This window comes from Pseudomonas sp. IT-P4, assembly GCF_949767755.1.
Classification (GTDB): Bacteria; Pseudomonadota; Gammaproteobacteria; order Pseudomonadales; family Pseudomonadaceae; genus Aquipseudomonas; species Aquipseudomonas monachiensis.
In genome coordinates this window covers 1-57,671 of sequence record NZ_CATKPX010000015.1, presented here as the reverse complement: position 1 = coordinate 57,671, position 57,671 = coordinate 1, and the positions used below count along the sequence as shown (strand labels likewise).

The 57,671-nt window shown below is 60.6% G+C and carries 42 protein-coding genes (1 of these 42 running past the window's edge); 16 read left to right on the top strand and 26 right to left on the bottom strand.

Annotated elements, in window-relative coordinates:
• Positions 1-1,882, bottom strand: the 5' portion of a protein-coding gene (locus ACM6IT_RS01885; RefSeq protein WP_414917368.1) for a fatty acid cis/trans isomerase. 428 nt of this gene lie to the left of the window's left edge; 1,882 of the gene's 2,310 nt are visible here — the first part of the coding sequence; the start codon lies at positions 1,880-1,882; its stop codon lies off the left edge, out of view.
• 156 nt (positions 1,883-2,038) lie between these two features.
• Between ACM6IT_RS01885 and metH the strand changes: the two genes are divergently transcribed.
• Entirely contained in the window at positions 2,039-5,749 is a 3,711-nt protein-coding gene (metH, locus tag ACM6IT_RS01880; RefSeq protein WP_056724404.1) for a methionine synthase, read from the top strand.
• Positions 5,750-5,802: 53 nt separating this feature from the next.
• On the opposite strand, the gene ACM6IT_RS01875 is transcribed toward metH, so the two are convergent.
• Positions 5,803-12,399 (bottom strand): NEL-type E3 ubiquitin ligase domain-containing protein, encoded by a 6,597-nt coding sequence (locus ACM6IT_RS01875; RefSeq protein WP_414917367.1) that lies wholly within the window; start codon positions 12,397-12,399, stop codon positions 5,803-5,805.
• A 179-nt stretch (positions 12,400-12,578) separates the two neighbouring features.
• Between ACM6IT_RS01875 and ACM6IT_RS01870 the strand changes: the two genes are divergently transcribed.
• A complete protein-coding gene (locus ACM6IT_RS01870) occupies positions 12,579-12,797 on the top strand; it encodes a DUF2970 domain-containing protein (protein WP_056724401.1) in 219 nt (72 codons plus the stop codon).
• Between the two features lie 6 nt (positions 12,798-12,803).
• On the opposite strand, the gene ACM6IT_RS01865 is transcribed toward ACM6IT_RS01870, so the two are convergent.
• Positions 12,804-13,889: an ABC transporter substrate-binding protein gene (locus ACM6IT_RS01865; protein WP_056724399.1), complete on the bottom strand. Its 1,086-nt coding sequence runs from the start codon at positions 13,887-13,889 to the stop codon at positions 12,804-12,806.
• A 524-nt stretch (positions 13,890-14,413) separates the two neighbouring features.
• On the opposite strand from ACM6IT_RS01865, the gene ACM6IT_RS01860 reads away from it, so the two are divergent.
• Both ACM6IT_RS01860 and ACM6IT_RS01855 read left to right on the top strand, forming a co-directional pair.
• Positions 14,414-16,072, top strand: coding sequence for a nitrite/sulfite reductase (locus ACM6IT_RS01860; RefSeq protein WP_056724397.1), 1,659 nt, complete (start codon positions 14,414-14,416; stop codon positions 16,070-16,072).
• Positions 16,056-16,550, top strand: a complete 495-nt coding sequence (locus ACM6IT_RS01855) for a DUF934 domain-containing protein (RefSeq protein WP_056724395.1) — start codon at positions 16,056-16,058, stop codon at positions 16,548-16,550. Before ACM6IT_RS01860 ends, ACM6IT_RS01855 begins: the two co-directional genes overlap by 17 nt.
• A gap of 51 nt (positions 16,551-16,601) precedes the next feature.
• Here the strand turns inward: ACM6IT_RS01855 and ACM6IT_RS01850 are convergent, their stop codons facing one another.
• Entirely contained in the window at positions 16,602-20,489 is a 3,888-nt protein-coding gene (locus ACM6IT_RS01850) for a dermonecrotic toxin domain-containing protein (protein ID WP_414917366.1), read from the bottom strand.
• A gap of 284 nt (positions 20,490-20,773) precedes the next feature.
• On the opposite strand from ACM6IT_RS01850, the gene ACM6IT_RS01845 reads away from it, so the two are divergent.
• Complete coding sequence (locus ACM6IT_RS01845; RefSeq protein WP_414917365.1) at positions 20,774-21,361, top strand: hypothetical protein; 588 nt, start codon at positions 20,774-20,776, stop codon at positions 21,359-21,361.
• A 142-nt stretch (positions 21,362-21,503) separates the two neighbouring features.
• On the opposite strand, the gene sohB is transcribed toward ACM6IT_RS01845, so the two are convergent.
• Complete coding sequence (sohB, locus tag ACM6IT_RS01840) at positions 21,504-22,526, bottom strand: protease SohB (protein WP_056724390.1); 1,023 nt, start codon at positions 22,524-22,526, stop codon at positions 21,504-21,506.
• A 201-nt stretch (positions 22,527-22,727) separates the two neighbouring features.
• On the opposite strand from sohB, the gene ACM6IT_RS01835 reads away from it, so the two are divergent.
• The 5 genes from ACM6IT_RS01835 (at position 22,728) to ACM6IT_RS01815 (ending at position 27,153) form a co-directional block, all read left to right on the top strand.
• Complete coding sequence (locus ACM6IT_RS01835) at positions 22,728-23,438, top strand: histidine phosphatase family protein (RefSeq protein ID WP_414914320.1); 711 nt, start codon at positions 22,728-22,730, stop codon at positions 23,436-23,438.
• Positions 23,439-23,502: 64 nt separating this feature from the next.
• Positions 23,503-23,817: an SCP2 sterol-binding domain-containing protein gene (locus ACM6IT_RS01830; RefSeq protein WP_007946492.1), complete on the top strand. Its 315-nt coding sequence runs from the start codon at positions 23,503-23,505 to the stop codon at positions 23,815-23,817.
• A 144-nt stretch (positions 23,818-23,961) separates the two neighbouring features.
• Positions 23,962-24,825: a LysR family transcriptional regulator gene (locus tag ACM6IT_RS01825; RefSeq protein WP_056724386.1), complete on the top strand. Its 864-nt coding sequence runs from the start codon at positions 23,962-23,964 to the stop codon at positions 24,823-24,825.
• A 106-nt stretch (positions 24,826-24,931) separates the two neighbouring features.
• Entirely contained in the window at positions 24,932-26,077 is a 1,146-nt protein-coding gene (locus ACM6IT_RS01820) for a sterol desaturase/SRPBCC family protein (protein WP_414914319.1), read from the top strand.
• The gene (locus ACM6IT_RS01815; RefSeq protein WP_056724384.1) at positions 26,074-27,153 is read left to right on the top strand and encodes an SMP-30/gluconolactonase/LRE family protein; all 1,080 of its coding nucleotides are present in this window, start codon (positions 26,074-26,076) and stop codon (positions 27,151-27,153) included. Before ACM6IT_RS01820 ends, ACM6IT_RS01815 begins: the two co-directional genes overlap by 4 nt.
• 275 nt (positions 27,154-27,428) lie before the next feature.
• On the opposite strand, the gene ACM6IT_RS01810 is transcribed toward ACM6IT_RS01815, so the two are convergent.
• From ACM6IT_RS01810 to lexA, 6 genes are all read right to left on the bottom strand, one after another.
• Positions 27,429-27,662: a hypothetical protein gene (locus ACM6IT_RS01810; RefSeq protein WP_414917364.1), complete on the bottom strand. Its 234-nt coding sequence runs from the start codon at positions 27,660-27,662 to the stop codon at positions 27,429-27,431.
• A gap of 164 nt (positions 27,663-27,826) precedes the next feature.
• Positions 27,827-29,938, bottom strand: a complete 2,112-nt coding sequence (locus tag ACM6IT_RS01805) for an ATP-binding protein (RefSeq protein WP_414917363.1) — start codon at positions 29,936-29,938, stop codon at positions 27,827-27,829.
• Between the two features lie 159 nt (positions 29,939-30,097).
• On the bottom strand, positions 30,098-33,196 hold the full coding sequence (locus tag ACM6IT_RS01800; protein ID WP_414917362.1) for an error-prone DNA polymerase: 3,099 nt from the start codon (positions 33,194-33,196) through the stop codon (positions 30,098-30,100).
• A complete protein-coding gene (locus ACM6IT_RS01795; RefSeq protein ID WP_414917361.1) occupies positions 33,172-34,587 on the bottom strand; it encodes a Y-family DNA polymerase in 1,416 nt (471 codons plus the stop codon). Before ACM6IT_RS01795 ends, ACM6IT_RS01800 begins: the two co-directional genes overlap by 25 nt.
• Positions 34,588-34,594: 7 nt before the next feature.
• Positions 34,595-35,212 carry a translesion DNA synthesis-associated protein ImuA gene (gene imuA, locus ACM6IT_RS01790; protein ID WP_056724376.1) on the bottom strand — a complete coding sequence of 206 codons (618 nt, stop codon included), beginning with the start codon at positions 35,210-35,212 and terminating at the stop codon, positions 34,595-34,597.
• Positions 35,212-35,829, bottom strand: coding sequence for a transcriptional repressor LexA (gene lexA / locus ACM6IT_RS01785; protein WP_347906995.1), 618 nt, complete (start codon positions 35,827-35,829; stop codon positions 35,212-35,214). Before lexA ends, imuA begins: the two co-directional genes overlap by 1 nt.
• 1,316 nt (positions 35,830-37,145) lie before the next feature.
• Here lexA and ACM6IT_RS01780 point away from each other — a divergent pair.
• Positions 37,146-37,865, top strand: a complete 720-nt coding sequence (locus tag ACM6IT_RS01780) for an AAA family ATPase (RefSeq protein ID WP_223542786.1) — start codon at positions 37,146-37,148, stop codon at positions 37,863-37,865.
• Between the two features lie 102 nt (positions 37,866-37,967).
• On the opposite strand, the gene ACM6IT_RS01775 is transcribed toward ACM6IT_RS01780, so the two are convergent.
• The 11 genes from ACM6IT_RS01775 to ACM6IT_RS01725 form a co-directional block, all read right to left on the bottom strand.
• Positions 37,968-38,243 carry a DUF971 domain-containing protein gene (locus ACM6IT_RS01775; RefSeq protein WP_414917360.1) on the bottom strand — a complete coding sequence of 92 codons (276 nt, stop codon included), beginning with the start codon at positions 38,241-38,243 and terminating at the stop codon, positions 37,968-37,970.
• Entirely contained in the window at positions 38,240-39,202 is a 963-nt protein-coding gene (locus tag ACM6IT_RS01770) for a HEAT repeat domain-containing protein (RefSeq protein WP_414917359.1), read from the bottom strand. The genes ACM6IT_RS01775 and ACM6IT_RS01770 overlap by 4 nt, the downstream gene beginning before the upstream one ends.
• Complete coding sequence (locus ACM6IT_RS01765) at positions 39,199-40,047, bottom strand: ABC transporter ATP-binding protein (RefSeq protein ID WP_414917358.1); 849 nt, start codon at positions 40,045-40,047, stop codon at positions 39,199-39,201. The genes ACM6IT_RS01770 and ACM6IT_RS01765 overlap by 4 nt, the downstream gene beginning before the upstream one ends.
• Positions 40,047-40,829, bottom strand: coding sequence for an ABC transporter permease (locus ACM6IT_RS01760; protein ID WP_414917357.1), 783 nt, complete (start codon positions 40,827-40,829; stop codon positions 40,047-40,049). The genes ACM6IT_RS01765 and ACM6IT_RS01760 overlap by 1 nt, the downstream gene beginning before the upstream one ends.
• 76 nt (positions 40,830-40,905) lie before the next feature.
• A complete protein-coding gene (locus ACM6IT_RS01755; RefSeq protein ID WP_414914311.1) occupies positions 40,906-42,312 on the bottom strand; it encodes an ABC transporter substrate-binding protein in 1,407 nt (468 codons plus the stop codon).
• Positions 42,313-42,478: 166 nt separating this feature from the next.
• A complete protein-coding gene (locus tag ACM6IT_RS01750; protein ID WP_056724362.1) occupies positions 42,479-42,724 on the bottom strand; it encodes a ferredoxin family protein in 246 nt (81 codons plus the stop codon).
• Between the two features lie 26 nt (positions 42,725-42,750).
• Complete coding sequence (locus tag ACM6IT_RS01745) at positions 42,751-44,481, bottom strand: fumarate reductase/succinate dehydrogenase flavoprotein subunit (RefSeq protein WP_223542792.1); 1,731 nt, start codon at positions 44,479-44,481, stop codon at positions 42,751-42,753.
• Positions 44,478-45,230, bottom strand: coding sequence for a GntR family transcriptional regulator (locus ACM6IT_RS01740; protein WP_056724359.1), 753 nt, complete (start codon positions 45,228-45,230; stop codon positions 44,478-44,480). The genes ACM6IT_RS01745 and ACM6IT_RS01740 overlap by 4 nt, the downstream gene beginning before the upstream one ends.
• Positions 45,231-45,445: 215 nt before the next feature.
• Entirely contained in the window at positions 45,446-46,414 is a 969-nt protein-coding gene (locus ACM6IT_RS01735) for a Gfo/Idh/MocA family protein (protein ID WP_414914309.1), read from the bottom strand.
• A 16-nt stretch (positions 46,415-46,430) separates the two neighbouring features.
• Positions 46,431-47,318, bottom strand: coding sequence for a Dyp-type peroxidase (locus ACM6IT_RS01730; RefSeq protein ID WP_414917356.1), 888 nt, complete (start codon positions 47,316-47,318; stop codon positions 46,431-46,433).
• Positions 47,319-47,408: 90 nt separating this feature from the next.
• Positions 47,409-48,449 carry an AraC family transcriptional regulator gene (locus ACM6IT_RS01725; RefSeq protein ID WP_056724354.1) on the bottom strand — a complete coding sequence of 347 codons (1,041 nt, stop codon included), beginning with the start codon at positions 48,447-48,449 and terminating at the stop codon, positions 47,409-47,411.
• A 208-nt stretch (positions 48,450-48,657) separates the two neighbouring features.
• Between ACM6IT_RS01725 and ACM6IT_RS01720 the strand changes: the two genes are divergently transcribed.
• Positions 48,658-49,602 carry a transporter gene (locus ACM6IT_RS01720; protein WP_056724352.1) on the top strand — a complete coding sequence of 315 codons (945 nt, stop codon included), beginning with the start codon at positions 48,658-48,660 and terminating at the stop codon, positions 49,600-49,602.
• Between the two features lie 105 nt (positions 49,603-49,707).
• Here the strand turns inward: ACM6IT_RS01720 and ACM6IT_RS01715 are convergent, their stop codons facing one another.
• The 3 genes from ACM6IT_RS01715 to ACM6IT_RS01705 all read right to left on the bottom strand — a co-directional run bounded on the left by ACM6IT_RS01715 (position 49,708) and on the right by ACM6IT_RS01705 (position 52,794).
• Positions 49,708-50,916, bottom strand: coding sequence for a DSD1 family PLP-dependent enzyme (locus ACM6IT_RS01715; RefSeq protein ID WP_414917411.1), 1,209 nt, complete (start codon positions 50,914-50,916; stop codon positions 49,708-49,710).
• Between the two features lie 74 nt (positions 50,917-50,990).
• Positions 50,991-52,385 carry a D-arabinono-1,4-lactone oxidase gene (locus ACM6IT_RS01710; RefSeq protein ID WP_414917355.1) on the bottom strand — a complete coding sequence of 465 codons (1,395 nt, stop codon included), beginning with the start codon at positions 52,383-52,385 and terminating at the stop codon, positions 50,991-50,993.
• A gap of 22 nt (positions 52,386-52,407) precedes the next feature.
• Positions 52,408-52,794: a c-type cytochrome gene (locus tag ACM6IT_RS01705; RefSeq protein ID WP_414917354.1), complete on the bottom strand. Its 387-nt coding sequence runs from the start codon at positions 52,792-52,794 to the stop codon at positions 52,408-52,410.
• Positions 52,795-53,059: 265 nt separating this feature from the next.
• Here ACM6IT_RS01705 and ACM6IT_RS01700 point away from each other — a divergent pair, with 265 nt between their 5' ends.
• Together ACM6IT_RS01700 and ACM6IT_RS01695 are read left to right on the top strand one after the other, a co-directional pair.
• Complete coding sequence (locus ACM6IT_RS01700; RefSeq protein WP_223542794.1) at positions 53,060-54,685, top strand: NADP-dependent glyceraldehyde-3-phosphate dehydrogenase; 1,626 nt, start codon at positions 53,060-53,062, stop codon at positions 54,683-54,685.
• A gap of 44 nt (positions 54,686-54,729) precedes the next feature.
• Positions 54,730-55,770, top strand: a complete 1,041-nt coding sequence (locus ACM6IT_RS01695) for an FUSC family protein (RefSeq protein WP_414917353.1) — start codon at positions 54,730-54,732, stop codon at positions 55,768-55,770.
• Positions 55,771-55,785: 15 nt separating this feature from the next.
• On the opposite strand, the gene ACM6IT_RS01690 is transcribed toward ACM6IT_RS01695, so the two are convergent.
• Positions 55,786-56,679 (bottom strand): DMT family transporter, encoded by an 894-nt coding sequence (locus tag ACM6IT_RS01690; RefSeq protein ID WP_056724342.1) that lies wholly within the window; start codon positions 56,677-56,679, stop codon positions 55,786-55,788.
• A gap of 136 nt (positions 56,680-56,815) precedes the next feature.
• Between ACM6IT_RS01690 and ACM6IT_RS01685 the strand changes: the two genes are divergently transcribed.
• A complete protein-coding gene (locus ACM6IT_RS01685; RefSeq protein ID WP_007987480.1) occupies positions 56,816-57,253 on the top strand; it encodes an Lrp/AsnC family transcriptional regulator in 438 nt (145 codons plus the stop codon).
• 56 nt (positions 57,254-57,309) lie between these two features.
• Positions 57,310-57,639 carry a YceK/YidQ family lipoprotein gene (locus tag ACM6IT_RS01680; RefSeq protein WP_056724340.1) on the top strand — a complete coding sequence of 110 codons (330 nt, stop codon included), beginning with the start codon at positions 57,310-57,312 and terminating at the stop codon, positions 57,637-57,639.
• Positions 57,640-57,671: the final 32 nt, after the last annotated feature.

The following is a 57,671-nucleotide window of genomic DNA, read 5'->3' as shown; positions in this document are numbered from 1 at the left end:
GCGAAGTCAGGCGACTGAGCGCCTGCTCGGCACTTTGCAGGTCCGGGTCGATGTTCGGCCGTGAACAATAGGCGCCGTCGCAGCGATTGATCGGGTCAGGCCTGGCGTTAAGGTCGCCGTATCGGGCCAGCAGCTGATTGGCAAAGTCACGCTTGGGATCAGCCGGGTTCAGCTTCAGCGCGGTCGGCTTGTCGTCATCGATGGTCTCGTAGTCGAGCCACATCTTGAATTTGCCACTGTTTTGATACCAGTCGTCCAGGTAGTCATCCCGGGAGTCGGCGGGCATCAGGCGCAGGAAATTCTGCTCGGCGCCGTTGCGGATCAGGTCGAAATACAAGCGCGTCTGGGCCTGGTGGGACAGGTTGCCGAACACATCGAAGTTCACCGCCAATTGATAGTAGGTGCGTTCCAGCAGCGGATAGTCGAACAGCCATACGGTTTGCGGCACCTCGCCGATCAGGCCCTTGGTCACCGAAGCACTGTCGAAATGGCGGAAGATACTCAGCAACGCATTGTCATTGCCGGCCCAGAGGGTCGACCAGCTTGGCGCGGGCTCATCGGCGTAGCTGTCCCGGCGCAAGGCTTCGTATTCATTTCGCTTGTCACGGTAGTCGTGCCACAGGCTGAGGATGCTGCCGACATCATCGTTCTGCCCCGGCATGGCCAGCAACGGCGTGGCTTGCCCGCGATAGTTCGGATCGGTGACATACAGGTCGTGCTCGGGCGCCTGGAACAGCGCCCAGAAATTATCGCGGATCACGTCCGTGGCGATCTGACCGCGACACACTGGCCCACGGATAAAGGTGCGCACGAAATACTCGGCGTTATCGAGCATGAACTGATAGCGCGCCTGGGCCGGAATCGCTTCGAAGGTGGCAAACGGGTTGGCCCGGCTCTGCGGTCCATAGCCCGGCAATGCGTCGACCTGCCAGTTGCCGCTGTAGAACAGGCTCTTGACCCGCGCCAGTTTCGCCGGACTCAGCGCATAGGTGATGTGGGTCTTGTGCACGATCACGCCCTGCACCGGCCACAAGCGATAGTAGAACTGCGTGCCCGGATCATCGTTCGGGCGACGGGTGTTGATCAGGTCAATCGGCTGGCCGGTCGGGGTGCGCGAACGCACCCACTGGAAGAAATGCCCAGGCTCGCCGTCCTTGAAGTAGAGATGGGCGAGGAACCAGTGCTCGAACAGCCAGCGCCCCACCAGGCTTTCCCGGGCGCCCGGCGCATTGAGCAGGTTTTCCCATTGCACCACCTGCAAGGCTTCCCTGGCGCTGGGCGCCAGCGCCATCTGATCGATCGGCGCGCCTGCCGCCAGCCAGCGTTGCAGCGTCTGGTACTGCTGGTCGGTCAGGCCGGTCACTGCCAGCGGCATGCCCTCTTTTGGATGCCTGGCGGCATAGCCGTCGAACTCCCCGGGCATGGCACACATGTTTTCCCGATTCAGGCCCAGGACGATGTCTTCCGGCAACTTCGCGTTGGGTTGCAACGGAGTCTTGTGGCCAAGCTCCAGCATCCGCGCCATCAGTGCAGCCTGGCTGCCCTGGGTATCGAGTACCGAATAAAAGCCCTTTTGCTGCCAGGCCTGTTTGCCGGAAGCGTCATAGAACAGTCGGGTCGGTGCAACCGCCTGACGACGGTCACCGTCGTAGACCGGGACTTTGGTTGCGCCACGTGCCGCGCCCTCACCGCTGCCCAGGTTGAGCTGACAGGCGGCGTCGTAGCAGGCGTGGCAGGCCACGCACTTTTCAGTGAAGATCGGTTGAATGTCGCGGCTATAGGAAATAGCAGGTGAAATGGCAGTGGGAATCACCGGGCCTTGCGCCAGAGCGCCCCAGCTTAAACACAACAACAATGTGCCGATGACGAAGCGATACGACATGTCCCTGGTCCTGAATCCTGAAAAAACGCCGCGATTCTACCGGTCTGTCATCCTTACCAACATGAACGATATTCATGCAAATTCGAGTCATGCTCCAAAAGCGCACAGGTTTGCTATCATCCCGGCCCTTCGTCATGGCCTTACCGAGTAGTCCAAATGTCCGATCGCAGCGTTCGCCTTCAAGCTCTCAAGCACGCCCTCAAAGAGCGCATCCTGATTCTCGATGGCGGTATGGGCACGATGATCCAGAGCTACAAGCTCGAAGAGCAGGATTACCGTGGCAAACGCTTCGCTGACTGGCCAAGCGACGTCAAAGGCAACAACGACCTGTTGGTACTGACTCGCCCGGATGTGATTGGCGGCATTGAAAAAGCCTACCTGGACGCCGGCGCCGACATTCTCGAAACCAACACCTTCAACGCCACCCAGATCTCCCTCGCCGACTACGGCATGCAAGGCCTGGCGTATGAATTAAACGTAGAAGGCGCGCGCCTGGCGCGCAAGGTCGCCGACGCCAAGACCCTGGAAACCCCGGACAAGCCGCGCTTCGTTGCCGGCGTGCTCGGTCCTACAAGTCGCACCTGCTCGTTGTCCCCGGACGTGAACAACCCCGGCTACCGCAACGTGACCTTCGATGAACTGGTGGAAAACTACACCGAGTCCACCAAGGGCCTGATCGAAGGCGGCGCCGACCTGATCCTGATCGAAACCATTTTCGACACCCTCAACGCCAAGGCGGCGATCTTCGCCGTACAAGGCGTGTTCGAGGAGTTGGGCATTGAATTGCCGATCATGATCTCCGGCACCATCACCGACGCCTCGGGCCGTACCCTGTCGGGCCAGACCACCGAAGCGTTCTGGAACTCCGTGGCCCACGCCAAGCCGATTTCCGTCGGCCTGAACTGCGCCCTCGGCGCCCGAGAATTGCGCCCGTACCTCGAAGAGCTGTCGAACAAGGCCAACACCCACGTTTCCGCGCACCCGAACGCCGGCCTGCCGAACGAATTCGGTGAGTACGACGAACTGCCGTCGGAAACCGCCAAGGTCATCGAAGAGTTCGCCCAGAGCGGCTTCTTGAACATCGTCGGCGGCTGCTGCGGCACTACGCCGGGGCACATCGAAGCCATCGCCAAGGCCGTGGCCGGTTATGCCCCGCGCCAGATTCCGGACATCCCGAAGGCCTGCCGCCTCTCGGGCCTTGAACCGTTCACCATCGATCGCAACTCGCTGTTCGTCAACGTCGGCGAGCGCACCAACATCACCGGTTCCGCCAAGTTCGCCCGCCTGATCCGCGAAGACAACTACACCGAAGCCCTGGAAGTCGCCCTGCAGCAGGTCGAAGCCGGCGCCCAGGTGATCGACATCAACATGGACGAAGGGATGCTCGATTCGAAGAAGGCCATGGTGACCTTCCTCAATCTGATTGCCGGCGAACCGGACATCTCCCGCGTACCGATCATGATCGACTCCTCCAAGTGGGAAGTGATCGAAGCCGGCCTCAAGTGCATCCAGGGCAAGGGCATCGTCAACTCGATCAGCATGAAAGAAGGCGTCGAGCAGTTCATCCATCACGCCAAGCTGTGCAAGCGCTACGGCGCCGCCGTGGTGGTGATGGCCTTCGACGAAGCCGGCCAGGCCGACACCGAAGCGCGCAAGAAGGAAATCTGCAAACGTTCCTACGACATTCTGGTCAACGAAGTGGACTTCCCGCCGGAAGACATCATCTTCGACCCGAACATCTTTGCCGTCGCCACCGGTATCGAAGAACACAACAACTACGCCGTCGATTTCATCAATGCGTGTGCCTACATCCGTGACGAACTGCCGTATGCGCTGACCTCGGGCGGCGTGTCCAACGTGTCGTTCTCGTTCCGTGGCAACAACCCGGTGCGCGAGGCGATCCACTCGGTGTTCCTGCTGTACGCGATCCGCTCCGGGCTGACCATGGGTATCGTCAACGCCGGGCAACTGGAGATCTACGACCAGATCCCGGCGGAACTGCGTGATGCCGTGGAAGACGTGATCCTCAACCGCACCCCGGAAGGCACCGACGCCCTCCTCGCCATCGCCGACAAGTACAAGGGCGACGGCAGCGTCAAGGAAGCCGAGACCGAAGAGTGGCGCAACTGGGACGTCAACAAGCGCCTGGAGCACGCCCTGGTCAAGGGCATCACCACTCACATCGTCGAAGACACCGAAGAATCGCGCCAGTCCTTCGCCCGCCCGATCGAAGTGATCGAAGGCCCGCTGATGGCCGGCATGAACATCGTCGGCGACCTGTTCGGCGCCGGCAAAATGTTCCTGCCGCAAGTGGTGAAATCCGCCCGCGTGATGAAGCAGGCCGTGGCCCACCTGATCCCGTTCATCGAACTGGAAAAAGGCGACAAGCCTGAAGCCAAGGGCAAGATCCTCATGGCCACGGTGAAAGGCGACGTGCACGACATCGGCAAGAACATCGTTGGCGTGGTGCTGGGCTGCAACGGCTATGACATCGTCGACCTCGGCGTGATGGTGCCGGCGGAGAAAATCCTGCAAGTGGCCAAGGAACAGAAGTGCGACATCATCGGCCTGTCCGGCCTGATCACCCCGTCGCTGGACGAGATGGTCCACGTCGCCCGCGAAATGCAGCGCCAGGACTTCCACCTGCCGTTGATGATCGGTGGCGCCACCACCTCCAAGGCGCACACGGCGGTGAAGATCGAACCCAAGTACAGCAACGATGCGGTGATCTACGTCACCGACGCTTCCCGCGCCGTGGGCGTGGCGACGCAGTTGCTGTCCAAGGAGCTCAAGGCCGGTTTCGTCGAGAAAACCCGCCAGGACTACATCGAGGTTCGCGAGCGCACCGCCAACCGCAGCGCCCGCACCGAGCGTCTGAGCTATGGTGCGGCCATCGCCAAGAAGCCGCAATTCGACTGGGCGAGCTACACGCCAGTCAAACCGACCTTCACCGGTACCCGGGTGCTGGACAACATCGACCTCAACGTCCTGGCCGAATACATCGACTGGACGCCGTTCTTCATTTCCTGGGACCTGGCCGGCAAGTTCCCGCGCATCCTCCAGGACGAAGTGGTCGGTGAAGCCGCCACCTCGCTGTACAAGGATGCCCGGGAAATGCTGACCAAACTGATCGACGAGAAGCTGATCAGCGCCCGCGCGGTGTTCGGTTTCTGGCCGGCCAACCAGGTGCATGACGACGACATCGAGCTCTATGGCGATGACGGCAAGCCGATGGCCAAGCTGCATCACTTGCGCCAGCAGATCATCAAGACCGACGGCAAGCCGAACTTCTCCCTGGCCGACTTCGTCGCGCCCAAGGACAGTGAAGTGACTGACTACGTGGGTGGTTTCATCACCACTGCGGGGATCGGCGCCGAAGAAGTGGCCAAGGCCTATCAGGACGCCGGCGACGATTACAACTCGATCATGGTCAAGGCCCTGGCCGACCGCCTGGCCGAGGCCTGCGCCGAGTGGCTGCACCAGCAGGTGCGTAAAGACTACTGGGGTTATGCCAAGGATGAAGTGCTGGATAACGAAGCGCTGATCAAGGAGCAGTACAGCGGCATCCGTCCGGCACCAGGGTACCCGGCCTGCCCGGACCACACCGAGAAAGCCCAGCTGTTCGCCTTGCTCGACCCAGAGGCCCAGGAAATGCGCGCAGGTCGCAGCGGCGTGTTCCTCACCGAACACTACGCGATGTTCCCGGCGGCAGCGGTCAGCGGCTGGTACTTCGCTCACCCGCAGGCGCAATACTTTGCCGTGGGCAAGATCGACAAGGACCAGGTGCAGAGCTACACCTCGCGTAAAGGCCAGGAGTTGAGCGTGACCGAACGCTGGCTGGCGCCGAACCTGGGTTACGACAACTGAGTGACCCACTGTGGGAGCGAGCTTGCTCCCACAGTGGTTGTCCAGCGGCTGATTCAGCTGTTCCCGGCCGATGTCCCTGGTTGCGGTTCTTCACCCGCAACCTCCTTGCGGGACAACTCGATCATCTTCGCGTTGCGCGCCGCCGTCTGTTCGAACATCTGAGTCAAAAGGGCAGCGTCATCGACGTCATCCTCCTCCCCCGCCTGATTCTCCGCTTCATCAAGTGCCGTGAACTCTTCAGGGTATTTCTCCTTCAGATAGCTCACCCAATAGTCGCGCTGGATCAAGTCTTCGTAAAACCCGTCGGACTGCTCCGCATTGACGACCTCCGCGCGCGCGTCCGCCAGTTGTTGCCGCGTGACGCCCGACGCATACGTCATGTGTTTCGGCTGACCCGGCAGGATCAGGCCGTCATCCCAACCCTCCGTCAGGCCGATTCGATAACCCAGGCGCACCTCGGCCTCATCCCCACCGGATCGAACCGCGGCCTTGGTCGCCAGATCATCGATCTTGTCCAGTCGAAACAGTTGCCTGGACAGCTTCAGCAGTGCCTGCCCCTTCACACTCAGGCCTCCAGGCGCAATGTCGAGCAAGGCATTGTGGGTGAACACTTTGCTTTCCAGCCCGCTGAACGTGAGGATTCGCCCGTCGACACAGGTGCCATGAGTACTCGAACTGGCGAACAGAACCTCCCGCAGTTCGCTGTTGCTGGCCGCGGCTTCCATCACTGTCCAGACCCGTCGTGTCAAATCGGCATTGGCCACCCGAAACTCCCGGGTGTCTTGCAGTCGCTCGAGCAAATGAAAGAACGCAGCACTGTCCGGCTCGGCCGCCAGTTGATTCCAGATTTCGCTTTTACCGGCCAGTTCCTCCGGGGGCGCATTGGCCAGCCAAGGGGCCTGTTGCGCGGAATCAGGCTCAACGTCAGGGAGTTCTTCATCCGACTCAATGCTGTCACTGTCGCCTTGGTCTTGAGCATCATCGAGTAACTCGTCGAGTTCATCGCGCGACAGGCCCAGCACGGTGTCCCGTGCTCCCGAGTCACGGTAGTCCCTCAAGCGCTCGAGACTCTCAAGCACCAGGTTGTTATCACTCAGGTCGATGCCGATCATCAGGACGTTGTGATTGCCATCCAGCGCCTGCGCCGGAACCGATGTGATGCCGTTACCACTCAGGTTCAGGACCCGGAGGTGGGCGGCATCCAGCACACCGCCAGGCCATTGCGTCAGATTGTTATTGCGCAGATCGAGTGTCACCAGCGCTTCGAAAACGTCGAGGTCGAAGGACTCCAGTTCGTTGTAGCTCAGATCAAGCTGGTTCAGACGTTCCAGATTGCTTAACGAGTCGTACAAGTGTTCGGCATCGTCCAGCCGGTTCGAAGACAGCTCCAGGCGCTCGAGTCTATCCATGTGCTGGACAGGCTCGGGTATTGCCTCCAGCCCATTGCCATTGAGTTCCAGGGTCTTGAGCCGGGTAAAGGCGGCGAGGAACCCGTCGGAGCCTGTTCGGGTCAGTTTTACTCCGGTCAGGTCCAGCCTGCCAACGTGGTCGAATGTTCCCGGCAACGTAGGGAGATCGCCCAGTTGCAGGCCGCTCAGATCCAAAACGGCATTGGCAACCCCCTCCACGCCGGCCAGGCCCTGGCGCCAGCATTCGAGGATGCGCAAGGCGCCCAACCGGCGAATGCTTGAAGATATTATCCAGCCTGTGTCGCGTACTCCCCGTGTGAAGATCCAGCCGTTCAACTGACGCGTAAGCGCTTCGAAGGTCTGTTCCCAACCGGCAAGGCGCTCGCTGATTTGCACCTCGGTCACCCCGCGCTCGCGCATCTGTTCCAGCGCTTGCAAGGCCTCATCATCCGCCAGTGCCGGCTTTAAACGTTGCAGACGCCTTGTGAAAACCTCGGCCCCTTCTCCCGCCGGTACCTCAGGCAGCGTCAGCAAATGCTGCGCAATGGAAAACCCACTCTCGGACGGCGGAAAACCGAGCGGTATCGGCTCCAGGGCGAACCGCTGCAGGGTGCCCTCTGGAAGTACTCTGGCCGCTTCTATTCGCTGCCAGGCGGTCCGGAGCATTGCGTCAGCCTGAGGGGTCAAGGGCGAACCGCCGAGATTGGTTTTGAGCAACACCTCATTTTCCAGCACCGCCCCCGGCAGCTCGGAAATTTTGCTGTCGCGTAAATCCAGCCAGGTCAGATCCGGCAAGTCCTGGGCACCTGCCGGCCACTCCCCCAGCTCTGTCGCGCGCAGGTTCAAGGCCTTGAGGTGAGTCATTGCGCTGACGTCCAGGGTGTTCAGGGGGTTGCTGCCAAGGTCCAGATATTCGAGCATCTTCAACCCATCGAGACCTTGCTGAACCCCGGAATCGACAACAATCGCGTTACTGGAGAGATCCAGTTGAGTCAATTTTCCGAGATCTTTGGGTCCGATGGGGATTTCGGTCAGGCCGCAACCACGCAATTCGAGTGTTTGAAGTTCGGAAAAACCGCTGATGAAACCGCGAATCTGTGCTGCGGGCGCTTGATTGCTTCGCAAATACAGCGTTTGCACTTCCGGGAAAGCACCGGCCGGCAACTCGGGAAAACTACTCAGCCCCAGATTAGGCAAGTCGAGCACCGAGGCATCGGCTCTAGCGCCGTAGCGCTTGAATACGCCTTTGCGCCAGCAGGCTCTCAGGGAGCTTGTCGCTAATATCCGGCCTGTCATTTCATTGACCGCTATCGGCATTTCACCCCAGTCATTGAGGTTGCGGTTGAGTACAGTGTTTTGCTCACTCAAGGCTTCGATCGCTCCGTACCTCGCCTCGGCGTCCGGCCACTGCTCGACAAACCGATTGAACAAGGTCTCGTGATTCTCGTTGAGGCCTTCGCCAAGGCGTCTCAACTCACCCTTGCTGTAGTCCCTGACCATTTCCTCGAGATCGACAAGGTGCGGGGGTAGGCTTTTGGCGTACTCATACGCCGGCCTGAAGTTTTCACGAAGGAAATTCGACCAGTCCAGCGACAGTCCGGACCAGAGTGTTTCATGGCCGTTGAAAATGCCGTCCGGCAATGTCCTGATCCCGGTGCCCTTGAGATTCAATCGCTCAAGTCGCGGCAGTTCGAGCACCCCGGCGGGCCATTCGAACAATGAAGGTGCCAGCACTTCCAGCAGGCGCAGATTGCGCAACTGGCTGACATCCAGCGCAATCGGCGTAAACGCCGAACAATAGACATTGAGGTACTCAAGCCTGGTCAACGCGCCCAGCCTCGTCGGCATGTCGGCGGCGTAGGGAGCGGATGAGTACAGGCTCAGATCGGTGAGCTCCGGCATCGTACCGATGATTTCGGGCACATTGCTGAACTGATTGCCCGTGGCGTTGATCCGCAGTTTTCTCAACTTGGGGAAATTGCCCAGCAGTGCATCGGCATTGGCATCGGTGATGCAGCGGCCCCGGACGTACAGATCACGCACATGGGAGAAATCGGCAGGCAACGAAGGAAGCGCTTGGTCACAGGTCAGCTCAAGCAATGTGAAGCGCGCCTGCTCTGCAGCCAACGGCGAGTTGCGCCAGCTTTGCTTGAGGCTCTGCGCGACCGAGGCCTTGCCACCCAACATGAGTTCCAGGGCAGCGTTCGGCGATGGCTCGCCCACCCAATGATCGAGCGTAGCCTCAAGCGTCTCCCACTCGCGCAGGCGGGTCTGCAACAAACCGTAAATCTGCCCGTCGGTTTTCCCCGCACGCAGCTGCGCCAGGACAAATCCGTTGGCCTGCTGTTCGGTCAGCGCCGGATAGACATCCCGAACCCGACTCGCCAGCGAAGGATTGATCCCTTGCCCGCGCCCGCTGGCGTAGTACCCCACCAACCGTTCGTTGATCCGGACCGGAGGCTTGAAGTTCGCGTGCTTGCCAGTGCGTGTCTCCAGGCTTTGTGCCAGCTCGCCACGATGGGCAACGGCATGGTCGATGATTGCCTTGCGCAACTGGCTGCCCTGAGCCACATGGGGAACACCCAGCGCCTGGCGCGCTGAGTCGGGCAAGGCGTGCATGATCGACGAGTAAAAATTGTCTTCATTTCGAGGAATGCCGTTGAGCTCCTCGCCGCGCTCATCAAACGCCTGGTAAGCCGGTCCTTTCTTGACCACATATTTGCGCGTGACGGCAGTTTGACTGCCAATGCCATCGATCAGCGGCCCCTCGACGTGACCGTCGCGCACTTCCAGGCGCACGCTGTCGGACCAGCCCGGCAGTTTTTCCAGGGAATGCAGGGCGAGCCATCGGCTGTCCGCCGACGCCATACGCTCCAGATGCAACCCGGCAAAGGCCTGGTTGACGCGCCCTTGGCGTGCGTACCAGCGGCCCTCTTCAAGCATGTTCAAGGGGATCCGCCGCGTCGTTTGCCACCGCGCCAGCTCCTCGGCATTGGCATCCTGCAACACCCTGTTGGCCGCGGATTCACTCAGCCCCGGGCAAGCTCGCCGCAACGTCGCCACCGGCCCCTTGCCCGCCTCGGAGCTCCCCGGGGCAGCCTCGAACGCCGACAACAACTCAACCAGCCCCGGAGGCGGAGGCAGGTGATCGAGGTGCATCTTGCGCAAGGCATTGTCAGTGGCACCGCTGGCATCGGCGAGGGTGAGCAGTTGTTCGTCCGTCAGGGCCTCGGTCGCATGGCCCATGCGCCGCAACAGGGTCAAACGGTCCCACTCCAGAGGACGTTCCAGCGTATGGCGCCAGGCACCGTGGCCGTTGTGTTCGAGAATCGGCCGCCAGGCCCCGGTATCGGACGGATGCTTGATGCGCCATTTTTTCACTGATGAATCAAAGGTGATCTCATACACCTTGCCCGCCTGGCGGATGTAAGTCCTGCGGTTCGCGCGAAACTGTCCCAAGGAATTGGGGACAATGTCATCGCCCAGCTCAACGTTGCGCTCATAGGCCTTCAGGTCGGGTTTCCACAGCCGAGTCGTGCCATCGGCACGCTTGATGGCGTCCAGCCCTTCAATCACGGGCTCCGGTGCGAGTGGCACTAGCTTGCCCAGCGCCTTGCCGGCCCCGGCCATCGCCGCGATCAGCGCCAGGTTTTCCGCCACGTCGATCAGGTGCGCCTTGGCCGCGGTGCGATCCCCCTCACTCCACTCGATCGCGCCCTCGAACGACTCGTACAGCAATTGCCCGGCCATCACCGTCAGCATGATCTCGCCCAGCACCGGTACGAACATCGACACCATGTTCAAGCCCAGCATGCCGATTTCCAGCAGGTGATTGAGCTTTTTCGCCCGCACCGTTGCATCGACGTCAGCCGTGGGCACAGCATGACTGCGTGCATCGGCGATCACCTTGGCGCGGTTTTGCTCGTAGAGATAAGTCCACAGATCGGTGTTGGCGGACCAGATTCCGGCCGCGCCTTTGCGAGTGACGTCAACAGGATCGAGGTAGGGATCTTCGACCCGCTCACGTTTGACCGAATGCTCAGGTGGCAACTCCTTGATGCGGGCGACGGGAGAAAGCACGGGAATGTACTGCGCGACTTTCACCCAAATGGAGTGCAATGGATCGGCGGGAGCATCCGCGGCTTTACGGGTGAATTGACTGAAATAGTAAGGCCGGTCGGCGTAAGCGACGAATTGGCTGAAATACCGCTGGTGCTCCGTCGGGCCATCACTCGACGGCGATGCGCCAAGGGCTGTGAATTGCCGCTTGAATTCCGCCCTCATCCGCTCAGGGGTATAGCGTTTGAGCGGATGTTCCGGATCATGGGGAATGTAAACGATGAAATCGCTGCTATAGCGATATTGTTCACAGATGCCGAACACGACGCAGCCTGTCATCCTGCGTTTCATCAAACTCAGGTCGCGAAACCAGACAGGCCTGTTGCCAAGACGGGGATGAACTTCGCCGTTAACCACCGAAAGAATCATTTCGTAATCATCGGGCTCGATGTCCTTTTTCAGCAGCGCCAGTTCGGCTGCTGCCTTCAATGCCGCTTTCTGGCTGGCAACGAACTGCTCGCGCAATGCCGTTTCCTTCTGCGCATCCGCTGGCTGGAAAAACGCCTTCAGTCGGGTTTGATACTGCTCGCCGATATCCAGCTTGCGACAGAGTGAGAGGAACTGCCTGACCGACATGCTGAAGGTAGCGACCTCGAACGTGCCTGGCGTCGATGTCTCGATCACAAACCCGGACCCGCGATGAAAGGCGCCCTCCTCACACTCGGACGCTTCGAAGTTGTGCAATGCCGCTTGCAACAACGAAAGCTTCATCACCTCGAACGAGGCGATCTCTATTTCAAGGGCGCTGACTTCCAGCGCCCGCCTGAGGCACACCAGGGTTTTGTTGACGTCGACCTCAACACCAAATTGCTCCTTCAAGGCCTTGCGCAGTATCGGCTCGGCAAAGCTTTCGGCGTCCGGCAGCGACGACATCGTCTTGTCGAGCCGGGCCTGGGACACAAAACTGTCGTTGAAAAGGTCTTTCAGTGCCTGCTTTTGCTCGCGGGATGCTCGCTGGTACCACTGCGGCGGGAGCGAACCGCTCGCTTTTATGGCAGCTCGCCGCTGCGGCGTGGCATCGATCAACCAATCAGGCGTCTGTTGTTCAAGCAGTTCGCGATGAATGCTGTTTCGGCCCGGAACCAAATGTTGACGGGGCACGGATGGAGGATGGGTAGACATAGTGTCGCTCCTGAAAAATGGAACGACAGGACACCATTTCAGCGAACCGCATCTGCGGTAGATAGTTATCGCACCGCTCAAGACTGATTTCAAAATACGTCGATCCGCGGACCGGCCGACCCCACCACCGGCCGCTGGATTGTCTATGCTCTGAGGACCTACTGACAGGCGAGGGATTTATGGCCGATCCAGCCGACAACAAGCCGCCGACCTTCTGGCAAATGCTGCACAGCGTCATGGCGGCGGCATTCGGGGTGCAGAGCGGAAAGAACCGGGCCCGAGATTTCACTCACGGCAAGCCGAGTCATTTCGTGATTCTGGGGATAATGTTCACGGCGGTGTTTGCATTGACGCTGTTTGGCATCGTCAAGCTGGTGCTGCTTCTGGCCGGGGTTTGATCAGACTCAGTGCATCAGGGTTTGCAAGGTGAACGGGTAACGCCAGGACGCGGGACGTCCCTTGGCCGAGAGTTTGTGGAAATCCACGCCGAAGTCCTGCGCGGTGTCCATCGCCAGCAACCGCCTGGCCTGCGTCCGATCGATCAGCTGCAACAACGGAATCTGCCGGTCACGGCCGCCGTACTGGCTGATGTCCACACCTTCATCGTAGTCATGCAATTGCACCAGCGCCCAGCCACCGAGGGTGAAGTGCCCGCCCAGCAAGACACTCAGGCGATGGTCCAGCAGCGCTTGCAACGCGGCGGGTGAATTGTTTATCGCGCCGAACAGCACGCCCTTGCCCGGCACACCTCCCGCTTCGACATACGCCTGCATCACGCCGAACACCATTTCGTCATTTGCAGCCCAGACCAGCGACGTCTGCGGGTAGCGCTTGAACAGCAACCGGGCCTGCTCGCAGGCACGTTGCCGGGTCCAGCCGCCGTACACCAATTGCCGCAAACGCACTTCGGGGTGCTCGGCCAAGGCACGCCGCATGCCCTTCTCGCGAAATTGCGCGGACGGGGTGATCTTCAATCCGGAAAAAGCCAGCAACTCAATGGTCTGGCCGGGGGCTACCGGGCCGTGCTGTCGGATCAACTCCTTGAGCATCAGGTAGCCGCCCTCCTCGTCGTTGGGCACCAGGCTGCCGAGCAAATCGGGATACTTGTCAGGCCGGGCTTCGACCAGCTTCATCTGATCCGGGGTCAGGGCATTGTTGACCATGAACAGCTTTACCCCACTGCCCTTGGCCAGCCGCAGGATTTCGGGGGCGATGTATTGCTCGTTGACGAACACCAGGTAGTCGGGACGATGGTGGCCCTGAAGGGCTTCGCGAGCCTGGCGGAGAGTGTTTTCGGAGACACGGTCGGAATACTGGATGCGCAAGTCCATCCCCAGGTCAGTCGCCGCGGCGTGCATGAACTGCGAATAACTCACCCAAAAAGCCTCGGTGGGGGTTCCCGGATTCAGGAACAGCACTGACGCCGCCTGGGCACAAGGTCCCAAGACCATGCCCAGCGTCAGTAATACGCCACACAGAAACTTCAGCATTGGTCGTCCGAGCCCCCGGAAATTCGCCGCGCATTATAGCCAGCGAACGTCCGTAAAACGGCGATTTTTCCGGTTTTTGTCAGACAATCGTCGGAACCGGGCCCGGACGGTGTCGCTTATTGATGACTGACCCAGAATACCGCCGTCCCCACGACCAGAATGATCAGGAACAAAATTGCCCATGCATCAACGGTGCTATCGCTTTTCCGTGCTTTGGTTGGGTTGCTCATTGCATCGCCTCTTGTCGGTTTTATCGGTGATTGCATAAAGACTCGAGCAGAGTAAAGACGACGATTGCCCGCATCACAAACAGGGTCTTTGCATCAACGTTTATCATTAGGCGATTTGGTTCTTTACATATGCTCAAACATCACTTTTACGCATAACTGCAAACTGGTATCGTGCCCCGGCTCCGTAGGGAGTGCGCGGCCGTGCGCGCAGAATTGCCGAGGTTTTATCGGACGCCAGCAAGCCAAAAAAACGCCGCTGTTTCCGACCGGCCCAAGCCTGAGAACAGGACTTATATGTACGTATACGACGAATACGATCAGCGGATCATCGAGGACCGCGTCAAGCAGTTCCGTGATCAGACCCGACGCTATCTGGCAGGCGAGCTGAGCGAAGAAGAATTCCGCCCCCTGCGCCTGCAAAATGGCCTTTATATCCAGCGTTTCGCGCCTATGTTGCGAGTCGCCGTGCCATACGGCCAGCTGACTTCGCGCCAGATGCGAATGATGGCCAAAATTGCCCGTGACTACGACAAGGGCTACGCCCACATCAGTACCCGGCAGAACGTGCAGTTCAACTGGCCGGCCGTGGAAGACATTCCGGACATTCTCGCTGAACTGGCCACCGTGCAGATGCACGCGATCCAGACCAGCGGCAACTGCCTGCGCAACGTCACCACCGACCAGTTTGCCGGTGTCGCCGCCGACGAACTGATCGATCCGCGCCCATGGTGCGAGATCGTGCGCCAGTGGACCACGTTCCACCCGGAATTCGCCTATCTGCCGCGTAAATTCAAGATCGCCGTCAACGGTTCGACTTCCGACCGTGCCGCCATCGAAGTCCATGACATCGGCCTTGAGCCGGTGCACAACGCCGCTGGCGAACTGGGCTTCCGTGTGCTGGTCGGCGGTGGCCTGGGCCGTACGCCGGTGGTGGGCGCATTCATCAATGAATTCCTGCCGTGGCAAGATCTGTTGAGCTACCTCGACGCCATCCTGCGGGTCTACAACCGCTATGGCCGTCGCGACAACAAGTACAAGGCGCGGATCAAGATCCTGGTCAAGGCGCTGACGCCTGAAGTCTTCGCACAGAAAGTCGATGCGGAAATGGAGCACCTGCGCGGTGGCCAGACCACGCTGACCGAAGCCGAAGTGCAGCGCGTCGCCAAGCACTTCGTCGACCCGGACTACAAGGCACTGGACAACCAGAGCGCCGCCCTGGCCGAACTCGACCAGCAGCACCCGGGCTTCGCCCGCTGGCGCGTGCGCAATACCCTGGCCCACAAGAAGCCGGGCTATGTGGCCGTGACCTTGTCCCTGAAGCCGACCGGCGTTGCACCGGGCGACATCACCGACAAACAGCTCGACGCCGTGGCCGACCTGGCCGACCGCTACAGCTTCGGTCAACTGCGAACCTCCCACGAGCAGAACATCATCCTGGCCGACGTCGAGCAGGACAAGCTGTTCGCCATGTGGGGCGAGTTGCGCGAGCAAGGCTTCGCCACGCCGAACATCGGCCTGCTGACCGACATCATCTGCTGCCCGGGCGGCGATTTCTGCTCCCTGGCCAACGCCAAGTCGATCCCGATCGCCGAATCGATCCAGCGTCGTTTCGACGATCTGGACTACCTGTTCGACATCGGCGAACTGGATCTGAACATCTCCGGCTGCATGAACGCCTGTGGTCACCACCACGTCGGCCACATCGGCATCCTGGGGGTGGACAAGAAAGGCGAAGAGTTCTATCAGGTTTCCCTCGGCGGCAGCGCCAGCCGTGACGCCAGCCTGGGCAAGATCCTCGGCCCGTCCTTTGCCCAGGAAGCCATGCCTGACGTGATCGAAAAGCTGATCGACGTGTACATCGAACAACGTACCGAAGACGAACGCTTCATCGACACCTATCAGCGTATTGGTATCGACCTCTTCAAGGAGCGTGTCTATGCAGCGAATCATTAAGAACAACGAGGTCGTCGACGAGACCTGGCACCTGCTGCCCAAGGACTTCAACATCGACGAAATCACCAACTGCGACGACTACATCGTTCCGTTGCAGCTGTGGCGCGAACACAGCCGCATGCTCCTGGCCCGCGACGGCGGCCTGGGCATCTGGCTGGACGCCGATGAAGAAGCCGAGGAAATCGGCGAAGACGTGGCTCAGTTCCAGGTCATTGCCCTGAACTTCCCGGCATTCACCGACGGCCGCAACTACTCCAATGCCCGCCTGCTGCGTGACCGTTACGGTTTCAAGGGCGAATTGCGGGCCATTGGCGACGTGCTGCGTGACCAGTTGTTCTACATGCATCGCTGTGGTTTCGACGCGTTCGCCATTCGCGCCGACAAAGACCCGCACGAAGCCCTTGAAGGCCTCAAGGACTTCTCGGTGTCCTATCAGGCCGCTACCGACGAACCGCTACCGCTGTTCCGTCGTCGCTGACCGTCACGCCTTGAACCCCGGCCCGGGGTTCAAGGCGTTTCACCTTCCCGGCTAAAACGGTGGATAGTCGGCCAGCGGCATCGGCCGCCCCATGGCGACCCAATCGCGGTACAGCCGGACTCGATCCTCCAGCACCACGAACAACCGGAACGGATTCTGCGCATCGCTCATCCGCGTTTCGACACACTGCCGCAACCAACCCCACAATTCTTCTGACGCATCCGCCTCCTGCAGCAAACGCCACACCCGCGCCTGCAGCGACCGATAGCCGACCTGGAAATCCGCGGTCAAACTCAATCCATCCATGACCCGGAGCAACGTACTGCCCGATGGCTTGACGGCCAATCGTTGCCAGATCTGTTGCCGGGCTTCGCGCACGCCTTCATCACCCTCCTGCAACCAGGGCGTCGCACTGCCGTAATCGGCACCCGGCTCACTCAGCCACAGGTTGATACCGGTGCGTTCGCGATGATCCACCAGGCGCAACAACGTCTCTTCATCCGTCAGCGGATTGCCCCACAGTTTCACCCGGTCCCGGGAGATCGCCTGAATCATTATTGCGTAGGGAACCCGACTGATCCGGTTGCCTCGCAAGTCGAGCGAGGTGAGATACGGCTGATCGGCGACGCCAATCGGGCAATGACTGATCCCGGTGTTTCTCAGGTTCAACACACGCAACTCATTCAGCCCCAATACCACGGGCGGGACAGTCAACGGGTTGTCACTCAGGTCCAGCGTTTGCAAGCTCGGCAGATCACGAAACTGCGAAGCCGTGTTCTCCTGAAGCTGAAAAAAGGTGGAACTCAGGTTGAGCGTTGTGAGTCGAGTCATTTGCCGAACCGGTGCAGGCAATATCCCCTCCAGCACATTGCCTGCATTAAGCCGGCGCAGATCGACTCGTTTCAGGTTCAGGGTGTGCAGATTGGGGAAGCTTTCGAGAAAAGCGCTCAGACTCTCGCGTTCGACAAGGTGCAAGCCCTGCATCGTTAGCTCGACGACGTCATTGAAGCGAACGTTCATTGTCGGCAAGCGATGGAAGTCCTCGTACCCCAGGTCCAGCCTGTAGCCGCTGCACACCTCGCCGGACATGACTCGATTGATCCCGGGCGGGCATTTTTGCCAAATGCTCATCAACTCCTCGCCCAGTTCATTTCGCACCTCACGCTCGGAATCGATCACGGTTTGCAGCAGTTCGGCATTGTGCGCCGCCACCTGCCGGGGATTCATGCCCGCGGCGGCGTCATCGCCCACAACCAGAAACTCCACATCCATGTCATCGACATCCAGCACGGTCTGGTCGACCCAGTCGCGCAGATCGGCATGCAACTGCCGCACCTCGAGCGTCAGGCGATCCACCAGCGCTTGCGCCCGGGCACCTGCCGTCAGAAGCAACTCGTCCACCTGGGCATCGGTGAACTCCGGATACAGATCCTTGACCTGCATGCGCATGATTTCGTGAGCCAGCGCAGCGCCCTGTGGCGTGTTTGGAAAGCCGCCGCCGCGCAACCCCCTGGCGTCGAAGGGCAACCGCGAATCCATTCGATTCAAGCCGAGTATCAGCTCGGAACGAGACAAGGCGTGCCCGCCAATGCGCAGGCGTAACTGGCTGGCCACGTCGGGCGCGTTTAGCGCCATCGCCGCGCGTTCCTCCCCGGACAATAGTTCGACCAGCGCCGCAAACAGATCCGTACCTTCACCGTCGGCTGCCGCCACCGTGGCACACCGATAGCGATCACCGGCCTTGATCAAGCGCCGGCAATCCGCCGAATCGAGCGGGCCGCAACGGTCCAGGACCCGGCCACTGATCGACCCGTCGAGCACTTCGATGCGCAATCCTTCCGGCCAACCGGGCAGGCGTTCCAGGGAGTGCAACGCCAGGACATCGGAATCGGGGTGGCTGACCGAACGCAAGTACAACCCCTCATAGGTCCGGTTGAGTCGTACATGCTGCTGATACTCGCGTGCCTTGCTGTCCAGGCGCTTGAACAGTTGCAGCACCTCGTCAGCATCGACGGGCCGATTGATGTCGACCCCTGAACGGTCGAGGATCTGCTCCACCGCACTTTTCGGCAAACCCTTGTATTCGCGCTGAAACAGGCGAATCCAATCCTGGTCCGAGTGCTGGAGCGCCTGATAGCGGGCGTTGAACAATCCGGCCCGCGCTTGCGGATCGGCGACGGCTTCAAGTTCCTGATCGAGCTTGAAGCGAGTGATGGTGTCGGCAAGCGTCGGCGTCAGCGGGCGACCGGTCTGCATCAGGCGCAACATATCGTCGTCGACCGTGCTGATCCGGGCGATCCGTGCCAATACCTCATCACTGAAGGCAGCAAGCGGTGCGCAAACGCCACGCATCAGTTCCACACGTGTCGGCACGGGCACCTCAGACGTACCGGGCACGGGCTCGTCCGGCGCTGCGGGAAGTGGCTCGCTCCCCGGCTCCCCCGACTCGTGCAACGTCCCGGCGATTTTCTCTTCGCCCTTGAGTGCTGCCACCGCCCCGGCCAGCGGGAGCGCATTGAGCAGGCCGAACACTGTACGCGTCACCCCCTCGGAGCGCTGCCCGGGTGTTTTACCGTTGATGGCCTGATCGAGGCCGTAACCGGCGTCGATCAGGCCCGCCAGCACCAGGACGCCCTCTCCTCCCGGAATGAACAATGCCAAAGGTCCCAGCCGGTTGATCCACTGCACAAGCGGCTCCACCACCGCGCTCAGGTTGTCGCGATTGACCTGGGCATCGTTGCGAATGGTTTTGACACTGGCCATGGAAGCCAGCTTCATGGTCAGCACCAGTTGCGCGAACGGATCGGTACCGGTCGGCGCACGCTCAAGGTCGATGTAGTCCTGCGGGTCCCAGAAACCGTCATTGTTGAAGAATCCGGCGTTCTTTGTCAGCCAGTGCTCCTTCGGGTAAACCGCCATGCCCTCCAACGCCGTCGATACGCCCGCATGGAAAGTGCCGTCTTCACGATCGTCCTCGGCAAAATGCGCGACCAGCGCTTGCCGTGTGGCGGCAACCCGGCCTTGGGCCACGATCCATTGGCGCAGATGCGCCAAGTCGGCGAATTCATGCAGGGGTGAGGAGTTGCCGGGAATGTTCAACAAGACCCGACCGCTGCGACGATGGCGGTAACACCAGATATCGTCCGATGTGTAGCGATAGATCGTCAGCCGACCGACTTCGATCGGCGCGCTGATGCGGGTGGGCGCCTGCACCTGATCGATAGTCAACGTACTCCAGGCCTGCTCCGCTGGCAAACCGGCGGCCTGCATGGCCAAGGCCAGGCCCTCCTGACTCAAGCTGCCCTCCTGATGTTGCAGGCAGGCGCTCATGATAAAGGCGGCCCTGGTCGAGGTTCTCAGGTCGAAAGGCGCCGCCTGGAGGATTCGCTTATCGGAGGGCCAGGCACTATCAAGGTAAGCCTGATAGCGGGTTTGCAAATCCAGATCCCATACCCACTGCTTGAACGCCGCCGGCCTCAGGGTAATTTGCGTTGCCGGCCCATACGCCTGAGGCGTGGTCCGGCGATAGATGCCTTCGTAGGTGTGGTGGTTGCCATTGCCGTGGTCGGCGAATTCATCGACATGCTCCACGATACGAATGGAGGGACCGACATCGGGCGGTGTGAACAAGTCCAACAGACCTTCGGCAATACGCCCGTCCGCGACGCTCTGGTAGTTCGCCAGCAGCGCCTGCACCAGGGTTTGCGAGTTTGCCACCTGGCCTTGCTCGATACCGTCCTGCGGCGGATGCCCCCGGTAGCGATAATCCAGGGTGACCAACAGGGCGCTTTGCGGGTCGATGTCTTGTCCCCACCTTTCCTGGATCAACTGCGCACCGAACTGCTCGGGAGACTGCGGCAAAGCCGCGCTCACCACAGACTCCAGTGTTTCGCGCAGCGGCAGATGTTCGGCATGAAGCGGTGTCTGATGGTCATTCATGTGCGTTCCATGGCAATTATTCTGGAGCATCAACATAACCAGCAGCCGCGCTGCCGAAAGCAGGAACGGTCGCCTGCTGCCTACAGAGATTTCGCCGGGCCGTGGAGGACATCGGGCAGACATTCGCAGGCAAAAAAGCGGGACCCAACTCAAACGAACTGACCGGCCAGACAACCAGCGTCGCAATATTGCCTTGAAAATCCTGGTAATATATTCCGCGCAAAGTTGTTTATTTTTCGCGATAGAGTATGAAAACTCAACTACCGCAAAAAGGATTTTGCACGATGTATATCACCGACGAAGCTCGAAACTCCGCTTTCAAAATACTTTGGAATGAAAAAAACTTTAGCTATCTCACCATTTTATACTGCGATGCCAGCGGTGAAATTGTCTATGTCCCCATCAAGACTGACAGTACTCTTATCTATATTGAACACGAAGAATGGCCAAACATTGACCATGTTCGCTTCAAGAGTCTCGAGACTCTGCTTGATGCCCTGAAGTCAAATGGTTTTAAACAGGTTCCAGGTAGAATGGACAGTATCGAACTGCCATGGTCTTCATACCCTGATCTACCGACTACATTAAAAGAGCAACTCAATGAACCCGGGATGTTTATACTCGACCACATGTATAGATTCCAGTTTCATTATGAACCTTTTGGGCCAGGGCCAAGCGCGTTTCCAATATGGGTTGATGACGATAGTGTTTATCTGAAAAATGAAAGCATCAGCGCCATGTATAAAGCTCGCTTTGCCGACATTGAGTCTCTGCTCCAGGCGCTGGCCACTTATGGCGACAATGGCAGGATCCTGGATTGGTATGTCAATCGCGGACTAGTCCGAACTCCAAATATAACATGGCAGCTCTGAGCACCGGATAAACACTTTCGCCCTTAAGTTTTTAGTCTCCATAAAAAAGACCTTGAACATTGCCTGCATGGCATCGTTCAAGGTCCTTTAATCGTACATGGTACCAAAGCGGACAATTGCTATTAGCCCATTGAACGCAGAATTACCAGAAGCGTTGCTGGGTCAAACGGCTCCACCAGCTCAGCAGCACGCGATCGACCGAGCCGCTGGCGGCGATGCCGATGCGCTCCTGCAGGCTTTTGCGTTCGGCGTAATGCAAGTGATAGAGCTCGGATTTGCTGGCGCGTTCGGCGAGGTATTCATCGCTGGTCTTGAGTTCGTCGACCAGTTGTTTGTCCAGCGCCGCGACACCGAGCCAGATTTCGCCAGTGGCCACTTCATCGATCGCCAGTTGCGGGCGATAGCGCGACACGAAGTTCTTGAACAGTTGATGAGTGATGTCCAGGTCCTGCTGGAACTTCTCCCGGCCCTTCTCGGTGTTTTCGCCAAACACGGTCAGGGTGCGCTTGTATTCACCGGCGGTCAGCACTTCGAAGTCGATGTCGTGCTTTTTCAGCAAGCGGTTGACGTTGGGCAACTGCGCCACCACGCCAATCGAGCCGAGGATCGCGAACGGTGCACTGATGATCTTCTGGCCGATGCACGCCATCATGTAGCCACCGCTGGCCGCGACCTTGTCGATGCACACGGTCAAGGGCACGCCGGCCTCACGGATACGCGCCAGTTGCGAGGAGGCCAGGCCGTAGCTGTGAACCATGCCACCGCCGCTTTCCAGGCGCAGCACCACTTCGTCCTTCGGTGTGGCCAGGGTCAGCAAGGCAGTGATTTCGTGGCGCAGGCTTTCGGTGGCCGAAGCCTTGATATCGCCATTGAAATCCAGCACGAACACCCGGGGCTTGGCCTCGGGCTTTTTCTTCTGTTTCTTGTCGGTTTTAGCCTGGGTCTTGCGCAGGGCCTTGAGCTGGTCCTTGTCGAGCAAGGTCTGCTCCAGGCGCTCGCGCAGCCCTTTGTAGAAGTCATTGAGCTTGCTGACCTGCAGCTGGCCCGACGACTTGCGCCGCCCCTTGCTGCGCAAGGCCGCGAAACTGGCCAGGACCACCAGAATGGCGATCACCAGGGTCACGGTCTTGGCCAGAAAAATGGCGTACTCGGAAAAAAACTCCACAGGGACTCCTCAAACGATGCGCGGCTTGAACGCGCGCGGGATACCTCCAGCATACCCATGCGCCGACCTTGCGACCAGTCGTGAAACCTCTGGCAACAGGCGTGTAACGAGCATTTCAAACAAGCGTATGTTTTTTCATTGACAGCACACCGCCATCCTCATAACCTCGCCAAACCTTCAACGTACCGGGAAGACGCGGACGTGGGCAGCATCTATTTGATTCGACATGGCCAGGCCTCCTTCGGTGCGGACGACTACGACGTGCTGTCGCCGACCGGCATTCGTCAGGCTGAAATCCTTGGCCGCCACCTGGCCGAACTGGGGATCAGCTTCGACCGCTGCCTGGCGGGCGACCTGCGCCGCCAGCAGCACACGGCCAACAGCGCGCTGGAGCAATTCACCGCGGCGGGCCTGTCGGTGCCGCTGCTGGAAACCGACTCCGCCTTCAACGAGTTCGACGCCGATGCGGTGATCCGCGCGCTGTTGCCGGCCATGCTGCCGGACGAACCCGAAGCCCTGGACATCCTGCGCAACGCTGCGCAAAACCGCGCTGAGTTCCAGCGTATCTTCGCCCTGATCATCGAGCGCTGGCTGGCCGGCACCTACGACACACCGGGCCTGGAAAGCTGGCTGGGGTTTGTCGAACGGGTGCAGGCCGGCTTGCATCGCATCCTCGACCAGGCCGACAACACCCAGAAAATCGCCGTGTTCACCTCCGGCGGCACCATCACTGCCCTGCTCCACCTGATTACGCAAATGCCTGCCCGGCAGGCCTTTGAGTTGAACTGGCAAATCGTCAACACCTCGCTCAACCAGCTTAAGTTTCGTGGTCGCGAGGTGTCCCTGGCTTCCTTCAACAGTCATGCGCACCTGCAACTGTTGAAGGCCCCGGAACTCATCACGTTTCGCTGAGTCCGGACTATTGTGACCCTGGCTGTAATCACCCAGCTCTTATTACCCAAGAAAGGATCGAACCATGACCTCCGTAGCTGATGCCGTACAAGCAATGAAAGCCAAGTTCAACCCAGCCGCTGCTGCCGGTCTGGACCTGGTCTTCGGTTTCCGCATCGACGACACCAAGAACTTCTCGCTGATCGTCAAGGACAGCACCTGCGAACTGCAGGAAGGCGAGAACCCGGACGCACAAGTTACCCTGGTGATGGACGGCGAAACCCTGCAAGGCATCGTCGACGGTTCGACTGACGGCATGCAAGCGTTCATGGGCGGCAAACTGCGCGCTGAAGGCGACATGATGCTGGCGATGAAACTGTCCGAACTGTTCCCGTCGTAAGCACCTGGCTCCCTTACTTCGGGAGTGTGCCTGCTGCAAACGAATCCCGCCCTTAGTGGCGGGATTCGTCGTTTTTGCCTGCCCGCCGCTGAACCTTGTGGCAAGGGGGCATACAATGCCTGAACTTCCCACACCGGCCACCCCATGGACATCGACCTCGCCCGCACCTTCCTCGAAATCGTCCGCCATGGCAGCCTGGCTGCCGCCGCGGAAAAACTCCATGTCACCCAGACCGCTATCACCGCGCGGGTGCAAAAACTCGAGAGCCAGTTGGGCAGCACCCTGTTCGTGCGCAACCGTGCCGGCGCCCGCCTGACGCCCAACGGCGAAGCGTTCGTGGTGTATGCCAATCAACTGGTGCAAACCTGGGAAGCCGCGCGGCGTGATTTGCCGTTGCCCGAGGGTTTTCACGATGTGCTGCACATCGGTGGCGAGGTGAGCCTGTGCAATCCGCTGATGCTCGGCTGGGCCGGTGAAATCCGCAAGAACATCCCCAGCCACGCCCTGCGCATGGAAATCCGTGACGGCGAAAACCTGCTGCGGCAACTGGAGTTGGGCGTTCTGGATGCCGCGCTGGTGTATCAGCCCGAGTATTGGCCGCGTTTGCAGGTTGAGCAGGTTCTCGAAGAAAAACTGATTCTCGTGCGCCAGGTCGACAAGCCCGATCCTTATGTGTACATCGATTGGGGCGCTGATTTCCGGCGCCAGCACGACGCCGCGCTGCCGGAAAAAGCCAAGGCCGCGCTGAGTTTCAATCTCGGCCCGCTGGGCTTGCAGTACCTTCTCGAAAACGGCGGCAGTGGCTACTTCCGCACCCGCGTCGTGCAGAGCTATCTGCAAAGCGGCGCCCTGGAACGGGTGCCCAAGGCACCGGAATTCAACTACCCGACCTATCTGGTCTACTCGCGCGATCGTGACTCGCCGACGCTGCAACGCGCCTTCGACCTGCTGCGCAAGGTCATCGATTCCGACGAAGACTGGTCGCAGCGCTGGGATCCGCTGACCTGAGACCGGTTTGCACCGGATCATGGCCGTTGTGTCATCAAGGTTCGCTCCGTCAAATCACCGGGATCGGCTAATCTGAAAGAGATAACAAAAACGACTGGTGATTGCAGTGAGGCAGACCACCGAAGGATTCCGCAGCCGTTACCGCGCCAACATTCATCCGCTCTACAATCCCTGGCTGCACGGCGTGTTTGTCCTGGTGTTCGGGGCAGTAGCGATCAGCGCTTTCTGGAGCAACGTACATCAGGTGCGGCCAACGGAATGGCTGGCGGTACCCGTCACACTACTGTTGTTCAACCTCGGCGTGTTCATGGTGCATCGCCACCTGGGGCATCATAAAAAGAGCTTCGCCCGGCTGTTTTATGTCCGTCACGCAGTCGACCACCACAGCTTTTTCACCCCCGGCCACATGACCTACGACAGCGCCCGCGACTGGCGGGTGATCCTGTTTCCGGCGTGGCTGATCGTGCTGCACACCCTCGCCTTCGCCCTGCCCCTCTGGTGGCTCCTCAAGCACATCAACACCAACGTCGCCGGATTGGTCGGCGGCCTTCTTGTCCTCGGTTACCTGGTTTACGAAGTGTTCCATGCCTGCGAGCACCTGCCGTCGCGCAACCTGGTCACACGATTGCCGTGGATCCGCCAGATGCGCCGGCTGCACGAACTGCATCACCGCCGCGAATTGATGCAGGAGCGTAATTTCAACATCGTTTTCCCGCTGATGGACTACCTGTTCGGCACCCTCTATTGGGAGCCGGAACCTGAGCCGCTCAACCCGACGAGAACGCCCATGACCCGCATGCAACATCAGATTGTCATTGCCGGAAACCCGGTCCAGGTACTTGCCTACGCCAGTACCGTGACCCTTTGGCCGCAATGGCATCCGTCGTCGCTGCGCATCGATGGGCCACAAGGTCCGTTGCACGCCGGTGCACGTTTCGAGGAAGACATCCGTGCCGGCGGGCGCGACGGACACTTGCGCTGGGAGGTAGCGGAATACCTGCCCGGGCGGCGCTGGAGCGCCGAGGCCCGGGGTGATCACGGCCTGTCGCTGGTGGTGACCTATGAATGCGATGCCACAGGCGAGGACACCCGCTTCGTCCGCACCCTGGAGTATCAGTTCAGCGGCCTGGCGATGCGCATTGCCAACCGGTTGCTGCTCAAGCGACGCATCGATGGGGAATCGGCGGCGTCGATGCTGGCATTGCGCGACATGGCGCAGAAGTATCTGGCGGCGACGGGGGTCGGCGCGTGAGCAGAACCTTCAAATGCCTGCTGCTTGCCATCATCGTCATCGGCGCCTTCCTGCTGCTGATGCCGACCAAGGTGCGACCAGTGGCCTGGACGCCACAACCTGCACCGTCTCTCACCAGCGGAATCTACGCCGACAACCAGCGGCTCAAGGACGTGGAACGCGTGGGTGCCGCCAACATCGATGGACCGGAAGCCTTGTTGCTGGAAAACGACGCGCTCATCACCGGCCTGCACGACGGTCGCCTGATCCGCACGAGCCTGGACGGCAACAACACCAAGATCCTGGCCGATACCGGTGGCCGACCGCTGGGCCTGGCCCGGCATCCCAATGGTCTGCTGGTGATCGCCGACGCCGTCAAAGGTCTGTTGTCCCTCGACGCCCAGGGACGCCTGGTGGCCTTGACCACAGAAGCCGACGGCGTTCCCTTCAGTTTTATCGACGATGTGGCCATCGACAAACCCGGTCACTATGCTTACTTCAGCGATGCTTCGAGCCACTTCGGCTATGGCCACGACGGTGAGGCCGTGATCGAACACGGCGGCGACGGTCGACTGCTGCGCTACGATTTCCAGACTGGCAAGACGGCGGTTGTGCTGGATAAGCTGGAATTTGCCAACGGCGTGACCCTGGGTCCGGACGATGCCTATGTACTGGTCAATGAAACCGGTGCCTACCGCATCAGCCGTTATTGGCTCACCGGTCCGAAAGCCGGCACCCATGACCTGTTCATCGACAATCTGCCGGGGCTGCCGGACAACCTGTCGTTCAATGGCCGCGACCGCTTCTGGGTAGCCCTGTATGCCCCCCGAAACCCCTTGCTCGACGCCACGGCACCGCATCCGTTGGTACGCAAGATGATCGTGCGAGCCATGACCGTATTGCCCAAGCCCGTGGAAAAACGCGGATTTGCCCTGGGCCTGGACCTTGAGGGCAAAGTGATCGCCAACCTGCAGGATGGCAGCAAAAACAACTACTCCCCCATCACCACGGTGCGCGAATATGGGGACTGGTTGTATTTCGGTTCGCTGAAAGCCCGGAACATGGTGCGATTGCCGTTAAGCAAGGCATTGCAATGAGCAAGCGCCCTGTCTGAACTCACCCAGGACCCATTGTGGGAGCGAGCTTGCTCGCGATGGCGGACGGGCAGTCACCAGTGGTGTTGACTGTGCTGACGTCTTCGCGAGCAAGCCCGCTCCCACATGGGACAGCGTTCAGTTCATCGGGATATTCGGGCTGGGTCATGAGGCACCTCGTTGAGAGCCGTAACATCGGTCTCTGGGCATTCGAGGTGCCATTTTTTTTGTGCCATTTCAACTGTTCAGCCACCGGTCGTCGGTGGCAGGCTGGTGGGTCAGGACGACGCGCCAAGTTGCTTGACGATCTTGTCCTTGACCAGCAGACGTGTCTCCTTGAGCTTCCTTACGGTGTCATCGTTGGACTTGGCCTCCTCTGCTTTCACCACTTCGGCATCCGCCAGGGAATACTTGTTAAGCAGTGAATCCAGTAACGGATCCTTGGTGCGTTTCTGCTGGATTTCTTCCTTTGAGCGTTTCAGATCCTGATAAAGGTCATGGGGCACCGGCATGGAACACCTCCGTTAGTTGATCGGCAGCGAAACGCGATCAATTGCGTTCACCAACTATCAGAATGGCCTCGGTTTGCCCGTTCTGTCGACCACCTGTCAGACCAGCGGTGTCCGTTCGTCGTCCGGTCCCACAGGCGCTAAAACCTTTGTCTGCTCAAGCGGTTTCAGCCGTTGAGCACCATGCGCACCATTTGCCTGAGCGCTTCAGGATTGTAGGGTTTGCTCAACAGGTGGGTGTCGGGGCTGAGCTGGTGGTTGCGCGAGATGATGTCGCGGGTATGCCCTGAGGTGAACAACACGGCCACCGGTGGCTCCTGCACTTTCGCCCAGGCCGCCAGATCCGAACTCTTGATCAGGCCGGGCATGACCACGTCGGTAAATATCAGGTCCACCGCCAGCCCTTCCAGCAACGTTTGCATGGCGACGTCACCGTTGGTGGCCGTAAGGACCTGATAGCCCTCTTCTCGCAACAACTCCACCGCCGCTACCCGCACGGCCTCATTGTCCTCCACCACCAGGATGCGCTCGTGCCCGCCCCGTTGCGGCACATCAGCGCCCGGCGTTTCGCTGGGTGCCGCGCGCAAGGTGCGCGGGAAGTACAACTGCACCCGGGTCCCCCGCCCCACTTCACTGGCGATTTCGATATGACCGCCACTCTGCTTGACGAAGCCAAACACCATGCTCAGGCCCAGGCCGGTACCCTGCCCGTCGGCCTTTGTGGTGAAGAACGGCTCGAACGCCTGGGCCAGTACCTGTGGCGGCATGCCGACACCGGTATCCGTCACGGACACCCGCACATAGTCCCCGGGGGCAATGCCCTTTGCCGCGCAAAACTTGCGATCGAGGACGATGTTTTCCGCGCACAGGTCAATCCTGCCCTCGCCTTGAAGGGCGTCACGGGCATTGATCGCCAGATTGAGAATGGCGTTTTCCAGTTGGTTGCGATCGACAAACACATTCCACGAGTCTTCGGGAGCCGTCATGTGAACCTGAAGGGTTTCACCCAGGGCTCGCAGCAACAGCTCCGCCAGGCCATCGAAAATCTGCCGCAATGTGAAGACCGCGGGCGACAACGGTTGGCGACGGGCAAATGCAAGCAGTTGCGAGGACAGCTTGGCGCCGCGCTCGACGGCAGCGATCGACGCCGAGACCCGGCGTTGCACATTGGCGTTATCCGGCTCATGGCGCGCCAGCAGGTGCAGGTTGCCGGCGATCACTTGCAACAGGTTGTTGAAGTCATGGGCCACACCGCCGGTGAGGCCGCCGATGGCTTCCAGCTTCTGTGACTGGCGCAGTTGTTCTTCCGCCGCCAGCCGCGCCTCGACCTCATCGGCCACCCGCTGTTCCAGGTTGCGGGTGAACTTGAGCAGGGACTCTTCGGCATTCTTGCGTTCGTGGATATCGATCAGCACGCCGGGGAAGCGAAACGCCTCGCCCTGCTCATTGAACTCGCAACAACCACTGGCGAGTACCCAGAGATAGCTGCCATCCGGGCGCTGGATCCGGTATTCGACGTTGTAGGGCTCGCCCGTCTCCACCGACAGTCTGACTCGCTCCTGAACCCAACTGCGGTCATCCGGATGGATCCGGCTTTCAGCGATTTCCTGGGACAGGTTTTGCAGGTCCTGCCCGGGCGGATAAGAGAACGCGCGAGCGAAGCGCTCATCACCCGTCAGTACGTTGGCCTTGATGTCCCAGACAAAGGAACCGAGCAAGGCGCCAGCGTTGAGCGCCAGGCGTACCCGTTCGTTGTCGGCGCGGTAGGCGTCTTCAGCCACTTGTCGCCGTTGCTCGGAGATCACCCGCTCCGTGGTTTCCACCACCATGGACATGACCCCGGCCGGGCGCCCGTCATCGTCGGCCACCGGGCTGTAGTAGAGGTCCATCCAGACATCTTCCGGAACCCCGTCACGCAGCAGCACCAGTTCTTTGTTGCGATAGGACAAGGTGCCGCCCGCCAGGCAGGTGTCGACCACGTGGCGATTGAATTCGGCGACTTCCGGCCAACCCAGCTCTACAGCGGAACCGAGCAGATACGGATGACGCCCACCGGCAAACTTGGAGTAAGCGTCGTTATAGATCATGTAGCCGGACTGGCCCCAGAGCATCACCATCGGCAGCGGGGACGCGAGCATCAACTGCACCGCGCTGCTCAGGCTCCTGGACCATGAATCGAGCGGGCCAAGTTCGGTCGGGCTCCAGTCGAACGCACGAATGCGCCCGGCCATTTCGCCGTTCCACCCGGAGCACCCGTGGCTTTCCTCTAGAAACTGCATCGGCTGGCTCTATCCCGGTAAGTTGCACCCGTTTGTTTCGAGCATCCTGCGCGCTATTCGTTTCATAGAGGTATAGCTGATTCTCGCGGGCCACTGGAGATCCCACTATTTGGTCCTCAGTAACCGCGAGCAGGCTCGCTCCTACAGGGAAATGCGGGGTTAGTGAAAATCCCGGCTGCGCACGCTGATGCCATCGAGCAACGGGCTCAGGTCACTCAAGCGTCCGGCAATCAGATGCCGGACCTCACCCTCCTTCTCCCAGCGCCCATCGACCTTGAGCAACTGCGAGCCGACCAACACCTGGCGCTGGCGCTCTGCCAGGTCGCGCCACACCACCACGTTGACGTTGCCGAACTCGTCCTCGAGGGTAACGAACGTCACGCCGCTGGCGGTGGCCGGGCGTTGTCGGCCGGTAACCAGTCCGGCAACGCTGACGGGCCGACCGTGCTCGACGTCCAGCAACTCCTTCGAACTGCGGCAGCGCCGCGCCTTCAACTCACCGCGCAACAGGGCCAACGGATGCGGCCCGAGGGTGGTGCCGACACTGGCGTAATCGGCTTGCAGGTCCTCGCCCACGGTGGGTCTGGGCAACGACACCGCGTCCTCTTCCTGGCTCGGCAGGCCGGCAAACAGAGCCAGCTGTTTTTGTACCCCGGCCACTTCCCAGCGTGCCCGATGCCGGTCGCCGGCCAGCCCACGCAACGCGCCGGCATCGGCCAGTTGCTCCTGGGCGCGGGCATCGAGTCGCGCCCGTTCGCCCAGGTCGGCGATGTCGGCAAACGCGCCTTGGGAGCGTGCCGTCTCGATGCGCCGGGCATCGTCCTCGCGAAAACCCTTGATCATGCGTAGCCCCAAGCGAATAGCCGGTTGCGCACCGGCGATCGGCTCCAGGCTGCAATCCCAGTCACTGGCGCGCACGTCCACCGGACGAACCTGCAAATGATGACGCCGTACGTCCTGCAGAATCTGGTCCGGGCTGTAGAACCCCATCGGCCAACTGTTGATCAGCGCACAGGCGAAGGCCGCCGGCTCGTGGCATTTCAACCAGCAACTGGCGTAGGTCAGCAAGGCAAAACTGGCCGCGTGGGACTCGGGAAAACCGTAGCTGCCAAAGCCCTTGATCTGCTCGAAGATCTGCGCGGCGAACTCGGCGGTGTAGCCGTTTTTCTTCATCCCGGCGGCCAGCCGTTCCTTGTGTGGCTCGAGCCCGCCATGGCGTTTCCACGCGGCCATGGAACGGCGTAGCTGGTCGGCCTCGCCGGGGCTGTAGTCGGCGGCGACGATGGCGATCTGCATCACCTGTTCCTGAAACAGCGGCACGCCGAGGGTGCGCTTGAGTACCACCTCCAGTTCCGGTGACGGATAGGCCTCCGGTTCTTCCTTGTTCCGTCGCCGAAGGTACGGATGCACCATGCCGCCCTGGATCGGCCCCGGCCGAACGATGGCGACCTCGATCACCAGGTCGTAAAACGTCTTCGGCCTGAGCCTCGGCAACATCGACATCTGTGCCCGGGATTCGATCTGGAACACGCCGATGGTGTCGGCCCGACCGATCATTTCGTAGGTGGCCGTATCTTCGGACGGAATGGTCGCCAGACTCAGGTCCAGCCCCCGGTGCCGGCGCAGCAGATCGAAACATCGGCGAATCGCGCTGAGCATGCCCAGCGCCAGGATATCGACCTTGAGCAAACCGACCGCATCGAGATCATCCTTGTCCCACTGAATGATGGTGCGCTCGGCCATGGCGGCATTTTCCACCGGCACCAGACTGTCCAGCGGCTGCTCGGAAATCACGAAACCGCCGGGGTGCTGGGACAAATGCCGGGGGAAGCCGATCAACTGCCCCGTCAGGCTCAGCACCCGGTGCAACACTGGGCTTTCGGGGTCAAACCCGCCCTCGCGCAGACGTTCCACGGGAGGCGTTTCATCGCTCCAGTGCCCGCAACAATCGGCCAGGGCGTTGATCTGGTCCGGCGGCAAGCCCAAGGCCTTGGCCACATCGCGCACCGCTCCGGCGGCGTGGTAAGTGCTGACCACCGCCGTCAATGCGGCCCGGGCCCGGCCATAACGCTGGAACACGTACTGCAAGACTTCCTCGCGGCGTTCATGCTCGAAATCGACGTCGATGTCCGGCGGCTCGTTACGTTCCTTGGACAGAAAGCGCTCGAACAACAACGTGGTGCGATCCGGATCGATTTCGGTGATGCCCAGGGCGAAGCACACTGCCGAGTTGGCGGCAGAACCACGCCCCTGACAAAGAATCTGTTGCTGGCGGGCAAAGCGGACGATGTCGTGGACTGTCAGGAAGTAGCTTTCATAGCCCAGCTCCGCGATCAGTTGCAGCTCCTTGTCGATCTGCACCAGCACTTCGCTTTTCGGCCCTTTTGGCCAGCGCCACTCGATGCCTTCCTCGGTCAAATGACGCAGCCACGAGGTAGCCGAGTGTCCTTGCGGCACCAGTTCGCGGGGGTACTGGTAACGCAACTGGCCAAGATCAAAGGTGCAGCGCCGGGCGATGTTCAGCGTTTCGGCCAGCAAGTCGGGCGGATAAAGCGCTTGCAGCACGTCGAGGCTGCGCAGATGGCGCTCGCCGTTGGGGTGCAGGCGCAACCCGGCATCGGCCACCGGCAGGTGATGACGGATCGCGGTCATGGTGTCCTGCAAGGCGCGCCGGCCACGCGCGTGCATGTGCACATCGCCACTGGCCACGGCCGCGATGCACAACTCCCTGGCCAGGGTCAGCAGATCGCCCAGGCGCCGGGCATCGTCCTGGCCGCGATGCAACTGCACCGCCAGCCACAGGCGCTCGGCGAAGACCTGTTTGAGCCAGCGCCCCTGTTCAAAGGCATCGACAGCGTCCGGCACCCACAACGCCAACAATCCCGGCAAGGGCTCGCTGAAGTCTTCATGCAGCACCTGATACTGGCCTTTCTGCGTGCGGCGCCGGGCGCGGGTGATCAATCGGCACAGCGCCTGATAGCCCTCGAGGCTCTCCACCAGCAGCACCAGTTTCGGACCGTTCTCGATGCGTATTTCACTGCCGATGATCAACGGCAACTCCACGGACTTCGCCGCTTGCCAGGCCCGAACGATGCCCGCCAGGGTGCATTCGTCGGTGATCGCCAGGGCTTGATAACCCTGCTTTTTCGCGCGCTGGAACAGCTCGAGGGCACTGGAGGCACCGCGCTGGAAGCTGAAGTTCGACAGGCAGTGCAATTCGGCATAGTCGCTGCTCATGCGAACCAGCCCTGCAACCACAAGGGGCCGCCCTCACCGACCGCCCGGTAGGCCCAGCCCTGTTGGCCGGCACGGGTTTCGATCAGGTAATAGTCACGGCGTACGTCGTCGCCGTCCCACCAGCCGGACTCGATACGCTCCGGCCCCATGAGGATGCGCGCCGAGCCCTGATGCACGGCCAGCGGCTCAGTCAGCAGCCAGCCCGGCCGTTTCACCGCGGCCGGCACCGCGCAAGGCTGGCTGTCGGCACGGGCCTGCCACGCGCACTCGGGGCGGTGATCGGCCTGGAAGCGCAAGCCATGCACCGCGTCATCCCCCAGCCGTGCACGCAGGCGTTCGCGCAGTTGCTCCCAGGGCAAGGACTGTTGCGGGCGATCGTCGAACAGTTCCTGATGCTGGGGCACGAAGGTCGGCAAATCCTCGGCGCGCAGGCGAAAGCCGCGCACCGGCGCCTCGACCTGGACTTGCTCCAGCCGCCCCCGGGCCAGTTCGAAGAGCATCACCGGATCGCGCTCGGCACTGAGCAGGCCGACCTTGATGAGCGTGTCCGGCAACCCGGCGTGCTCCAGATGCAGGTCGAAACGCTGTACGCCGCTATCGCGACCGCAGAGGAACGCCGACAGGTCTCCCGTCAACCGGCGCAACGGAAACAGCAAGGCTTGATGGGACTGCACATCGAAATTGAGCTCGATACGCACATCGAAGCGGTCCGGCGGCAGGTAGAACGCCAGCGCCAACCGCCGCAAACCCAAGAGGGCATCCAGGTGCTTGAGCACCTGGGCCTCGAAGCGCCGGGCCAGGCTATGCCGGGGCAGCGCCTGCACCTGGCTCAAGGTGCGCAGGCCCATGCGCGACAAGGCCGTGGCGACCGAGGCTTCGAGGCCGACCCGGTCGACGGGCATTTGCCCCAGGTGATGCTGCAAGGCTTGATCGTCCGGCACCACCAGACCGTCATAGGCGTTGGCCAGCACCCGCGCCGCCACCGGGTTGGGCGCGGCCACGATGCGGTGGCGAAACCCCAGTTCACCGAGTTCACGGCGCAGAAGCGCTTCGAATTGCGGCCAGGCGCCGAACAGGCCGAGGCTGGATTCGATCTCGAACACCAGGGCCCGGGGGTAATGCACGCTGACCTGGGAACTGAAGCGATAGGCCCAGGCGGCGAGAAACCGCTGCCAGTGTTCGATTTCAGCAGCGTCATATTCAGCCGTGACAAAACCTTTGCTCAAGGCCTGTGCCGCGCTCATGGACTGGCCGGGACGCAAACCCAGCGCCCGCGCCTCGCCGTTGACGGCCTGCAGCACCCGGCGCTGGGCCGGACCGGTCAGCAGCGCCAGGGGTTCATCGGGATCGGCGCGCTGACGCAGTACCGCGTCCAGCGCCAATTGCGGGAAAACAATGCAGACCCAGCGCATGGCAACCTCAATGCCCCACGGCGAAGGCAATCGGCGCCGAACGGGCCAGGCCGCCGCGGCACTTGAGCACCCGCAGTTGTGCCGGACGGGCATCGATGGCAATGCGCAGGGCCGCCGGCGAAGGGTTGATCGCTTCACCGAGGGGACGATAGGCGAAGGCCAGGGTCTGGCCGGTTTCCGCCGCCACCTGCAAGCGGCGCAAGGCGCGGTCATCGGCCTTGTGCGGCCAGCACAGCACCGCGCCGCAACTGCCCGAACGCAGGCATTGCTCCGCGGCCCACAGTGCATCGCGCTCGCTGGCCTGGATGATCGACAACTGCCGCAGATCGACCCCAGCGCCCTGCCACGCCTGGGGGTACGGCACATAAGGCGGCGCCACCAGCACGATGCGCTCGCCCGCCGCCGACAGCCGTGCCAGGGTCGGCCACACCAGTTGCAACTCGCCCACGCCCTGCCCGGCCAACAGGATTTCCGTCAGCGCCGCCTCCGGCCAGCCACCGCTGGGCAACGCGGCGTCCAGCGCGGCATGCCCGGTGGGTTGCGGACTGGCGGCCGGTGGCGCAGGCCGGCCCTTCCAGACCTGGCCGCCATTGAACAGCGTATCCAGCGCAACGACGGCGCCCATCAGCCTTGCCTCACCAGGCCACAGAACACGCCTTCGATGGCCAGGTCCCGGTCGGCCTCGACAATGATCGGCTGGTAGGCCGGGTTGCGTGGCAGCAGGCGAACCACATCGCCGACCCGCTCGAAGCGCTTGATGGTGACTTCGCCGTCGAGTCGCGCCACGACGATCTGGCCATTAACGGCCTCGGGGCTGCGGTGCACGCCCACCAGATCGCCGTCGAGGATGCCGTCCTCGATCATCGAATCACCCCGCACCCGCAACATGTAGTCCGGCACCCGCGAGAAGATCGACGGATCGAGCAGCAAGCGGCTGTGCACCTCCGCATCGGCCCCAATCGGCGCACCGGCCGCCACCCGGCCGAGCACCGGGATGTCCAGCAATTCGGGACGCGGCGGCTGCCCGAGCAGGCGAATGCCCCGGGCCTGATGCGGGTTGACCTCGATAAACCCGGCTTCGGTCAACGCCAGCACATGCTTGCGCGCCACGCTGCGGGAGGCGAAACCGAACGCCTCACTGATTTCAGCGAGGCTAGGAGGCTGACCGTGCTCGGCGATGCGATCGCGGATAAAGGTCAGGATGGCGGTACGGCGGGGAGTCAGAGTCGTCATGGAGTACATTTGTACTCTTTTGGCTTTTTCCTGGCAAGGGCCGTGTAGGAGCTGTCGAGTGAAACGAGGCTGCGATCTCTTGAGACCAGAGCGAAAAGATCGCAGCCTGCGGCAGCTCCTACAGGAGGCCGGTTCAAACGTAACGTCCAGCACTCCTTACTCGAACAAAACGGACGATCAAAAAATAGGGTCTACCGTTCGTCGCCTTTCTAAAACAATTAGCATCTGAAGAAAATAAAAATCCATAAAAAAAGTACGAAACGCACATTTACTCCTACAGAAATATTCTACTTAACATAGCAAGATCATTTCTGCTTGCCGAAAACTAAAACACAGTTTCAAAAAGGAATTTCACAGTTCCACGCTAGAAACTATCCACACCAAAACAAAACCAAGCCACTAAGGTTCCTAACATCATGCAGGACGCATCTTAAAAACATGCAGGAATCCCCCTACAACACAAAATCCTCTCGCTTGCGTCCAACAGTAAAATCAACTAATCCTTGCAGCACCACTTAATACCAAGCGCCCCCACAAATAAAAGAAAAATAAAAAACAACAAGCCTGAAAAAGTGACACTCAATGACTAAAAATATTCTGCCCAGAGCTTTCTCCCTAACACCCATATTCATAAAAGAACAATTAAAAGAACCCATCGCCTTGTTCTGGATCATGATATCACCTTGTGCGATGTTCTATTTTTTTGCAATAACCAGGCAAGACCCCAACTATTTTTCGAGCAATTACATTACGATTTCAGCATGGTTTTATGCCTACATCTCTTCAAGTGTCGCATTATTCGGATTCGCCTTTTACATAATCGGAAGAAGGGAAAGTGGATTCACCCGATCATTTATTTACTCCAAGGAATCGAAACTGATTTTTCTTTTATCGCACTTCATTGCCTACTCGCTAATATCGATATCTTATTGCGCAACCTTTTACTTAACGACCAAATTACCATTCGGAAACTACGACCTCAATGAACTACTGAATATCACACCACGCTTTTACATCTGCTTTATCATGTTTTGCGCGATCGGGGCTGTATTCTCATTATTACCGATCAACTTTCAGAACTCGAACACTTTGCTTTCCATTTTTTCGTTCTGCATGCTGATTCTCGGCGTAATGAGTGCCAGCAGATCAAACCCCATCACCGACACTTTGAACCTCGCAAACCCACTGACACTTGCAAGCCAGATAATGGAACAAGGTCTTGAATCCAACAAACTCATCACGACAGCAATAATTTTTTTATTTATTTCAGTACTGCACAAAACCTTCAAACACCTGAGAATCAATCCCGTATGGAGTCGATACTGATGAAAAAATTCACGGCGCAGAGCATTGACTTCTCCTATACGGACAAGCCCCTCTTGACCCAGGCATCTCTTGAGGTTGCTCAAGGTGACATTGTCGGCATTCTGGGGCCCAATGGATCTGGAAAAACAACTTTTTTCGATATCGTCTGCGAGCTTAAAAAAGCAAAGTCCGGCTTGATAAAAAACGACTTCAGTCAGTTTTTATACCTTTCTCAAATCATCACCACTCCCCCGCCGCTACGCATGCGTGACATTTTTAAAATGGTGACTGCGCTGTCATCAAGCGAGCCCATGACACAAGATAAAACCCTGAAAAAACTAAGCGCGTGGAGCCCTGCGATAGTTGACCGATACCAAGATATCTGGAACAAAAAATCATCGCTGTGCAGCTACGGAGAGACACGCTGGTTCTTTACTCTCACTCTTCTTTCAATTTCTGCAGACTTCGTGATTCTCGATGAGCCTACCGCCGGTGTAGACCCGGAATTTCGTCGCTATATTTGGCAATGCCTACGCGGCGCCGCCAGTGAGGGCACCGCTATTCTGGTTTCCTCGCACAATGTTGATGAGGTAATTAACCATTGTGATTATTTTTACATGATTAGCCAGAAACGCTTCAATCGCTTTGCCAATGGTAGGGAGTTCATGCATCGGTATGGAGTAAATACTGTGGACGATGCGTTTATCCGAGCCGTTACTGAGCCTGTATTCACAGCATAAGGCCGGTCGACTGCTCGCGAAAACCGTCCAGGCGTACCGATTCCTCCAACTGCATCGCTTTATCGTTCACGTCCATCGCGAGCAAGCTCGCTCCTACAGGGATCAGGTCAGGCTTGAGAGATACGCCCACGGATAAATCCCCTGCTCATGCCCATCGCTGAACACCAGTTGCAGGCCATACCCTTGCGGATTCAGTTCGATCACCTGAACCCGCTCATCCACCATCGGCGCCATCCCCCGCAACCGAAACGCCCGGCATTGCGAACACGGGCACTGCCGACGCAGTTCGGCGTGTTCGAACACCTGTTCACGACCATCCGGCCAGTTCAGTCGCAACTGCTGTTTGCTGCGGGAATTGCCAATCGCCAGCGGGTTCATTGCAGTTGACTCAAAGCAATGCGCACGGCCTTGCGCACTTCCGGGTCGCCGTCGTCCTGTGCGGCCTGCAACGGCGCAATGGCCCGTGGGTCGTTCAATTCGCCCAGGGCCAGCGCGGCTTCCTTGCGCAGGTTGCTGATGCGGTGGCCGAGGGTGTCGATCAGGGCGTCGAGCGCCGGTACAAAACGCAAGCGACCGAGGCTGCGGGTGGCGCGCAGGCGCACTTGCCAGTAATCGTCGTCCAGGGCGTCGATCAGGGCCGGGCCGGCGTCGAGGTGGCCGACCTTACCCAGGGTGGTGGCGGCTTCTTCGCGGACTTGCCAGGCAGCGTCGCGCAAGGCCTGGCGCAGGGCCGGCAGCACCTGTGCGTCAGACGCCAGGCCCAGCGCCCCGGTGGCGGCGCGCCGAACTTCAGTGTCCGGGTCAGCGCTGGCCAACCGCGCCAAGGCCGGCAAGGCATCGAGTTGCTTGAGCCAGCCGAGCACGCCCACCGCCTCGCGGCGCACGCTGGCGCTTTCATCGGCCAATGCAGCGGCAGCCGCCGAGGCGGCATCAGGACAACGCAACTCGCGCAACGCCCTGAATGCGGCGATGCGTACGCCGCTGTCGGCGTGCCCGGTCCACGGCAGAATGACTCGGCCCGCCGCTTCACTCTTGAGCAGGCTGAGGCTTTGCGCGGCGGCCGCCTGAACCGCCGGAGATGGATCGGTCAGGGCCTGGCACAATGCCTCGACCACCGGCTCGTCCTCCCAGGCTTCCAGCAGGCGCGCGGCTTCGGCGCGAACATCTGCAATCGGGTCTTCGGCCAGTCGATCGATCAGCCACAGCAGGCCGTCCGGCTCCTCGAGATCGGCCAGTTCGATCAGCGCGATCCGGCGTACACCGGGGTCGTCATCGGTCAGGCGCGGCTGCAGGGCAAGAATGTCGTCGTTATCGGTTACATCGAATAGTGAGGTCATAGGGCAAATCGCGGCAGTTTGGTTTCAGGAGGAAGTCCCAGCGGGTTCAGGCGCGGCAGTTGCCGACCGTCTTCGTGGCGCAGGAGTTCGAGGCAATGTCGTTTGAGGTGCGAGAATTCAGGGCTGGTCACCAGTTCGGTGCAGCGCGGCCTCGGGAAGTCCAGGCGCAGGTCTTCGATGATCCGCCCGGGGCGCGGTCCCATGACCAGCAAGCGGTCGGCGAGGAACAGCGCTTCGTCGATGTCATGGGTGACAAACACCACGGTGGTGCGGATGCGCGTCCAGATGTCCAGCAGCAGTTCCTGCATGTTCAATCGGGTCAGGGCATCGAGGGCGCCGAAGGGTTCGTCCATCAGCAACAGGCGCGGACGGTTGACCAACACCCGGGCGATTTCCACCCGTTGCTGCATGCCGCCGGAGAGCTGATCGGGCCAGCGCCCGGCAAAGCCTTCGAGGCCCACCAGGGCGAGGATTTCATCCGCTGCCTTGTGCCGTTCGGCCTTGCCGATGCCTTGCATTTTCAAACCGAACGCCACGTTGTCACGCACCGTGCGCCACGGAAACAGCGTGTGCTGCTGGAACACCATGCCCCGTTGTGGCGATGGGCCCGCCACCGCTGCGCCATCCACGTTCAAGGTGCCGGTGCGCGGTTGCAGGTGGCCGGCCAGGGCGCCGAGCAAGGTCGATTTGCCGCAACCCGACGGCCCGAGAATGCACACGAACTGCCCCGGTTCGATCTGGCAATCGAGGCCCTGCACTGCTTCGAAAGCCGTGTCGCCCTCGCCCAGGCTGATCGACAGCCCGCGAATGTCGATACGCCCTTCCAGGTGTTGAAAAACGCTCATCAGGCTTTTCCTCGTGGTCGATGCCAGGGCGTGAACAGCCCGCCCAGACGCTTGATCAACAGGCTGCTGCCCATCCCGAGCACGCCGATCAGCAACATGCCGACCACGATGTCGGCGTAGTTCTGGATGGTGTAGGACTCCCAGGTGTAATAGCCAATGCCAAACTGGCCGGAGATCATTTCCGCCGTCACCAGGCAGAACCACGAAGTGCCCATGCCGATGGCCAGGCCGGTGATGATGCTGGGCGCAGCGCCCGGCAGAACGACCTCCAGCAGGATGGCCCGGCGCCCCGCCCCGAGGCTTTTCGCCGAGGCGATCAGCCGTGGGTCGACGCTTTCGACGCCGTGCACGGTGTTGAGCAGGATCGGGAACAGTGCGCCGGTGAAGGTGATGAACACCATCGACAGCTCCGAGGAGGGAAACATCAGGATCGCCAGGGGAATCCATGCCACCGCAGGGATCGGGCGCAGCACTTCCAGGGGCGGCAGCAAGAGATCTTCGGCCCATTTCGAGCGGCCGATGGCCAGGCCCAGGGCCACGCCGATGATCAGCGCCGCGAGGTAACCGGCGAACACCCGGCCGAGGCTGCTGCCCAGGTGTTGACCGAGTTTGCCCGAGTCGCCGAGGCCGAGGGCAGCTTCAATGACCGCCACGGGTGTCGGGACGTTGGCGAAGGTCACCAGGCCGAGGTTCCAGTGGTGGCTGGCGGCGAGTTGCCAGAATACGAGGCAGAGCAGCAAGGATGCGGCTCTGGGGATCCAGCGTGAATATGATTGGTACACAATTATTCCTCTCAACCCTGGACCCTGTGGGAGCGGCGGTGCGGCGATCCCACAGGGGATTGCGGTGTTATGACTGTTAGCGAACCGCCACGGCCTGCGCGGTAGCATCAGTGAAGTCGAGGACCTTGCCGCCTTGCGCCGTGGCGAACTGTTGGGCCTGGCCCTTGAGCAGGAACGCGCTCAGTTGCCCTTTGCGATCGGTGGCAAACCACGCCTGATCCGCCAGCAACTTGATCCCGCTGTCGCTGGCCTGGGCGTACACCGCGCGGATGTTCCTGCCTTCCTGCTTGAGGCTGGCCAGCGCGGCAAACGCCGCTTGCGCCGAGGCGTACTGGCGGACTTTCGGCTCGCCGCGCACCCAGATTTCCGCCACGTGGCTGAAGTCGGTGATGGCTTGGCCGCTGGCGGCATCGATGGCCTTGAGCGGCGCCGGCCCGTAACTGGCCAGTTGCGCGCTGTAGTCCAGGTTCGAGGCCTTGAAGGCGGCGCGGATGTATTGGTCGTCGATGAAGGTGTTGAGATCGAGCCCGCGATCGGCCTTCTTCAACAACTTGAGGGTATCGATGGCGGTGCCCACGGCCTGACGGTATTCCGGCTTCCAGCTCAGGTCGCGGGTCTGCACACCGAGGGGGCCATGGAACAGGTAATTGACCTCGGCATCGACCCCGGTGACCCTGGCGATCAACTCGCTGTATTTCTCCGGTTCAGCCGCCAGCAACTGGTTGGCTTCGATGCTCGCCCGCAGGTAAGCGACGACGATTTCCGGGTACTTCTTCGCATAGGCCTGATCGACCAGCGCACCGTGGAAGGTCGGCGCGTTGGCCTGGGCACCGTCATAAATCTTGCGCGCGAAACCGCGGCTGGGGAACAGTTCGGCGAAGGGCACGAAGTCAGCATGGGCATCGATCTTGCCGGCCTGCAACGCGGAGCCGGCGACTTCCGGCGGCTGGGCGATGATGTTCACGTCCTTGAGCGGGTCCCAGCCCTGGGCCGCGACGGCCCGCAGCAACATGCCATGGGCGGTGGAAGCGAACGGCACGGAAATGGTCTTGCCCTTGAGCTCTGCGAGCGACTGCACGCCCGATGCGCTCGGCACCACGATGCCGTTGCCACTGCCCTTGATGCTGCCCGACAGCACGCTGATGAACAGGCTGTGCTTGCCCGCCGTTTCGAACGCCACGCCGTTGAACGCGCCGGGGAAGTCGGCCATGGCGCCGAAGTCGAGCTTGCCGGCCACCATCTCATTGGTCAGGGGGGCGCCGCTGGTGAAGTTTTTCCACTGCACCTCGTATTGGGCGTCTTTGTAGGGGCCATCGTGGGGCAGGTATTTGTCCAGCAGACCGAGTTCGCGAATCAACAATCCGCCGGCGGCGCAGTTGATGGTGGTGTCCTGGGTGCCGATGGCAATGCGGATGGTTTCGGCCGAGGCCGACAGGGTGAATGAAGCCAGTACCAGACCGGCTAAAGCTGCACGCAACATCATGAGTGTTTCCCCTCGAATCATTTATTGGATGTTCGTCTCCGCCACGATCAGGGCGCGGTGGGAAACGAGGGGTGTCTTGAATCAGGCGTCCGGTGGTGCCGGATGGCGTTTTGTTGTCTGGGCTGGCCTCTTCGCGAGCAAGCCCGCTCCCACAGTTGATAGTGTTTCAGCGCAGCAGGTACGGGATCTCTACTTTCACAGCCCCTGTCGGGCAGTCCTTTTCACAGGGCATGCAGTACCAGCATTCATCGAACGCCATGTAGGCCTTTTGCGTGGCCGGGTTGATCGCCAGCAGGTCCATCGGGCAGACGTCGACGCACACGGTGCAGCCTTTGTGAGCGATGCATTTGTCCTCGTCGATGGTGACGGGGGCGTTGGAACGGAAGAAGATTTCCTGGGCTTGATAGGCCATTTCACGGTCTCTCTCTTGGGTGATGCTCAGGCGGCATCCGCGCCGACCCGCAGCCGGTCGTAGGCCTGCAACTCGTCGGCATCGAGCGGGATGATGTAAGGCTCGACGGCTTTCTTGAAACTGCTCATCAAACCGTTTTCGTCTTTCTTCAGGTGGCAATGGCAGAACCAGTCGCGGTCGTTGCGTTGCGGGTGATCGACGCGGTGGTGGTAAAGCCCCCAGCGGCTCTCGGCGCGGAACAATGAAGCCCGGGCGGCCATTTCGGCGCAGTCGCGGATCATGCTGACTTCCATGGCGCGCATCAGTTCGTGGGCGTTGTGGGCCTTGATCTGGTCGAGATCACGCTGGATGTCGCTGAAGCGTTGCAGGCCGATCTGCATCTTCCTGGTCACTTTCGGCGGTTGCAGGTAGTCATTGACGAAGCGCCGCAGCTTGTACTCGACCTGGGCCGGTGGCAGGCCGTGCTCACGATCCAGCGGTGCGTAGACCCGTTGCTTTTCGGTTTCGATCTGCCGCGCATCCAGCGCCGAAAACTCGCGCCCGGCGACAAAATCCGCCGCGTTGTGGCCAGCGAACCAGCCGTAGGTGAACGCGCCAAGCATGTAGTTGTGCGGCACGGCGGCCATGTCCCCCGCCGAGTACAAGCCCTTGACCGAGGTCTCGGCCTTCTCGTTGACCCACACCCCCGACGCCGAATGCCCGCTGCAAAAACCGATCTCGGAGATGTGCATCTCGATCATCTGCGTGCGGTAGTCGGTGCCGCGATTGGCGTGGAACTGGCCGCGACTCGGACGCTCGTTGCTGTGCAGGATCTCTTCGATGTTCTGGATGGTTTCCTCGGCCAGGTGATCGAGCTTGAGGAACACCGGACCATTACCGCTTTCCAGCTCCTGATGGAATTCCCACATCATCTGCCCGCTCCAGTAGTCGCACTCGATGAAGCGTTCGCCCTTGTTGTTGGCGGTGTAGCCGCCCAAGGGGCCGGTGACGTAGGCGCAGGCCGGGCCGTTGTAATCCTTGATCAGCGGGTTGATCTGGAAGCATTCCAGGTTCGCCAGTTCGGCCCCGGCGTGGTAGGCCATCGAGTAGCCGTCGCCGGCATTGGTCGGGTTTTCGTAGGTGCCCATCAGGTAGCCGGAGGACGGTAATCCCAGGCGTCCGGCGGCACCGCAGGCGAGGATCACTGCCTTGGCCTTGATCACATGGAAGTCCGCCGTGCGGCAATCAAAGCCCATCACCCCGTTGACCGCGCCCTCTTCGTCCGTCAGCAATCGGGTGCAGACCAGGCGATTGGTGATGCTCACCCGCGCGCGCTTCAACTGCCGATAGAGGACTTTCTTGATGTCGTGCCCTTCCGGCATCGGCAACACATAAGCGCCCATGTGGTGAACCTTCTTCACCGCGTAGTCGCCGGTTTCGTCCTTCTCGAATTTCACGCCCCAGCGGTCCAGTTGCGAGAGGGTTTCAAAGCTGTGGGTGGCATAGGCGTACACCGCGGCCTGATTGACGATGCCGTCGTTGGCGATGGTGATTTCCTTGGTGTATTGCTCAGGCGTCGAGTGACCGGGAATGATCGCGTTGTTCAGGCCGTCCATGCCCATGCTGATCGCGCCGCTGCGCTTGACGTTGGCCTTGTCGATCAACAACACCCGCAGGTCGCGGTTGCGTTCCTTGGCCTTGATCGCCGCCATGGGGCCGGCGGTGCCGCCGCCTATGACAACGATGTCGTATTCCTGCTCCAACGTGCTGCGCGTCATGCCTGCTCCCCTTTTTGCCGGTCGATCCGCAGGCGGTACTGGAAAGCATCGCCACGGTAGTAAAGGTGTTCGAAGTCCAGCGGCCGACCCTCGACATCATGGGTCAGGCGCTCGATGCGCATGATCGGCGAGCCGGGTTCAACGTTCAGCGCCTGGGTCAGGTCGCTGTCGGCCAGCACCGCATCGATGGCCAGGTCGGCGTGCCCCAGGGCCAGGCCGCAGTCGTTTTCCAGGATCAGGAAAATGTCGCGGGTGACCAGGTCGGCTTTTTCCAGGCGCTCACCAACGGCCTTGGGCAGGTAGGTGATTTCCAGGGAAACCGGCTCGCGATTGATCAGGCGCACACGCTTGATCTGCGCCACGACCTCGCCTTCGGCCACCTGCAAACGCTCGGCGACGAGCTTGTCGGCGGCAATGAACTTGAAGCTGCGCAGGCGGTTGATCACCTCATAGCCGCGACCGGTCATGGACTCGGCCAGGCCTTGCAGGGTGCTGACGTTCTGGAAGGTTTTCGGCTTGGCGACGAAGGTGCCCTTGCCGTGGATCTTGAAGATCAGCCCCTCCTTTTGCAGGTCGCCCAAGGCCTGGCGCACGGTGATGCGACTGACCTTGAACAACGCGCCAAGCTCGCTTTCGGAAGGCATCTGGCTGTCTTGCGGGTATTCGCCGTCGAGGATGCGTGCGCGCAGCACGTCTCGCAGCTGGGTGTGCAACGGGACGCTGCTCAGGGATAGAACGTTATCGGTCATGGCAGATCACTTGTTATAACGAGTTATGACGTGATCTTAGAGAGGTTATGACAGGCTTGAGAAATACCGAATGCGCATAAGGTTAGAAGTGCAACACAACCAAAAACTGTAGGAGCTGCCGCAGGCTGCGATCTGTTGATTTTGTTTTTTAAGCCAGGATCAAAAGATCGCAGCCTCCGGCAGCTCCTACAGGGGATTGTGTGTGGTCTGAAGGATCAGTGGCGCTTGAGGATCTGGTCCATCACCCAATCGGTCTTCAGCGCCTGCTCGGCCACGGCCGGGTGCTGGGCCTCGCCACGAATATGCGCATTCATGCCCATTACGTGGTGCCACTGAATGTGGGCGTGATGCTCGATGGTCAGGCTGAGGTGTTCATCGGCGTGCAGCTCGACCGGGTGTTCATCGAAGACTGAAAAGGTGATCCGGCCTTTGCTGCCAATCACTTCGACCCGGTCTTCGCGACGGTCCGCAACGAAGTTCCAGCAGCCCATGCCCAGAGCCCCGCTAGCAAACCGCCAGGTGGCGCTGACGGCATCTTCGGCCGCATACATACCGGCCTGGCGTGCGGTGAACCCGGCGACTTCGACGATATCGCCCAGCAGGTACTGAAACAGGTCCAGGCCATGGCTGGCCAGATCCGCAAAGTAGCCACCACCGGCAATCGCCGGATCGGTGCGCCAGTTTTCACTGCCATTGCGATCCGCTGCCGACGGGGCTTTGGTGAGGGTCCAGCTCAGGTGCCGGACCTCGCCGATCCGCCCTTCCTCCAGCCATTGCCGCACTTGCCGGAAGCGTGGCAACGAACGTCGGTAATAGGACACGAACAAGTGCAGCCCGGCATCGGCAAACACCTGCTGCATCTCGCGGCTTTGCCCGGCATTCAGCGCCATCGGTTTTTCCACGCAGCAATGCTTGCCGGCGGCGGCCACCTGCAAGGCATAGGCGTGATGGCTGTCGGGCGGCGTGGCGATGTACACCGCGTCGACCTCGGGATCGTTGATCAGCGCCTGCGCATCGGTGTAGACCCGCGCGATACCGTGGCGCGCGGCGTAGTCGGTAACGGCTTCCAGGCGCCGGCCCATCACCGCCACCAACGCCGATCCGGGTGCCTTGTAGAAGGCTGGCGCGCTTTTGCGTTCAGCGACACTGCCACAGCCGATCATGCCCCAGCGCACCAGGTTCATAGGCTCTCCTTGCTTATCAGCCGACGCGCAATGCGCGCAGGTCCAGTCGACCGTCCTTGAGCGGCGGGCACCAGTAGTAGCCGCCGGTGATCGGACGGCTGATGCGGTACAGACCGTCGGTGATGCCGTCTTCCAGGCCACTCATGCGGCGCAGTTGGGCTTCGAAGGCATCGAGGGAAAAGCCGAAGGCCAGGAACATCAGGCCGGCGCGGTCGCCTTCGATCCACGGCATCGAGCGACGCACCACGAAGGCCTCGGGCGCAAAGCTTTCCTGGGCGGTGCGTTTGACGTGGGCGGAAACCGGCGCGTCGTCGAGCTCTTCGTTATCGCTCAAGCGGCGACCCATGATGTTGTCTTTTTCATCCGCCGACAGCCCATGGAAACCTTTCAGGTCATGCTGCCACTGCTGGATCGCGGCGAAGCTGCCACCCACCGTACCGTCCGCGCCCTCACCCACCAGGGCGGCGGCCACGGCGGCGGCGTCGTGGGGGTTCTCGGTGCCATCTTCATAGCCGGTCAGGTCGTGGCCATTCATGTGGCGGAAAGTTTCGTTCATCTGCACCAGGCGCAACGCCGGGGCCAGTGCCGCTTCGATGGCGTTGCTGCGGTTGAGCAACTCGCCACGGTCTTCACCGTGCAGCCAGCACCAGAGCGCATGTTGAGTCGACGGATTGTCGACGCCGACACCCGCCAAAGCCGGGAAAGTACGCAGGCCTTCGATCTGCCCCTCCAGTGCCTTGACCAGGGATTCGCCGAAGCCGACGACAGCCGATTTCCCGTCCACCCGTTGCATCAAGTTGTCGAGCGCAGCCGGCAGTGCCGCGGCGGATTCGAGGGCGAAGAACATATGGCGGGCTTGAGGCGGAACAGGGGTGGCGAGAATGCCCGGCTGGTAATGGCTCATATGAACTCCTTGAAAAAGAGCACAGAGTTTAACCGGAGTACGAGGGTTTGTGTGCCGTGAGAGGCCACAGAAGCCACTCGCCACAAAAGATCAAACCACGCTGGGGATTTCGTTGCGGAACGCACTCGGGCTCATGCCGGTCCAGCGCTTGAACGCCCGGCGAAAGCTGCGCACGTCGCTGTAGCCGACTTCTTCGGTGATGCGTTCAATGGACATGTCCGGGTTGGCCAGCAGGCTCATGGTGCGGGCCTGACGCACTTGTTCCAGCAGCGCTTCGAAGGTCAATGCATGTTCGGTGAGGCGGCGGCGCAAGGTGCGGCTGCTCATGTTCAGGTCGCCGGCGATTTTCTCGATGTGGCTGCCTTCGGTCAGGTCCCGGGCAATCGCCCGTTCCACGGCCTGGATCAGGTCCATTTTCTGGTGCACCTGCGCGGCTTCCAGCTCGAGCAGTTTCACGGCCTGACGCAGGGCCAGGGAATGGTGATTGGGCAAGTGAACGCCCAGCCAGTGTGCCTCGATCACCATGCGGTTTTGCAGGCAGCCGAAACGCACGTCCGGCCCCAGCAGGCGCGAATATTCGCCGAGATACTCCGGCGCGGCATGCATGAACTCCACGGCCATCGGCTTGAAATCCGCCCCGACCAGCGCCCGGCCGTACACCAGCAGGCTGGCGAAAAACTCCTCGACCGCGAACAACTGCACGTCGGCGAACGGCAAGCGGCATTCAACGTCGATAAACACCCGATCCCCCGCCTCCTCCACACTCGACACGACAATGCCGCCAGAGGTGTGTTGATGGCGAATGCCCAGTTCAAAGGCATCGCGCAGGGTCTTGCACAGCGACAACACATGCCCCAACAAACCCAGCGTACCGAGCACATTCTGCGCGCCGACCCACAGGCCCAGCCCCTGATTGGGCAAGGCCTTGAGCGCGCGCTGAATCATGGCCACGGCCTGGCGATAGGAAATGCGCTGCGCCGGGTCCTGCAGGTCTTCAAAGGTAAAACCCAAGCCTCGGCACAGGCTTTCGGGGTGGATGCCTTTTTGCTCGGCGACTTCGGCCAGGGTCTGCAGGAGAAACGGCGACACCAGCGCCAGTTCAAAGGTGGGATCGGTCACTTTCATTTGCATGGGGCTATACGTTCCGGGTCGAGCTGCATTCTTATTTTTGTAACCGGTTATGTCGAAGGAAGTTAGCACAGGGTGCAAAGGCTGTCCGCAGAAGTCCCCCTAAATGGCCGCCAATACCCTGCCTTGCAGGGCGCAGACAGCTTATTTCTATGTTGCGGCCCTCGTATGGATGCCGGACAGCCCGCTAACAATAATAATGAGAACACCCATGATCCCGACCCGCACGACACTTCCCCTACTGGTCATTGGCCTGGCCGGCGTCTGCGCCCTGCAACCGGCACTGGCCACCGAGGCTGGCGTGGACAACATCGGCACCGGCACCGACGGCTTTTTCATGTTGCCGCTTTCGCCCGACAGCCTTCCGGACAACATGGTTGCCTTCAACCTCTACTACAACCACTACAAAGCCACGAAGCTCAATATCAGCTCCCTCGGCGGCAAGGTGCCGAACGTCGAGATCGAGTCCACGGCGGTCATTCCGCGCCTGGATTACCTCAGCCCGGTGCGGGTGTTTGGCGGCCGGCTGGGTGGCTACATCGCGCAGCCCTGGCTCAAGCAGGAAGTCTCGGTGTTCGGCTTGCAGGACACCCGCGAAGGCATGGGCGACACCACGGTCGCACCGATCATTCTCTGGGACATGGGCCCAGACCTGACCCTCGGCGCCGCCATCGAAATCACCGTGCCGACCGGCGAATACAGCGTTGATCGCCTGGCCAACACCAGCAACAATTTCTACACCTACAAACCCTTGTTCTCCTTCACCTGGCTGCCGACGGACAGAACCGAGGTGTCGATGAAGACCACCTACAGTTTCAACGAGAAAAACAAGGACACCGACTACAAGTCAGGGCAGATTTTCCACTTCGACTATTCCGCCAGTTTCAAGATCACCGACAATCTGATGCTCGGGTTGAACGGCTATTACCTCAAGCAGACCACCGACGACAAACAGTTCGGCCACACCGTGCAGTTCAATGGCCAGGACGTGAACGACGGGGTGCGCGGCCAGGTGTTTGCCATTGGCCCGGCGCTGCACTGGACCTTTCTCGAATACGCCAGCGCGGAGATTCGCTGGGCCAAGGAGTTCGACGTGGAAAACCGGCCTGAAGGGGAAATGCTTTGGGCCAAAGTCAGTATTCCGTATGCGTTCTGACTGAAATGACGCCTTCGCGAGCAAGCCCGCTCCCACAGGGGAATGCATTCCAAATGTGGGAGCGGGCTTGCTCGCGAAGGCGACGGAACAGTCACCTAACAAATTTCAGGAATACACCGGCCAAGTAGCCACAATCTTCCCACCCCGAACCGCCAGCAAATCCCCGAACTGCAATAACACCGACTCCGTCTGGGTCGGGCGCAAGAACACCTGGTCCTCCACCGTCAGCCCCACCGCCGCCGACCCATTGACCATTTCCTGGTTCGAACTACGGCCATACACACCATTGCTCTGCAACCCCGCGGGCGACTCGAACTGCGCCATCCAGTTACCGCCATAGATGAAATACGTTTCGCGCTGATTGGTGTCCCACCAGGAAAACAGCCTGGACTTGTCATCCAGCGCCGGAATATTCACCGCCCCGGTGCTTTTCAACACGGGCGTGGCGATGTAGGCGGCCGGCACATGCTCGGCCAGTGACGGCAAATCATAGTGAGTGGGCTTGAGCATCGCCGTCCCCACCGACACTTCGCTGCTGAGCTGTTCGTGTTCATGCATGCGATAGCTCGGGCTGCCGGCGGTATTGAGGGTCAATCCTTCGCGCCACAAACCGGGGTATTGCCGACGGGTGAAATCGACGCAGCGGTGGTAAATCACCATCACCTTGGCGAACAGCTCCTCGGGCGAGCCCAGAATCCCCGGCACGCCCATGCCCACGAACGGGTCGTAGCCCATGAACCCGGCGAATTCCAGGTGCTGCGGGTGCTGGCTGATCAGCGTCAGCATCTGCCCGAGTACGCCAAGGTTGTTGACGCCACCGCGATGCAGCCCGACATCCAGTTCGATGTTGACCTGCATTCGCGTGCCCAGCCCTTGGGCCAGGGCGAGGTATTGCTGCAGGCGCTGCGGTGTATCGAGCAACCATTGCAATTGCGTCGAAGGGTCGAAAGGCCCCTTGTGCGACTGATAGAACAACTCGGCCGAACGCACGGGCAGCGGCTTGCCCAACAGAATGTCGGCCTCGGCAAACTGCACCGCGTCATGGTTGAGAAACGGCTGGTGAAACGACATCAGGCGTTGGGTGCCGGCGCGCCGGGCGATGTAGGCCAGGAGCCCCGGCGCCGGCAGTGATTTTTCCACCAGGCGCAGGTGCTTGCCGGCGCGCTTGACCGATTGCATCACCACATCGATGTTGTGATCCAGCCGATCAAGGTCGATCAGCATCACTGGTCGCATCGGCCCGTGGTCCTTGAGTTCGCGGTTCAGCGTACGGAAGTAATCGCTGTACGGCGCGCCTCGGTCACTCGGCCGCAGCCACGTCCCGACACCCACCAGCAAGGCGCCGACGCCTGCGCTGCCAAGCAAGAAATTGCGGCGATTGACGGCCATCAGCTCACCCCCAGAATGGAAGACAGATGCGCATTGAGAAATTTGCCGCCGGGGTCGAGTGCCTGCCGCACCTGGATGAATTCCTGCCAGCGCGGGTACAGCGGCTGCAGGTTTTTCGCGTTCAGCGTGTGCAACTTGCCCCAGTGCGGCCGGCCGTTGTACTTCCAGAAAATCGGCTCGATGGCGGCGAACAAGTTGTGATGATCCATCTGGTAATGCTGATGGACCGAGATCGAACAGCTGTCGCGGCCTTCGAACATGCTCAGTGGAATGTCGTCGGCCTTGACGTACCGGTACTCGATCGGAAACCAGGTGCGCAGGTCTTTGTCCTGGATCAGTTTGAGAATCTCGCGCAAACAGGCCGGGCCGTATTCGGCCGGCACGGAATATTCCATTTCATTGAAACGCACCGTGCGCACGTTGGCGTAGATATCGAACGAGTCCCCCACCCGGTCATCGAAACTGGCCAGGTGGCGCAGGTTGTTGAGCAGGGTGCGGCGCAGGTCCGGGAAGTCGCTGGCGTATTTGTCGATCTTCTCGATCAGCGTGACAAACTCGTTGCCGCCCTCCTCATCCGCCGGCACCGGCGGTGTGGCCGGGTCGGTGGTTTCGTTCAGGGCGATCGACAAGGCGTAGTCCGAATGGGTCACCACGAGCATTTCCCAGTGCTGGTTTTCCCGGGTGTTCTTGTCCAGGTCCTCCAGCAGTTCTTCAGTCTTGGCGATCCATTGGCGCTCCCGCAAGCGGTACGCCGGGCGGTTTTGCAGGCGCACCCTGGTGGCCACGCCCAACGCCCCCAGGGACACCCGGGCTGCGCTGTACACTTCAGGATGGCGACTGGCGTCGCAGTCCAGCACGTCGCCACTGGCAGTCACCAACTGCATGCCGCAGACATGCGCCGAATAGGATTGAAAGTTTTTGCCGGTACCGTGGGTCGAGGTCGAGATCGCGCCCGCCAGGGTCTGGTAATCGATGTCAGCCATGTTTTGCAGGGCCTGGCCGATGTCCTTGAGCGGCGTGCCCATGCGTGACATCGGCGTGCCAGCGGCGAACTCGGCTTGCAGGGTTTGCGGGTCGTGATCGAGCAAACCGGTGAAATAGCTCAGCGACAGCAAGGTGCCGTCGGTGGGCACCAGCGCGCTGAAGGAATGCGCCGAGCCCACCGGGCGAATCCTGCCGGAGGCCTGGCGCACCACTTGCGTCAACTCATCCAGGTTCTTTGGTGCCAGTCGCGCCGCCGGCAGGCAACTCTGGCCGCCCGACCAGTTGCGCCAGGGAATCAGGCGTGGCGCGCGCAGCAGCTCGGCCAGCGCCGGCGTTGAGCCGAGCGCGGTAAAGGCGCCGATGACGCTCGCCCGTTGCAACAACTGACGCCGTGTCAGGTCCATCGTCATGAATCGCACCCTGCCGTTCTTGTTATTGGATGGGCTGGCCGGACATAAAGGCAATCAGCGCCAGGAACTGTTCTTGCGAACACTGCATGCACATGCCCATCGGCGGCATGCCGTTGTAACCGTTGATCGCGTGGTCGAGCAGCGTGTCGGCGCCCTGCAATACCCGTGGTTGCCAGGCCTTGATGTCGCCGGTCAGCGGCGCCCCGGCCGCCGGGTTGGCATGGCACAGCTTGCAGCTGTTGTCGTAGACCTGCGCCAGCTCGGCGTCGGCGGGCCTCGCGGCGCTCGCTTCGCTGCGGGTCGGCGGGTTGTTCGACTGTTCGCCGCACCCCGCCAGCAACACCGCGAAGATGCACCCCGCCAAGGCCAAACAAAGGCTAGGCTTTTCAGTTAATCGGCTTGCCCGCATGGCTGTCCTCTCATTGGCTGCCCGGCCAGCCGGGTGCAGCTTTTTTGTTGTGATCAAGCTGAGGTCAACACTAAGGCACCCGGCGTGGGTGAGTTGAGGGCATTGGGGGCCAACAAGGGGCGCTTCTGAGGCCATGACGGAAAGCACCGACAAATCCCCAGACATCACGCCGTGCGGAAAAACGCTGAGATGAGTCATGACAAGCGTTGCTGAGGTCTGCTAAAACGATTCATCAGTGCATCAGCCAATCCAGAGGGGTAGCGACATGACCACAGCCAATATTCTCCAGAATCTGTTCCCAAGCCCCGCCGACATCCCGGAAAAGTACCGCCTTGACGGCCAGACCGAGCAGCGCGAGTACCTGGTCGATGGCCAACTCAGAACCTGGAACGGGCCGCTGGCCCAGGTCCGCAGCCCGGTGTACCTGGCAGGCCCGAATGGCGACGAACAAGTGATCCTCGGCAGCACGCCACTGCTCGATGCCGACACCGCCTTGACCGCCCTGGACGCCGCCGTCCGCGCCTACGACCGCGGCCAGGGCCTGTGGCCGACCATGCGCGTGGCCGAACGCATCCAGCACGTCGAAACCTTCCTCGGGCGCATGCGCGAGCAGCGCGACGCCGTGGTCAAGTTGCTGATGTGGGAAATCGGCAAGAACCTCAAGGACTCGGAAAAGGAGTTCGACCGTACCTGCGACTACATCGTCGACACCATCAACGCGCTGAAGGAACTCGACCGCCGCTCCAGCCGTTTCGAACTGGAACAGGACACCCTCGGCCAGATCCGTCGCGTGCCGATGGGCGTGGCCCTGTGCATGGGGCCTTACAACTATCCGTTGAACGAAACCTTCACCACGCTGATCCCGGCGCTGATCATGGGCAACACCGTGGTGTTCAAGCCGGCCAAGCTCGGCGTGCTGCTGATTCGCCCGCTGCTGGAGGCCTTCCGCGACAGCTTCCCGACCGGGGTGATCAACGTCATCTACGGCAGCGGCCGCGAGACGGTCAGTGCGCTGATGGCCAGCGGCAAAATCGACATCTTTGCCTTCATTGGCACCAACAAGGCCGCCAGTGACCTGAAAAAACTCCATCCGAGACCCCACCGCTTGCGCGCGGCGCTGGGCCTGGATGCGAAAAACCCGGGCATCGTCCTGCCGGAAGTGGATCTGGACAATGCGGTCAGTGAAGCGCTGACCGGTTCACTATCGTTCAATGGCCAGCGCTGCACCGCCCTGAAAATCCTGTTTGTCCATGAAGACGTGGTCGAGTCCTTCATCGACAAATTCAATGCCAGGCTCGCCAACCTCAAACCCGGCATGCCCTGGGAAAGTGGCGTAGCCCTGACACCCCTGCCGGAATCGGGCAAGGTCGACTATCTGCATGCACTGGTGGCGGACGCCGAGAGCAAAGGCGCCAGGGTGGTCAACCCCAACGGCGGCGAGGCTCGTGCTTCGTTCTTCTACCCGGCGGTGCTGTACCCGGTCACGCCGCAGATGCGGGTGTATCAGGAAGAACAGTTCGGCCCCGTCGTCCCCATCGTGCCGTACCGTCATCTGGATACCGTGATCGACTACGTGCTGGAGTCGGATTTCGGCCAGCAATTGAGCATCTTCGGCACCAATCCGGTGGCGGTCGGCCGGCTGGTGGACACCTTCGCCAATCAGGTCGGGCGCATCAACCTCAATGCCCAGTGCCAGCGCGGCCCGGACACCTATCCTTTCAATGGTCGCAAGAACTCGGCCGAAGGCACCTTGTCGGTCCATGACGCGCTGCGGGTGTTTTCGATCCGTACCCTGGTGGCCACCAAGTTCCAGGAAACCAACAAGGACCTGATCAGCGAGATTATCAGCGGCCGCAGTTCGAGCTTCCTGACCACCGACTACATCTTCTGAGGAGAGCCGGCCTGAGTACATCCAGAGCCCATCGACTGCCACCCTTGCTGCGCCGACTGCTGCGTCCGTTGCTGGACCCGTACCGGCGCTACCGCCATGCCCGGGTGATCCACGCGGTGCGGGTGTCGCTCGGGTTGCTGGCGACGATCCTGCTGACCACCGGGATCAACCTGCCCCACGGTGAGTGGGCGTCGGTGACCATGCTGGTGGTGATCGGCGGCCTGCAGCACCACGGCAACATCGGCAAGAAAGCCGCCGAACGCGCCATCGGCACCTTGATCGGCGCCGGTGTCGGCCTGGTACTAGTGGCACAACAGGCCTGGCTCGGGATGCCCTGGCTGACCTATTTCGCCATGTCGGTGGTCTGCGGGTTTTTCTCATATCACGCCATCGGCAAGGGTGGCTACACCGCACTGCTATCGGCGATTACCGTGTTCATCGTCGCGGGGCACGGCGACAACCCGGTTACCGATGGCTTGTGGCGCGGAGTGGACATCCTGATCGGCATTGCCCTGGCCTTGGCGTTTTCCTTCGCCCTGCCGTTGTATGCGGTTTATTCCTGGCGCTACAACCTGGCCGATGCGCTGCGTGATTGCGCGAAAATCCATGGGCGCATCATAGACGGCCAGGCTATCACCGCCGACGAACACCTCAAGCTCATGACCCGCCTGAACGCGGCGATGGTGCAACTTCGCTCACTGATGCCCTCGGTGTCCAAGGAAGTGAAGATCTCCATGACCGACCTCGATGCTCTCCAGCGCAACCTGCGCATGTGCGTCAGCACCCTGGAGATCCTCGGCAATACCCGACCGGATACCAATGACCCCGAGGCGATGTTGCTGATGCAAACGGCCTTGAAAGCCGAACATCGGCAGATTCGCGTGCAATTGATCGGCATGGCCCGGGCGTTGAAATCAGGCGCCGCCCAGCGGCTCAATCGCCCCGTGGATGTGCCCCTCGTCAGCCTCGATGCACCGGTCTACAACACGCTGGACGGGTACCGCTTGCTGACTCAACAACTGGCCGCCAACGTCGGCGAGATGCGCCAGCGCCTGGCCAAGAGCGCGCCGCGCTGGAACATCTGACGCCTGGGGCGCGGGTTACGGCGTCACCGTGCGCCGAAACTTCAGCGACCAGCCTTGTTGCATGCCGGCAGCGGCCAGCAAAATCGCCGCGACGCCGATCCATTGCAGCGGCTCCAGGCGATGGCCGAAGGCAAACCAGTCGACGAAAATCGCCGCGATCGGGTAGATGAAGGACAACGCACCTGTCAGCGCGGTCGGCAGTTTTTGAATCGCGCCGTACAGCAACACGTACATCACACCGGTGTGCACCATGCCCAGCGTCACCAGGCTGGCCCACGCGCTCGGTGCCTGGGGCAATACCGAAAGATTCGCGAATGGCGCGAGCAACAGCACGCCGGTGCTGACCTGGATCAGCGCGATCAAATGCGGCGGCGTACCCGTCAAACGCTTGATGATCAACGCGGCAATCGCATAGAGAAACGCCGCGCCCAACGCCAGGGCAATGCCCATCAGGTAGTCGCTGCCGCTCTCGCCCTGGCTGCCATGGGCGCTGACAATCGCCAGCATCCCGAGAAACGAAACGCCCAGCCAGGTCAGTTTCTGCGCGGTGATCTTTTCGTTGAGAAACAAAGCCGCCAGCCCGACCAGCATGAACGGCTGGACGTTATAGACGGCGGTGCCGATGGCAATTGATGCCCGGGAGTAGGACGCGAACAACAGCACCCAGTTGCCGACAATCGCCACACCGCTGAGCACCGCCAGCAGGAACGTAGTGCGGGTCAGAATGCCGGGACGCAGAAAGCCGAAAGCTGCGCAAATCAGCAGCAAGGTGCCGGCACCGAACAGGCAGCGCCAGAACACCACGTCCAGCACCGGTTGCCCGGACACCAGCACGAACCAGCCGATGGTACCGGAGATCAGCATGGCGGCCGTCATTTCGAACGAACCGCGGCGTAGGGTTTTATCCATCATCAGACTCCTCTGTTTGTGGCCAAAGTATGCCAATGCACCCAGGGACTACTCCAGAGCAAAAAGCAGGCTAAACTCTGAATCTGCCTTTTTTATAAAGGCCATTTTGAAAAAATGCCTAACAGAGGATTTTGCCATGACCGATGACATCGACCAGGTGCTGATCACGGCACTGATGGAAGACTCGCGACGCTCGCTCAAGGCCTTGGCGCAAATCAGCGGCCTGTCCTCCCCCAGCGTCGCCGAGCGTCTGCGCCGCCTGGAAGAGCGCGGCGTGCTCAAGGGCTACACCGTTGAAATCGACCCGAAATGCTTTGGCTATCAACTCCAGGCCATCGTGCGTATTCGCCCGTTACCGGGGCAACTGCAGGAAGTGGAACGGCAAATCATGGCCATTCCCGAATTCACCGAGTGCGACAAGGTCACCGGCGACGACTGTTTCATTGCGCGCCTGCATGTGCGCTCGATGGAGCAACTGGACACCCTGCTCGACCGTCTCAACACCCACGCTGAAACCAATACGGCAATCGTCAAGAAAACCCCGGTCAAGCGCCGTTTGCCGCCCATGGCGTGAGTGATATTTGTTTCAGACTGAAATAGATTGATGCTTTCCGGCGAAGGATTGACGGCATGAAAACTCAGGCAATGCTATTGGTGGCAATGGTGCTAGCGGGTTGCGGCACGATTCAGACGGTTGTGCGCAGTGACGAAGCGGCCGCAAAAAGCCTCAAGGACCACAAGAGTTATTGCGGCGCGGTGCCACGAATCTACAGCGGCGTGACCTACGACTTCTGCTACCTGAACGCGGCCCTCGAAGACGGTCGGGATGCGCAGGTACATGGTCCCGCCCCCGCTATAGTACTGCTCGACGTGGTCGTGTCCGGGGCGATGGACACACTGCTGCTGCCCTACACCATCTACCGCCAGCAAGCCGATGGCAGCATCGTCATTGTGGAGTGACCTTGAATTTCAGGTAAAAAAAACCCGCCGAA

Excerpts from the sequence above, each read along its gene's own strand:
- ACM6IT_RS01690 (WP_056724342.1), bottom strand. The coding sequence starts at position 56,679 with ATGGATAAAACCCTACGCCGCGGTTCGTTCGAAATGACGGCCGCCATG.
- ACM6IT_RS01680 (WP_056724340.1), top strand. The coding sequence starts at position 57,310 with ATGAAAACTCAGGCAATGCTATTGGTGGCAATGGTGCTAGCGGGTTGC.
- ACM6IT_RS01830 (WP_007946492.1), top strand. The coding sequence starts at position 23,503 with ATGACCTCCGTAGCTGATGCCGTACAAGCAATGAAAGCCAAGTTCAAC.
- ACM6IT_RS01825 (WP_056724386.1), top strand. The coding sequence starts at position 23,962 with ATGGACATCGACCTCGCCCGCACCTTCCTCGAAATCGTCCGCCATGGC.
- ACM6IT_RS01750 (WP_056724362.1), bottom strand. The coding sequence starts at position 42,724 with ATGGCCTATCAAGCCCAGGAAATCTTCTTCCGTTCCAACGCCCCCGTC.
- ACM6IT_RS01765 (WP_414917358.1), bottom strand. The coding sequence starts at position 40,047 with ATGAGCGTTTTTCAACACCTGGAAGGGCGTATCGACATTCGCGGGCTG.
- ACM6IT_RS01745 (WP_223542792.1), bottom strand. The coding sequence starts at position 44,481 with ATGACGCGCAGCACGTTGGAGCAGGAATACGACATCGTTGTCATAGGC.
- ACM6IT_RS01780 (WP_223542786.1), top strand. The coding sequence starts at position 37,146 with ATGAAAAAATTCACGGCGCAGAGCATTGACTTCTCCTATACGGACAAG.
- ACM6IT_RS01775 (WP_414917360.1), bottom strand. The coding sequence starts at position 38,243 with ATGAACCCGCTGGCGATTGGCAATTCCCGCAGCAAACAGCAGTTGCGA.
- ACM6IT_RS01770 (WP_414917359.1), bottom strand. The coding sequence starts at position 39,202 with ATGACCTCACTATTCGATGTAACCGATAACGACGACATTCTTGCCCTG.
- ACM6IT_RS01755 (WP_414914311.1), bottom strand. The coding sequence starts at position 42,312 with ATGATGTTGCGTGCAGCTTTAGCCGGTCTGGTACTGGCTTCATTCACC.
- ACM6IT_RS01735 (WP_414914309.1), bottom strand. The coding sequence starts at position 46,414 with ATGAACCTGGTGCGCTGGGGCATGATCGGCTGTGGCAGTGTCGCTGAA.
- ACM6IT_RS01725 (WP_056724354.1), bottom strand. The coding sequence starts at position 48,449 with ATGCAAATGAAAGTGACCGATCCCACCTTTGAACTGGCGCTGGTGTCG.
- ACM6IT_RS01865 (WP_056724399.1), bottom strand. The coding sequence starts at position 13,889 with ATGCTGAAGTTTCTGTGTGGCGTATTACTGACGCTGGGCATGGTCTTG.
- ACM6IT_RS01685 (WP_007987480.1), top strand. The coding sequence starts at position 56,816 with ATGACCGATGACATCGACCAGGTGCTGATCACGGCACTGATGGAAGAC.
- ACM6IT_RS01810 (WP_414917364.1), bottom strand. The coding sequence starts at position 27,662 with ATGCCGGTGCCCCATGACCTTTATCAGGATCTGAAACGCTCAAAGGAA.
- ACM6IT_RS01875 (WP_414917367.1), bottom strand. The coding sequence starts at position 12,399 with ATGTCTACCCATCCTCCATCCGTGCCCCGTCAACATTTGGTTCCGGGC.
- ACM6IT_RS01730 (WP_414917356.1), bottom strand. The coding sequence starts at position 47,318 with ATGAGCCATTACCAGCCGGGCATTCTCGCCACCCCTGTTCCGCCTCAA.
- lexA (WP_347906995.1), bottom strand. The coding sequence starts at position 35,829 with ATGTACTCCATGACGACTCTGACTCCCCGCCGTACCGCCATCCTGACC.
- metH (WP_056724404.1), top strand. The coding sequence starts at position 2,039 with ATGTCCGATCGCAGCGTTCGCCTTCAAGCTCTCAAGCACGCCCTCAAA.
- ACM6IT_RS01805 (WP_414917363.1), bottom strand. The coding sequence starts at position 29,938 with ATGCAGTTTCTAGAGGAAAGCCACGGGTGCTCCGGGTGGAACGGCGAA.
- ACM6IT_RS01700 (WP_223542794.1), top strand. The coding sequence starts at position 53,060 with ATGACCACAGCCAATATTCTCCAGAATCTGTTCCCAAGCCCCGCCGAC.
- ACM6IT_RS01795 (WP_414917361.1), bottom strand. The coding sequence starts at position 34,587 with ATGCGCTGGGTCTGCATTGTTTTCCCGCAATTGGCGCTGGACGCGGTA.
- ACM6IT_RS01860 (WP_056724397.1), top strand. The coding sequence starts at position 14,414 with ATGTACGTATACGACGAATACGATCAGCGGATCATCGAGGACCGCGTC.
- ACM6IT_RS01850 (WP_414917366.1), bottom strand. The coding sequence starts at position 20,489 with ATGAATGACCATCAGACACCGCTTCATGCCGAACATCTGCCGCTGCGC.
- ACM6IT_RS01845 (WP_414917365.1), top strand. The coding sequence starts at position 20,774 with ATGTATATCACCGACGAAGCTCGAAACTCCGCTTTCAAAATACTTTGG.
- imuA (WP_056724376.1), bottom strand. The coding sequence starts at position 35,212 with ATGGGCGCCGTCGTTGCGCTGGATACGCTGTTCAATGGCGGCCAGGTC.
- ACM6IT_RS01855 (WP_056724395.1), top strand. The coding sequence starts at position 16,056 with ATGCAGCGAATCATTAAGAACAACGAGGTCGTCGACGAGACCTGGCAC.
- ACM6IT_RS01705 (WP_414917354.1), bottom strand. The coding sequence starts at position 52,794 with ATGCGGGCAAGCCGATTAACTGAAAAGCCTAGCCTTTGTTTGGCCTTG.
- ACM6IT_RS01710 (WP_414917355.1), bottom strand. The coding sequence starts at position 52,385 with ATGACGATGGACCTGACACGGCGTCAGTTGTTGCAACGGGCGAGCGTC.
- ACM6IT_RS01870 (WP_056724401.1), top strand. The coding sequence starts at position 12,579 with ATGGCCGATCCAGCCGACAACAAGCCGCCGACCTTCTGGCAAATGCTG.
- ACM6IT_RS01740 (WP_056724359.1), bottom strand. The coding sequence starts at position 45,230 with ATGACCGATAACGTTCTATCCCTGAGCAGCGTCCCGTTGCACACCCAG.
- ACM6IT_RS01720 (WP_056724352.1), top strand. The coding sequence starts at position 48,658 with ATGATCCCGACCCGCACGACACTTCCCCTACTGGTCATTGGCCTGGCC.